Below are 57,671 nucleotides of genomic sequence, written 5' to 3'. Positions count from 1 at the left end.
ATCTATACCAGCCCACATTGCCGTTTTCGGGTACGGTGTATTCGCCATGGATGGCACCAAACCGGGACAGGCTGATATTTTTCCTGGTGACTACTGTTTTACCTGTGGGATCAATCAGGGTAAGAGTATAATGTGATTTTGGGGGAGTGATGAATCGGGTATTGTCCTGATCCCGGACATAGATCTTGTACTGGATGGTATCTCCGGCACGGTAGATTCCCTGGGCCGTGGTGCCCCAGGCATTGAGGTGGCCGTGACGGGCCTGCATGCTGGAATCAAAGGCTTCTCCGGACACCTGCCAGGTGTCAATGCTGAACCGGTTGTTCAGGGGAAGCAGGGCCAGGTCATTATTCTGCTCCACCCGGACAAAAAGCCGCTGATCATTGCCTTCCTCCCACCAGCGGTCAAAGGTTTTTCGGTCCGGGTCCAGGGTGATAACACCTGGCAGCAGGGCAATACCGTCATCATCGGTGGTTTCCCGGGCCATGGCTTTTGTGTTGCGGGTGAGGTTTTCCATGGCATCTTTATGGATACTCACCATGGCCCCGGGTACGGGAAGACCCGTGGACAGACTTGTCACCCACACCAGTGAGTTAAAATGACCGATCTTGGCATGGACCTGCCAGGGGGTGACCTGGGCAAAGAAATGTTTTTCAGCGGAATGTTTTTTTACAGAAGGTATGGATTTACTTACCCTGCCATACACGGCACCTGTTTGCCCAGCAAGCATTTCCCGGATTCCCATGGGGGTGTGATAGGTGATGTCCCGGGCCATGAGATTATCTTTGGTGATGGTGCTTGGTGTTTCATCCGGTGATGCTGTTTTTCGGAGCGTACTACTACTACTACTATTATTATTATTATTATCAGCAGCAGCATCATCATCAGCAGCAATTGGTTTGTCCATGGATGGGGGTTTATCCATATTTATTTTTTCCGCAGTGATGGCATGGAATCTCAATTCCATGCTTTCCATGTTGGTGACAGCCATGGGCAGTCGGGAATCCAGATCCTTTTCCAGAACCCCGGTGGGATGCAGCAGCTGGTAATCGGGTTTGCGATGGTCGGTGAAAAAGATAAAATCCATGGGGGTTGGCAAATGTCTGCCAAAGGCATCCCGGATGCCCTTTGCCGTCTCTTTAAGATGGTAGTGCTGCCATGGGGTAAGATTATCCGGTAATGAAATGGCGTAGTACGCATTGTCATGGTGGTGGGTTCTCAGGAGCGCATCGCTGTAGTTGTTGGCCCAGGGGTCATAGTCTTTGCGATTTCCGGCCAGATCCGGGGTTATAATGACCTGGTCCCGGATCTCCTGGAAGGCCACCGGGGCTGTGAACAATAGCTCTGTGTATGCGTCAGGGTTGGCAAGGGGATGGATGTCCGGTGTGGGTGTGTTCTTGGGATGGGGCAATGCTGTATATTTTTGAAACTGATCCGGGGAAATGATAATAGGATCCTTTTTCCCGAGGGTATAGCACCGCAGGCCCAGGAATTTAAATTCTGGAAAGGTGTGAAATTTCACCACCACTCTTTTTTCAGTGCCCTGCTCCGGTCCCTGGGTGGAGACAATACCCGGGGATACCCCCACAACCATGGCCGTGTCCAGTGGCAGATCCTTTGCCGGGGAGATCCACCAGATACGACCGGAGGTGTTCTCCGGGTGGGGTTCCACCTGCACAGCTGACATGAATTTATCATCGGTGTGCCGGATTATTCTTACGCATGCTTTCACCGAATCCTGCGTGACGGGCAGATTAAAATGCAGACCCATGACAGGTGTGCCCGGGGAGCGCCATGTCTGGAAATCCACCCAGGTGATCCGAGGACGCTGGGTGGTGAATGTATGAATGACGGGATCTGTAAGGGAGGCACCGTCCAGGGCAGTAATGCCCGGATTCATGATAAGGGTATAACGCGTGGCGGGTTGCAGTGCCTGGGATTCATCCAGCTGAAGGGCCAGGGCCGAGGTGTCCAGCCAGCGCCATTGACCTTTTACATCAGGCGTGATGGTGACGGGGATTTCATCTTTGGAACGTTCCATGGCACCTAAAGGCACCATATCCCGGTCAAATTGAATGACAATTTGACGTAGGGACTGAACATTCTCTCCCCCGGGAGTGATGCTGGTTATCTGCAATGGAGTGGGGGGGCCGGAGGCAGAAGCAGATGTCAGGATTGTTGTCAATATTGTGATTGCCAGCAGGGTCAGGATATATTTTTTTTGCATGAAACCTCCATGGGATGTTTGGGGGCATGATATTGGCCATCCACCCCCACAGCCAGGTGCAATACAGGATTAAAAGCGTTTCGTTGCATCTGTCAGGGCAGAGCCGTTACACAGGTAATTCTGGAACTGTGGAAAAAAGACAGATCCAAATAAAAGTTTGACCTTGACAGCCATGGATTGCTTGACTAAAAAGTATCAATACAAATGAGGATTGGCTCATAAAGGATAACAACAAACGGGCTTAATCACAAGATCGGCCAATCTGGGGCTAAAGAATACCAAGCAACCATTGTAAGGGAGTCAGATTCGAATTGATTTACCATTTATCAAGTCCGGCTTGCTGCATGCTATGGATTCCGCCCCGGAAAATAAGGTAAATTAAAAATAGCCGCGTCCCTAAGGGGTCATAAATTATTTGGTTCAAGGAAAATTATTCCTCTTGTTTTTACATTTCCTGCATGTTTAAATACCAGAAATTTAAGGCCAATTACAATCAAAAAGGAGTTAAGTTATGCAGAATTTTTTGTTTGTTCTCAGTAAAGATGACAACGAAGCCGCCACAAGATGTTTTCAATTTGCAAAAATTGCTCATTCAAAGGGACATCATGTGGACATGTTTTTCATTGACGGTGGGGTTATGTGGGCCAATAAGGATAGAGATTTGAGCATCAAAACCACTACAGGAGATTGTCCGGCAGATTACCTTCCCTATCTGGTGGAACAAGAGGTTACCACGGGCATCTGTACCCCCTGCGCCAAGAATCGAAAATTGGATGAAGCGTCTTTTTTCAGCAATATGCAGCTGGATGGCGGACCGCATCTGATTGACATGGCAGCCGAGGCAAAGGTTTTTAATTTTTAATTACTCATTCCAGCCACAACCATCGCAACGCAATGTGTGCACTGAAAGAAAAAACCACCTTGTATCGGGAGCATTAACCGGCCCAAGGTGGTTTTTTATGATTTTTTATATGAAAAAGTAGGTACTGGCTACTGGGTTCTAACAGCGGCTGCTTTTTCATAATTCGTTATGTCCGTCAGGACATGGCTGTTATATGAAAATACCGACAGCAGACCTCTCGGCGGGCCATGGGACCGGCCCATTGGGAGCCAAAGGCGATCAGCTCATTTGTTTAATTAAAAAGTCCAGGAATAAATAAGGTAATGGCCGGAATATAAGTGATCAAAAGTACAATGATAATATTTGCCATGATAAAGGGCAGAATGGCCCTGCTTATTCTTTTTAAGTACAGAATGAGGACAAACGTATTGATGATGCACATACGAGCAGGGATATAGTAATGAAAACGAATTTTACCAAAAAAAAGCATATGAAGACCTCCGCTATCGAATCATTACCCAGAAGCTTGCACCAGGCGCACTTCTGAAAGATAAGGAATTGATGGATCAACGGCTGAATCAGATTCATGGTGGACGGCCTTGATTTTATAATTTTATTTTTGGGAAAATGCATATGAACAATACTATTCAGACCATCTCTCTTTTTCATCTGATGATCGCCTTTATACCCGTTGCGGTGATTCTACTGATTCTTTTTAAATGGTCTTTGGATACCCGGTCTGCCTTTTATGCCGTTTCCCGGATGCTGGGTCAGCTGTTGCTGGTGGGGTATTTTCTGACCTATATTTTTGAGTCTGACAATGCCCAGATCATCATGATTATTCTGACGGTCATGCTGCTCTCATCTAGCTGGATTGCCCTGAGAATGGTCAAGTCCCACCGGCGGACCCTGTTTCGCAACGCCTTTTTTGCCATTGCCCTGGGGGGCGGCAGTGTTTTGTTCGTCATTACCCAATGGGTGCTGAATCTTGACCCCTGGTATTTCCCCCGGTATATGGTTCCACTGGCGGGCATGATTTTTTCCAACTCCATGAACAGTGTCAGTCTTGCTGCAGAACGATTGTCTGCAGAAATGGCACGGGATGTGCCATTTCTAGAGGCCCGTAAAATTGCCTTTCAGGCAGCACTGATTCCCATTGTGAATTCCCTGTTTGCCGTGGGCCTTGTGTCCATTCCCGGCATGATGACTGGGCAGATTCTATCCGGGGTGTCTCCTCTTATTGCTGCCCGGTATCAGATCATGGTCATGTGCATGATTTTTGGTGCTGCGGGTATTTCTGCTGCCTGTTTTCTTGGTTTGGCAGGCAGTGTTATAATTGTGAATTCAAAGGATTGATGTTAGTGGTGTGGGAATGCGCCCCCCATTATCAGAGAAGCCATCACCAGATTTTATATCCCCCTTCCACCACCCCGCAAAAAACCATACCCGGCCCCGATAAAACCACCGGCAAGGTGACTGAACTGTGAAATCCTATCCACCTTCAGGGTGGAGATTATTTCACTGCCAATGTAAAGGGTGGCAATGATGATAAAGGTAAGTGGGATCTCTTTGGATCTGATATTTGAAAAAGAGCTCAAAAGAATCAGCATAAAGGCAATACCACTGCCGCCGATCAGGGCGTTGGAAAACAAAAAAGCGTTTAACAAGGCGGTGGTGATGGCGGTGATAAATATCATTTCCAGCAGGGTGCCGGATCCGTATTTTTCTTCCAGCAATGGCCCCACCAGAAGAATGATCATGAAATTTCCCACAAGATGGGACCAGCTGCCGTGGGCGGTGATGTAAGAAACGGATTTGAAATAAAAAACAGGGTTGAAAAATGACAGCCGGGCCGGGGAAGAAAAATACCCGGATAAGATCCCGGTGCTGGAAAAAACCAGAACACAGATGGAGATAATGGCATAGGTCAGAATCACCGGGGAATTGTATTTTATTTTCATCGTTGGTGGCCTTTTTCTGTGGGTGCCTGACCCGGATGAAACAGATATTCAAGGCCATTGCGCTTGATTTCATAAACCGTCTGCAATAAATCTCCTAAATTTCCTGTGGGAAATCCTTTCCGGGAAAACCACACCAGATAGTCTTCCGGCAGATCCACAAGAGGGCATCCTTTGTATTTGCCAAAGGGCATTCTGGTGGTTGACAGTTTGATGAAGCTTTCTTTGTCCGGTGTGATGACAATGCTCATTTTTAAATTCCAGTTCAGGGAATGTGTCCCACCCCAAAGTGGTCCATGTTGTGATCGAGCCCTTAAGTTGGTTAATACTTGATGTTCAAGTTATTTCCGATTTTGCAAGAACGGGGTCAGGCTTGTGTTATGGGCGTTATCGACCAAAGTCGGGGCGAATCCGAACGAGAATGCCCATAACGCAAGCCTGACCCCTCCCCGTTATATGTCAATATAACAAACCTTGATTCTCGTGACAGTTGGGAATCAATCCCGTGTATGGTATAAAAAAATGGCGCGAATAGCAAGAATATCAACTCTGTCTCTTCAATCTTGGCTTAGCTTGTTCAAATAATATCATCTGTTTTTTGCTTGCCTGTGACTATGAGAGTTGATATGGTTTTTTTATAAAATATGAACACCCCGCCGGATACCTCCTGAGTATAATGCTAAATAATGCGCTGTTTTGCAGCTGAATCAGGTTGTTATCGTGTGTAAATCAAGGGGTGAACAAAGCTTACGTCCCGGGTCAGGCTCATACCGTTAACCGGGGCAAATGCTGGTTTGCCAGATGGGAAGGTGGTTAATGGAAAAAGACTCAATTGTGTTTCAGCCCATGTCCGGAGAAAAAGAATCTCTCTCGGCGGTTCGCAAGGCCTTTCGTGTGCCTGTGGCGGATAGTGAAAATGTGCAGGTGTTTTGGAAGGAAAAACAATGCGCTGTGCTGAATATCAGCACGGGGGGAGTTAGTGTTGTTTGTGATGACGCATTTGATGTGGAATGTGATGATGTCTGTGGGGGCTGGGAATTAAAACTTGGGAATATACAATTGTATAATTTATTTGCCAGGGTGATCCATGTTTCCTCCATAGCATCGGGCCGTTTTGTTTGCGGCATACAATGGATTGACCTTGAAGAAACGCAAAAAGTCGCCATTGACGGCGCAGTAGCCTGCATGAAAGCACAGGTTCTTGGTAATAATGATCGTAATATTCCTCCCATACAAGATGTTTAAAACATGACTGAAGAAAAAAAAGATATCATGAATAGTATCCTTTCAGATGCCGATGATGCATTGGCTGACGGGAGCAAAGATTTGGATTTTTTGATTTATCAATGCGGTGACGGGGTGCAGGGTGAAGGTGCCGGACTGCCCGACACCCATGATCAAAAATCCATCAAGGTTTCCAAAGGCAATGTTTCTGTTGAAATCTGGGAGGGGCGTGCAAAAATAAAAGTCAAGGTTTCTCCGGGATTAGATACCGGGATTTCCATGGAAAAAATTGCCACCATTGCCGTGGATGCGATTCTTGAGGCATTGAAAAAGGAAACACCGTGATGATTATTACCTGTCCTAAATGTTCCAGGAAGCATCGGGTCAATCCGGAAACCATCAAAACCTATATTGATGCCGGTCGGAATATTTCCGCCACCTGCAGGGTCTGCAAATACAAATTTCCAGTGCCATTGAGTCAGCTGGGTGACCAGGCTGCCGTTAAAAGACATACCCCCGGCACAACGGCCAGAAAAATATGTGTAACCCTCAGTAAAGGTGGGGTGGGAAAAACCACCACTGCGGTGAACCTTTCGGCAGGGCTGGCACTGGCCGGTTATCGAGTTCTGCTGGTGGACACCGATACCCAGGGCCAGTCTGCATATATTCTGGGAAAAAAACCCATGGCCGGGCTTACAGAGCTTCTCACCGGGGAGCTCTCTGCAGAGGAGTGTATTATCCCTGCCCGGAATAATCTTTGGCTGTTGAGTGGCGGCAAATCCCTGGCTGGTATAAAACGCATTATTGATCGGAAGAGTTTCGGGGCGGAATGGGCATTGTCCGAGGCCATGAAATCCCAGGATGAACAATATGATTTCATCATTATGGATACTTCACCGGGGTGGGATCAGCTTATTGTAAATGTATTGTTTTATGCCACGGAGGTATTGGTGCCGGTGGCCCTGGAAGTGATGTCACTGCATGGCCTTTCCGAGTTCATGAAAAGCCTGGGAGCCATCCAGAAATATCGCAAGGAGGTGACACTGGAATACATTGTCCCCACCTTCCTGGACTCCCGCATCAAGGGACCGGAACGCCTGTACATTGAACTTAAGAAATTATACCCCGATTCCATGTGTAAGCCCATTCGTTATTGTGACAGCCTGTCCGAAGCCCCCTCCTTTGGTAAGACTATTTTTGAGTTTGCACCGGGTTCAACGGCATCGGCGGATTACAGGGATCTTGTACGGCGGGTTTCCAAGACGGAAAAGGCCTTTGCCTGAAAAATGCAATGCACCTAATAGTCACGGCATAAAACTTAAATTAATAGCATCTATGCATCGTCGAAAAACATGTCCCTGCTGATTTATCGAAAAAGCAGCAGGGGAACTGTCTCATTTAATCAGGCTTTATGGCAAAAATAGAGAAGATTGCCTTTTAATAAAATACGCAATGCGCCGGATTGATTTTAGCCCCGGCATCATCCACCGCAATATTGATCTCTTTCAGCAGATCCCTCATTTCTCTGGACCATATTTGATTATCTTGTTTCCATGCCCTCCGTAAAGAATTTGAACATTGATCAGTAATTGCTTGAATAATTTTAAATATAAATGTATACTAAATATTTTAATTTCAATGTCCCTGGCCGGTGATTCCGGCCTTTTCTATTCTTAATATAACCCACATGGCAGCAGCTACCTGCCACAACAAATATTGAAATTTCAATCATTGCAGTCTGTTCGGCTGACTTTTATATAAAGGAATACCATGTCCCAGAAAGATTCGTCCTTGATCGGATTTGACGAAATGAACCTGAGTTCCCTGCTATGCAGTACACTTCAGAAGGTAGGCTATGAAACACCCACACCCATTCAATCTCTGACCATTCCTCACATGATTCAGGGGCGGGATGTGCTGGGCCAGGCAAGAACCGGCACCGGCAAAACCGCAGCCTTTGCTTTGCCACTGCTGTCCCGTATTGATCTGGCCAGACGTTCTCCCCAGGTTCTGGTGCTCACCCCCACCCGGGAACTGGCCATCCAGGTGGCGGAATCCTTTAAAACCTATGGGGCAGGCATGAGGGGTCTTAATGTTTTGTCCATTTACGGGGGACAGAGTTATGGGATTCAGTTAACGGAATTAAAGCGTGGGGTTCATGTGGTGGTGGGAACCCCCGGCCGACTCATGGATCATCTCCAGCGTAAAACCCTTGTGTTTTCCGATCTTTTTTGTGTGGTGCTGGACGAGGCTGATGAAATGCTTCACATGGGATTCATCGAAGATGTACAGTGGATACTGGACAGGACCCCCAAAGATGCCCAGACCGCACTTTTTTCGGCCACCATGCCGGGGCCCATCCGAAAGATCGCCCAGAAATATCTTACAAAACCCGAAGAAATTCTGGTGCGCTCGGATGTGGATGTTATCAGTACCATTAACCAGCAGTTCTGGATGGTAAAAGGCGAAAGAAAAGCCAATGCCCTTATTCGGATACTGGAAGCCACATCCTTTGACGGGGTGATTGTCTTTGCCAAAACTCGAGTTGCCACGGTGGAGGTGGCCAAAATCCTTGAAGAAAAAGGATTCAAGGCAGAGGCCCTTAACGGGGATATGGCCCAGACCGCCCGGGAACGTACCATTTCCCGTTTGAAAACAGGACACATTGATATCCTGGTGGCCACGGATGTGGCGGCCCGGGGTCTGGATGTGGAGCGTATTTCCCATGTGATCAACTACGATATGCCGTCCAAGGTGGACCCTTATATTCATCGCATCGGCAGAACCGGTCGGGCCGGTCGAGCAGGAGAGGCCATTCTCTTTGTCAATCGCAACGAGCGCTGGATGATTAAAAACATTGAACGGGCCACCAAACAGAGGCTGCGTGAGATGATGCTGCCCTCCAATCGGGATATTAACGAAAAAAGGGTGCGGGACTTTAAAGAAGATATTACCCGGATTCTGACCTCGGAGGATATCAGCGTTTTTCAGGAACTTGTTGAAGCCTATGCTCTGGAGCATGAGGTGCCCGTGGCCATGGTGGCAGCAGCCCTTGGAAAAAAAGCCCATGGAGCCATGTCGTTCTTACTTCCAATACCTGCTGCCGGGGCAAAGACCCAGCGGAAAATGACCCCGGCCCGCCAGGCATCTGCTTCTGAAAAAAAGATTCTCAGGGAAAATAGATCCGGGGTGGACAACAAAGCCCGCCGGGGCAAAGTTGCTCCAGGGGCAAAAAGGGAGAACGGGAAAAATAATTTTCCAGGAAAAAATAAGGCCCAAAGTGAAAAGGCTTCTGTGCCGGAAATTAAGGATAATTCCCGGACTGAAAATAAGGGGAAACCCCAGGGAAAAGACATCGGAGCTCCGGAAAAAAAACGTATGGCCCCCCCGGAAAGGGGAATGGAACGATATCGCATTGAGGTGGGGCGACAACACGGAGTGCTGCCCCGGGACATTGTCGGTGCCATTGCCAATGAGGCCGGTCTTGAAAGCAAATATATAGGAAACATTGACATCAACCCGGAATTTTCACTGGTGGATCTTCCCACGGGAATGCCCAAAGTAGTGTTCATGGAATTGAAAAAAACCTGGGTGAAATCCCGACAGATGGCTATTTCCAAATATATGTAAGTTTTTTTGTATCTATCCCCCCCCCGATGATCTGTTTGGGTTTGAATCCGGAGCAGGTGCTTTTTGGGGGGCGTTTCTTCTTCTTCTTTTTCCTCTTCCTATCTGACAATTTATTTCCTACACATTGTGTTTGACTTGTATTATGGTGATTCCGAGTGCGTTGTCGCAATATTGGCCACTTTGGGGAGAGGGAATAGAATATATGAAAGGTTTGGTATTTACAGAATTCATTGAAATGATGGAAAATGATTTCGGGTTTGAGGTGGCAGACCGGGTAATTGAAAATTCCGACACCATCAGTAAGGGTGTTTTCACCGGGGTGGGAACCTACCCCTCCCGGGACATGGTGGCCCTTTTAACCCAACTGTCAGCGGAGACGCAAAAACCGGTCAATGATCTGCTGCTTCATTTTGGAAAACATCTGTTCAATAGTTTTTCCAGGCTTTACGCCTATCTGATAACAGATATAAAAGATACCTTCGGGCTTCTGGATAACATCGAAGATTTTATTCATGTGGAGGTGAAAAAGCTTTACCCCGATGCACAACTGCCCACCATTGATACCCGAATGGTGGAACCGGATACCATGGAATTAATTTATCGTTCCCGTCGAAAGATGGGTCATCTGGCCCATGGGCTGATGATGGGATGTGCCGCCTGTTTTGGTGAAACCATGGAAATTCAGATGGAAAATCTGGTGCCGGATGCAAGCGAAGTTAGATTTACCATAAAGAAAATGTGATATGGACCCTGAAATTTTAAAAAGAGCACTGAATCGGGAGCGAAAAGCCAGAAAAGAGGCCGAGTGCATCATCGAGCAGAAATCTCTGGAAATTTACCGGGCTAACCAGGAGTTGAGGGAATTGAATCAAAGCCTTGAACTGCGTATCCAGGAACGAACCCAGGAGATCGAAGCCTCTAAAAAAGATTTGACGCTGGCCAAGGAAGAAGCCGAAGCCGCCACCAAAGCCAAATCCCTTTTCCTTTCCACCATGAGCCATGAGATTCGAACTCCCTTAAACGGCATCATCGGTATCACCGAGCTGATGATGAAGATCAATGGAGATGAACGCCTGGAAGAGATGCTGGCCAGTATGAAATATTCGGCGGATAATCTGCTGGTCATTATCAATGATATTTTGGATTTTTCCAAGATTGAAGCCGGTAAAATCACCTTTGAGCGCATGGACTTTTCCCTTGATGCGCTGCTTGACGGACTGCGGGAGACCTTTCGGTTCCGCCAGGAAGAAAAAAATTTGGTTTTTATTGTGGAAAAGGCAGCAGGTGTGCCCCAATGGATTGCCGGGGATCGGGTGAAACTCAATCAGATGCTGATTAATCTGGTGGGTAATGCCTTTAAATTCACCTTCCAGGGTGAAATTAGGGTGCAGGTGACCCTGTTAAGCCAAAGTGCGGAGGAGTACTGCCTGCAGTTTTCCGTGAAAGATACCGGGGTGGGCATTCCTTCCTCCCACCATCATAGCATTTTTCAGAGCTTCAGCCAGGCGGAAAAAGATACGGCGCGAAAATATGGCGGCACCGGCCTGGGGCTTGCCATCACCCGTCAGCTCATAGACCTGCAGGGGGGGAGCATCGCTTTTGAGAGTGAACGCAACCAGGGCGCTCATTTTTATTTTCAACTTTCCTTTGGCCCGGGACATCCCCCGGCTGATTCAGATGACGGGAAAACCATGGTTGCAAGTCCTCTGCTCCAGGGACGACGGGTGCTGCTGGCGGAAGACAATAAAATCAATCAGTTTGTTGCCACAAAATTTTTAAAAGGTTGGGGACTTGAAGTGGACATTGCCAACACCGGTCAGGAAGCCGTGGACATGGTGGCAGACGGGTCCTATGATTTGGTGCTCATGGATCTTCAGATGCCGGTGATGGGCGGGGTTGAAGCCGCCGGAATTATCCGGCAGCTGGAACAGGATAAAGCATGTCCCCGGGGCCATCTTCCCATCATTGCCCTGACGGCCAGCGCCTTTGAAGATATTCAGCAGGAAGCTATCCAGGCTGGTATGGATGATTTCACCACCAAACCCATTCAACAAAAGGCCTTGTATACCAGGATTGAAAAATGGATATTAAAAGAATAAAAGACACCGATGATGCTTTATTGATTCGGGAAATTGTGGAGCGGCTGCCTTTGGGCATCGTCGTCATTGACCATGCCTTTAACGTCCAATATATGAATCCGCGTTTCCAGGAGATATTTGATCCATCGGTGGCACAATTGCTGCCCAATGATCGGGAAAAAACACCCAGCTGCATGGGTCATATCCTTGGATGCAGCCACAATGATTCCGGTAATGCTTCAGAGGGTATGGGGGCCTGTCGGCATTGTGAATTTCGCATTTCCATTGACATGGTTTCAGATATTGCTTCAAAGGTACGGACGGGCAGCCCGGCGGATGAATATACGGTGGTAAAGGAATTTATGATCCATGGAAAAAAGGTGTTAAAATACCTTGAAATTCATTATGTTGTTCTGGGAGGGGGCCGCCTGATGGTTCTGGTGGACGATCAGACCCAGGCGGCCCTGGCGGCAGCATCCGCAAACGCTTGACCCATCGCTAATAAAGCCCCCGATCCGGTCCGGAAAATGGGAATATGCCTGTTGTTACCAACCCCTCAGGGAATCATCAATGCTTCCTTAATTTTCACTTCTGATTTAATTACTCCCTGTTCCAGCATGATCTGTTCGGTCTGCTGCCAGGCCTTTACATCGATGTGTCCGATTTCCACGGTGCGGTCCGGCCACACCAATTCCCGGGTGGATATCAGCTGTTTTTCCTGTAGATCTCTGGGGGTGTTTTTGTCATATTTTTGAAGTATGGTCAGGGCCAGGTCCTGGTTGGCGGGGTCCATGGCCATGTGCCATCCCTTTAATAGGGCTTTTCTAAATCTGGTTACGGTGTCCGGGCGTTCCTTCATCATTTTTTCCGATGTCACCACAGAGTTGGCCACAAACTGAACCCCATGATCTGCGGGATTGAAAAACCGAATATCCTCCCCTTCCTTTCTGATTTTTTCACCGATAATGATGCCCTGGGCATTTTTGTACACAGGCCAAACTTCAATTTTATCCATGTAAAAGGGCGTATAATCGTATCGGACACTTGAAAGGGTCAGTTCATTTTCCTTTATGCCCGCACGGGCAAGCATGGTTTTCATGATGGTTTCATCATTCCCCCCATAGGTGATACCCACTGTGCGGCCCCGGAGATCTTTCACCGTGTCGATGGCCGGTTTGCTGGTTTTACAGATCCATTGCAGGGGGTTGATCTGGAACAGCTGGGCAATTACCACCACAGGCGCACCCTTGGCCCGGGCCCGGATGACTTGGTCGGCGGATGCCACCCCGAATGCGGCATACCCCATTTCAAGCTCCCTGATGGCATCTCTTTCCGGCCCTCCGGCCTTGACGGTGACATTCAAGCCCTCATCGGTAAACAGGTTCTGGGCTTCGGCCAGAATATCTCCTGTGACACTGGCATTGAAAAGCCATTTCAGACGATAATTAAGGTTTTCTTCTGCCCGGGCAGGTGAAACCATGGAGCCGGCGAAAATGCTGCATGAAATAAAAAAAATGAAAAACAAATGCATGACAATTTTTTTCATGGAAGTTCCTCCTGGTCAAAAATGACCCATTTTTTGATTATTTTTTCCCCCATCCATTCCAGGGTGCCCTGATAAAGGGAAAGAAAAATGCCAATGAGAAACAGGGCAGCCAGAATCCTTGAAAGATCGCTCTGGTAAAGGGCTATGCGGATGGCATGGCCGATGCCGGCGTTGGCGGCAATGAATTCTGCCACAATGGTACCGGCCATGGCAAGCGTGGCACTGCCGGAAATAACGGTGGTGAGTTTTCGAATGTTTTCAAAGGCCCGGATTTTTATTTCCAGCTGCCAGCGCATCCTGCCCGTGACCAGATAAAAATGTTCAATGTTGGTGATTGGTTCGGACATGATGCTCACCACTGACAAAAGAAGCGGAAAATAGCAGATCATGGCGGCAATGATTAACCTTGATGTAAACCCGTCCCCCAGCAGGATAAAAATGATGGGGGCCACGGCCACAATGGGGTATGCCTGGATATTATATGCGGCCGCCTTGATGAATGATCCCAGCCAGGAGCTTTTCCGGGCAGCTGTACCAATGGAAAAAGCCATAATAATGGACAGAATCTGGCCGATCATGGCAACCCCGAGGGTATTTAAGACATCGTACAGGTAGCCATTGGCCACGGCAAGGCTTGCGGACCATATTTCCAGGGGGCCGGGAATTACATAATCAGACAGGCCCAGAATTGATTTCAGTGCCAGCAGAAAGGCAATCCCTGCACCATATACAATGAAAAATTGTGAGATTCGTCTAACAAGCATTCATTATCCCCAATAAAACGCTATCCAGTTCATGGCTGTTTATGGCATCATTGCGCTGGATATTCAATCCTTTTATCAGACTTGTCTGGGGCAGTTTGCCTGCCTTTAACAATACCAGGATCATGTCGCTGAATTTAGATACTTCCATGAGATTATGGGAGATGTACAAAAAATATTTATCTGGGAATTGTTCCTTTATTTTAAAAATAATATTTTCCTTGGAACGCTCATCCACGTTGGCAAGGCTTTCATCCATGACCAGGAGATCGAAATCCTGAAGCAGGTATCGGATCAGATTAATGCGGTTCTGCTGCCCCAGGGAGAGCTGGGAGAATTTTTGAGCCATGAACGGGGCCATGCCAAAGGTGTTCACAAGTTCCCGGCAAAGGCCGGCCATGCCGGGGGGAGTTACTTTTTCCAGGTGGCGGCCGATGGAAGACCAGCCCGGCAGCCGCTCCTGATTGTAAGTGTACAAAAAAATCGCGTTCTCTTTTTTCAGGATTTCTCCGGTATATCCGGCGATGTCACCTGTCAGAAGCTTGGCAAAGGAGGTTTTTCCCACACCGGAAGGACCAAACAGAGCATGAAACCCCGGGGTATCCAAATTCAGGGAAATATCCTTGAAAACAGGTTCTGGAGACAGTGGATAATGGTACCCGAGATGCCGGCATTGAAGGAGCATGGCTCACCGATCCTTGGGTATTTCTCGATCGTGCATGCCGATGAGATATAAAAGTCCATCCAGGCCTACACTGGAAATGGCTGTTTCTGCCTTTGCCCGGACAATGGGCTTGGCATTAAAGGCCACCCCCAGGCCTGCAATGGTGATCATGGGAAGGTCGTTGGCTCCATCCCCCACGGCAATGGTCTGTTCTATGGATATATTTTCTTTTTTGGCCAGTTGTTTCAGCAGGCAGGCCTTTTTTTCCCCGTCAATGATGTCGCCGGTTACCTCTCCTGTAACCACACCATCACGGATCACAAGCTCATTGGCATGGAGATAATCAAACCCCAGTTTTTCCTTTAAATACTTGCCCACAAAGGTGAACCCGCCGGAAAGAATGCCAAGCTTGTAGCCCAGCCCTTTCAGGGTCCGGGTGACCAGTTCCACCCCTTCAGAAAGGGGCAGGTTAGCTGCCAGGTCTTTTAAGGCCTCCTCTTTGAGGCCTTTGAGCAGCGCCACCCGCCTTTTAAAGCTTTCTTTAAAATCAATCTCCCCCCGCATGGCAGATTCCGTGATTTTTGTCACGGCATCCCCCACACCGGCAAGTTTGGCAAGCTCATCAATGACTTCGGCCTGGATCAGAGTGGAGTCCATGTCAAAAACCACAAGTTTTCTGTTTTTGCTGTAGATGTTATCTATGTGAAAGGAGATGTCTATGCCGGTCTGCTGGGAGATTTCCATGAAATCTCCCCGCATGGATTTTATGTTGGCCGGGGTGCCGCTCACTCTCAGCTGGACACTGGCCCGGGTGGGCAGATCCAGATTGTTTTTCAGGGGGATTCTGCCGGTGAGGCGGGTGATGCCGTCAATGTTGAGATCATTTTCGGCTATGACGGCGGTGACCCGGGAAATCTGAAGTGCCGTCACCTTTTTACCCAGCAGGGTGATCACCCGGCGCTCTTTACCCTGAGCCTTTACCCACCGTTCATATTCATCTTTCTCAACGGGTTTGATTTCCACTGCCAAATTTCTTTTATGCCCTTCATAAAGCATGTCTTTGAAAATGGATGAAAAATCCGCGTCAACGGGGATTTCCACAAGAATACCCAATGAGATGTGTTCATGGATTACGGATTGACCAATATCGAGCACATTGACATTGTAATGGGCCAAAATGGCGGTGAAGCATGTGTCCAGACCCTTGTTATCCTGGCCTGAGATGTTAATCAGAATGATTTTGCTCATGTTTGGTTGTCTTTTATGCCTTTCTTTTCTTTGTATGAAAAAGCGGTTAATGGGTGCTCTGAACCCTTCTCAAATTCGATTACAAACCTGGGGGTCAACCTATCATGGCAGGGCATTGGATTCAATATTTTTCAAATGGAATTAAAAAAGGTTGACAGATGGAAGAAAAACCTTTAAAACCTCTCTCATCTTGTTGAGCCCAGGTAGCTCAGTCGGTAGAGCAGGGGACTGAAAATCCCCGTGTCAGCAGTTCGATTCTGTTCCTGGGCACCACACACAAGATAAGGTTGCGGGGGCGTAGTTCAGTTTGGTTAGAACGCCTGCCTGTCACGCAGGAGGTCGCCGGTTCGAGTCCGGTCGCTCCCGCCACCATCCAAAATCAGAAAAAATAAATTTGTCCCCATCGTCTAGCCCGGTCCAGGACACCGGCCTTTCACGCCGGCGACAGGGGTTCGAATCCCCTTGGGGACGCCAAATTTATCGATATCAGGGCGGTTAACCGCCCTTTTTTTGTTCCATCGATTTTTTGTCAGCTGAGATATGTTGTCAGCTCCTGCATTGATTTAATTATATCCAAAATTCCCTCATGCATCCCTTCACCAAGTGAACTTGTACCCGGGGTTTCTTTTTCGTCGCCCGTAGCCTGTATATTGGCTTTTATTTCTTTAAGCTTCTGTGCGTATAGCTCAAATTGCAGGCGATGTTCCTCCTCCATTTCCTTGATAACACCGGCATTGATTTCTGAGATAAGTTCTTCAGCTTCAGCCAGCAATTGTCCCATATCGATGGATTTCTTGTCTGTTGTCATACCGCCTCCTTTCATTAATTTCATATGTTGACCCAACATGATTGTCCACCGGAAAATGATTCAAACCTCATAACTTACAAAGATACCGGGTTCAGAAGATGCAGGTAGCGTTCCATGATTTGACTCAATACAGGCTCAAGTTCATCGGGCTGAATGACCAGTAGATCTCCTTCTTTGGCTTTTGAAAAAATATAATCTACCGCTTTCTCAGGTCTATCTACAATTTCAATGCTTTCCTCCCGGAATCCTCCTTCAATAAGACCTTTATAAACCAACTTCGGGGTTTCACCCATGGGCCTGTTACGGGGATCAAAATCAGTCAGCATTATATAATCGTATACCAGAGCCAGGGCTTTACCAAATTCAATGATTTGTTCATCGGTGCGGCTGCCGGTTCCGTGGCATAAAGCAATCTTTCGTCCCTGGGAGAGCCGGGGTAATAATTTTGCCAAGGCACGTGCTGATTCCGGATTATGACCATAATCCACAAGGACCTTATATTTTTGGAAATCAAATAAATTCATACGACCGGGATTCTGGTTCACCGAAGGATAAAACGTCATAATCCCATTTCGAATTTGTTCAAGGGGTAGGTTCAGGCCGTGAAGGGCACCTATGGCAGCCAGGGCATTGGCGATGTTAAAGTCAATAATTCCGCCAAACGTAATGGGAATTTCTTCAAGGGCGCAGACAATGATATCCAATTCTTTTTTTCTTATGATGGCATTTCGGTTATTCACCGTAACAACGGTCCCCCCTTCTTTTGTATGCTCATTCAGCCTTGGATTATCTGGATCTAAAGAAAATAGAATGATGTTTCCTCTGGCACGCTTTAATATGCCCATGGTCATGCTGTCATCTGCATTTAAAACCGACGTCCCTGTTTTTTTAACGACTTCTACCACTGTGGACTTTACCATGCAAAGATCTTCCTGGGATTCGATCCAGTCCGTACCCAGATGGTCCTCTCCAACATTTAAGAGCACCCCTATATCAACTTCATTAACACCAAGGCCTCGTCTGGCGATGCCCCCACGGGCAACTTCCAATACAATGTGGTCCACCGTGGGTTCCCTCAAAACAATCCCGGCGCCTTCCGGACCACTGTAGTCTCCTTTCAGGATAGGTTTGCCGTCAATCGCAATACCGGTTGTACAGGCCAGGCCTACGATTTTTCCGGAATACTTCAATGTATGGGCAATCATTTTACTGGTGGTTGTTTTACCATTGGTTCCCGTCACAGCCAAAACAGGGATCTGGACATAGCCCTTCGGAAAAAGCATATCCACCAACGGTGCTGCGACATTCCTGGGCTGACCGTGGGTTGGTTCCAAATGCATTCTGAATCCAGGTGCAGCATTTATTTCAACCACTTTTATGCCGGATGGGCCGAGGGGAAGAGATATATCAACAGCTAAAGCGTCCACTCCCGCGCAATCCAGTCCGATAATCTGGGCTGCCCGTTCGGCCATCAGGCGGATATCAGGATTTACCTCATCGGTAACATCTGTGGCAGTACCCCCCTGGCTGAGATTGGCTGTGGCTTTCAGGTATACCTTCTCACCGTCCATTGGGATGGACTCGAGAGAAAGTCCTCTAAGAGACAAAAGTCTCTCGGTCATTTCATCAATTTCTATTTGTGTCAGCACTTTTTCATGTCCAAACCCCCGAAGGGGATCTGAATTAACTTTTTGAATGAGAGCTTTGATTGAAGCATTTCCATCGCCAACAATATGAGCGGGCTCTCGCTTGGCTGCTGCAATGAACTTTCCATCTATGACTAAAAGACGAAAATCACCGCCATGAACGTATTCTTCAACAATCACATCAGGATAAAAAGCAAGGGCTGCTTGAAATGCCTTTTTTAATTGATCCAAATCAGTAATATTGATTGTAGAGCCGTTGCCGTGGTTCCCTACATCCGGTTTGATAACAACCGCTGTGCCGATTTCATGGAAAGCCGCTATGGCCTCTTGCTGGGTTGAAACTATTGTGCCGTTTGGAACAGGAATTCCGGCTTTTTTTAAATGTTTCTTTACTCTTGTTTTTTCATCGGCAATCTCTACGGCAATTGCGGAAGTATTGCCGGTAATAGATGCCTGAATTCGTTTTTGGTGAGCCCCGTATCCCAATTGGATGTAGCTGGCTGTATTTAACCGGATAAAAGGAATGTCTCTTAATTTTGCTTCCTTGACAATACTCCAGGTAGTGGGTCCCATCATATCTTCTTCGCGTAGGACTTTCAGATCGGATACCAGCTGGCTGACATCGAAAGGCTTTGAACGGGCCAGGGCCTCGAATATAGAGACAGCCTCTTCGGCTGCTTTTAATCCAGCAGATTCTATTAGATAGCGGAAGACTACAATATAAATTCCCTTTTGTGATGTGCCAAGGGTTTTTCCGTACCCCACTTCCATTCCAGCCAGACATTGCAGTTCAATGGCAATATGCTCAATGATATGCCCGGCCCAAGTTCCTTTTTGAAGTCTCTGAATAAATCCACCGGGTTTCCCTATTGAGCATTCGTGGGCTTGAAGGGTTGGCATAAGTGATACCAATCGATCTGAAAACCCTAGGATTTGATCTGAAGGGCGGCTCTCATAGTCCTTAATATCTAAAACCATGAATATGGCTGAATGCCGGGTATATCGATTGGGACCCCGCAAAGCTCTTAATTCTTTTATTTCAATCATCTGTCTTCTCCGATATTTTTATATAAAACTCCACGCATATATTTGAAATGATTGGAGTTTCAAGCTTCATTGTGGCAAGATGCTAACTGCCATATATGTTATACGGATGGTATTAAAAACTGTCGTTTATTGAAATTGTACCCGTATCCATTAACCAATGAATGGATTCGCACATTTTCTACGGCAATCGGTTCACCCGGTTTTATGTCCATTATGTTGGAATGGGCAATATCACTGCCGTCAACAATGATGACCTGCCCTGTACCAATAACCTCGACGGTTCCATCTCCCTTGAGGACAACACCGGAATCTTCTCCAATACCGACACCAATACAGGTCGGATTCGTTGTAATAATCTGAACCAGTCGTCCGATACGTCCCCTTGCCATAAAATGGGTGTCAAAAATGATATTCTTCACAAAACCAAATCCGGATGTTGTAAGGACTCTTCCTTTGAATAAGCCCTCTTCGCTTTCGCCTTCATAAATCATGGTATCGGAGAATACCGCAGCTCCTGCACTGGTACCAGCGATAAGTGCCCCTAATTCAAGTCGGTTTTGAATTGCGGTAAGTACTTTTGATCCGCCCAGAATGGTTGTTAATCGTAACTGGTCACCACCGGTGAGAAAAATCAAATCGACATCTTCGAGACTTTTGGCCAGTGCCGTATCGTTTGCTTGAGCCCTTGTTTGAATAGTTAATATCACTATTTTCGATGCACCAAGGGTGGTAAATACCTGATGATAGTCCTGCCCCCGCTGCTCAGGTTCTTCACTTGCGGTGGTGATAACACCGATCTTGTAGTCGGCCTTTCCCACTTCTCGTACAACTCGTTTAAGTACAACCAACTCATTAACCTTGTCTTCATTCCCGCCTATTGCAATAAGACGTCCCAGAAAAAAATCATTTTCTGCCATGATTATTTTATCTCCGTAAGTTGTGACCAAGCCATTCCGTTACGGGCGTTTGATGCAAATTCGGATTTGGTTAAAATAATGAGTCCGACATCAACCGAATCGTCAAACAAACTCATGGCCTTTTGTGCTGCTTCGGTTGGGGACATCTTTTTTTCCAGCCAGGTGTAGACTTCTTTTGCCAGTATTTTGCGAGCAATAAATTCACCATCTCCTGTGCAGGCGACCGCTCCTGCGGGGCCGCAGAACAGGCCGCATCCTGGAAGAGGTACGTCACCCACCCGGCCAATGCCTGCTTTTTCAAGTCCCCCGGAACTCAAAGCGGCAGCAAAGGTTGTCCCATCAAAAGCCACCGCCCCCACCGTATCGCAAGAAGGGGCGTTTGAATTGCTTTGAGAAGAATTGCAATAAGGTATCATAGATATATTATGTTCTTTTGCAAACAACCGGGCACCGTTTCCCATCAAGAGGATATGGGGAGAATGAAGCAATACTCCCTGGGCTAATTCAATGGGATTTTGAATACCTTCAATACAGGCGACTGCACCAAATTTTCCGTTGCTCGTCATGCAGGATGCATCCATTTGTATTGTACAGCCATCAGCCCTGAGTTTCGATCCGCAACCGGCATTAAACCGGGGATCAATTTCTAAGTATCGTACAGCACGAACCACTGCACTTAAAGGGGCTTCACCATTTTTCATTAGATCCATCCCTACGTTTGCCGCAGAAAGCGGTCCGTCGGAATTTTGTGGGTTAGAACCAGCTCCGCCATGGGTTAAAATGGCACGTTTAAATATCCGCACTTGTCACCTCTGATTTATAATAAATATCTGGTAAATATTCGGGTTGGCATTGTAAATGTTTGGGCAGAGCTCCATATTTGCCTGGGATTGCGTAGTGACAGGCCAAAACATGTGAATATGGGGTGCTGACGGAATGTTTACATATATTGCTTTTGAATTTCAATTACATCATAGGCTTATATGTTCTACTATGCAAGAGTCTTGAGGTCTGGCCAGGTACCCTATGCAGGGGAAGATCGAAAAACTATTATGAAATGGGCATCCTTCATTTCCACTTTGCACTTTCATGGGGTGAATGGTCATCTTGTGGTGCTCTACCCTGAAAAGCGTAAAGTCCTTTTGATGTGATATGAAGGGTGTCATGAAATGTATGTAAATTATTCATTGGACAAATGGGCCCAGGGCTTTTATACTTAATTTGATTGTATTTTTGATTATATTTATAATCAAAAAAATATTGCGTTTTAATTATAATTGAAAGGGTCATAGTCGTTATGATAACGGATTTTAAAAACCAGAAGACTCCCGTTGATTTTGAGGTGGTGAAAAAAAAAATAGAAGCCTCGGGTATTCCATCCATTGGTAATGGAACCATCCGTGAAATTGTTAAAATTGCCAATGAGATTCAGCAGGCATCCGGTGAGAAATTCATTCGAATGGAGATGGGGGTTCCAGGGCTTGCGCCCCCGGAAGTCGGTATTAACGGTGAAATAGAGGCCTTGAGAAGTGGGGTTGCCGCGAAATATCCCATGCTTGAAGGAATTTTACCCCTTAAAAAAGAAGCCTCCAGATTCATAAAGATGTTCATGGATGTGGATGTGCCGGAAGCGTGCTGTATCCCCACCGTTGGCTCCATGCAAGGAGGCTATGCAAGCTTCATGATCCTTGGAAATATGGATGCCCAAAAGAATACCATCCTTTTTCTTGATCCGGGCTTTCCTGTTCAAAAACAGCAGTTGAATGTATTAGGCCAGAAGTATGAGGCCTTTGATGTCTATAACCACAGAGGAGACAGGCTTGAGGCAAAGCTTGAATCCTATCTTTCCAAGGGCAATATTGCCGGGATCATATACTCCAACCCCAACAACCCTTCCTGGATATGCTTTAACGACGATGAACTTAAAACCATTGCAAAGGTGGCAGATAAATATGATGCCATCGTGATTGAAGATCTGGCCTACTTTGCCATGGATTTCAGAAAAGACCTTTCCATGCCCGGGAAAGCTCCTTTTCAAGCCACCATTGCAAAGTATACCAAAAATTATATTCTTCTTATTTCAAGCTCCAAGGCCTTCAGCTACGCCGGACAGCGGGTGGGACTGCTTGCCATCTCCCCGGATGTTTATGCCCGGCAGTATCCATGTTTGAAAGAAAGATTTGGGTCTGACAAATTCGGATACACCTTGATTTACAAAATTCTTTATTCCTTTTCATCAGGCACTTCCCATTCCGCCCAGTATGGTCTTGCCGCCATGTTAAAGGCAGCAAATGACGGTGAATTTAATTTTGTGGAAGGTGTCAAAGTGTATGGCCAAAGGGCCATTGCCATTAAAGCCTTGTTTAAAAAGGCGGGCTTTGAAATTGTCTACAGTATGGACCTGGAAGAAGTCCTTGGCGATGGTTTTTATTTCACAGTGTCCTTTCCCGGCATGACAGGGGCGGAACTTGTGGAAAGACTTTTATACTACGGCATCAGTGCCATTGCCCTTTCCGGAACGGGAAGTGAACATGAAGGCATGCGGGTGTGTATGTCCCAGGTTGGAAAGGATGAGTTTGAGCTATTAGCGCCCAGACTTGAGCAGTTTGGCAGGGATTATCAGCAATCATAAGAAATCAAAGGATATGATTTGGCAGGCCGGAACATCGGCAGACCTAAATTATCAGCGATCATAAGGTATCAAAGGTCTTCGGTCCGGGGTGATATTTCATGGGTATGGGCTTTTATCCCGGAAGACTGCCTTGTTGTAACCTTGAAAGAAAGGTGGCAAGATTAACCTTTTGATTGATAATGCCCAGTTTTTTACGGATGTAGTTCCGGTAAGTTTCAACGCTTCGGTGGGAGATATTAAGCAATTTGGCAATCTCCTTGGAACTTAGACCTGAACGTATCATGTTACAAATTTCATTTTCCCGGGGCGTGAGCCTGGGCATTCGCCGAACCATGTTACTTCCAAAGTCTGATGTCAATTGCGTCAGCGTATCCTCCAGCAGGGTAATATATCCGATGTCAATCTGGGAACCGTTGTTTTTTAGTTTGTCCAGAAGAGGAAGGATGAACTGATCCACGTTGTCCATGACCCGCTCTTCGAGATTCTTTTTTTCCATTATAACCTGATTCATGATTTCCCGGAGAGCAATGTTTTTCTCCTTAAGGAGCTGATTCTGGTTTTTAAGCTGCTGTTCGCTCTCAAATAGTGCTTTTTCCGCATGTTTCTGCTCACTGGTACGCCCCAGTCGTTCGGCAATGGCATTGAGAAGGGAACGTTCTTCTTTTAAAAATGCACCCTCGTGGCTGTCGGGCATCTTTTCCAGATAGCAGACACTGATAACACCAATGACTTCACGGTAGGCAATAATATCTGCAGATTGTTTCCAGCAGGTATCTTGGTAATTATCTGTCTGATAAACCTTTCCCTGGATAATACACCGCGCACAGGTGATTTCCGGGTATTGCCAGGAGCAGGGGATAATCGTCATCACCTTTTGATAGATTTCTTCCAGGGAAATATCATCCTGTTCAACTATTTTGGAGATGCCGTACAGGCAGTTGATTTCCTTAATTCTTTCGTTTAACTCATGGGCCTGTTTTATGAATCTGGCTTCAGGGCTGTTATCCATGTCCTGATGTTTGGGAATCTGTTGAATAGACCCGGATACACTGTCTGGGGACAGCGGATGTTTTTGTATGTTTTTTATCATTTTTATCCCGAATATTTTCCACGACGCATTCCTGTTTTCCAGGCATCATCATATTGTTTTCAGAATCTGATTTTTAGACAAACGGGGCCAGACTTGGGTTATTAATATTAACGCAAGTCTGCCCCCCATTGCTAAGGATTTTTTATACCAGCCCCTGGTCCAGCATGGCATTTACCACTTTGACAAAACCTGCAATGTTGGCACCGGCAAAATAATTGCCGGGCTTGCCGTATTCTTCTGCGGCATCTATGCAGGAGTGATGGATACTTTTCATGATCCCCTGGAGACGGGTATCCACTTCCTTTCTTGGCCAGTTAAGGCGCATGCCGTTTTGTGACATTTCCAGACCGGAAACGGCAACCCCGCCTGCATTGGACGCTTTACCCGGGGCATAAAGGATCTGGTTGTCAAGAAAGATATCAATGGCCGCCGGCGTGGACGGCATATTTGCACCCTCTGCCACGAGGGTTACCCCGTTGCGGATGAGATTGGCGGCATCCTTGGCATTGATTTCGTTCTGGGTGGCGCTGGGAAAGGCACAGTCAGCCTTGTGGTCCCACAAGGGATTCATATCCTGAGAGCCGTCCCGCTGGGTATAAACCGCTTCGGGGTATTCATCAACATAGGCTTTGATCCGACCACGCTGGACATTTTTAAGGCGCATGATAAAACTTAGTTTTTTTCTGTCTATGCCCTGTTCATCATAGATATATCCTTCGGAATCTGACATGGTCACGACATTTCCACCCATGTCCAGAATTTTCTCCACCGTATACTGGGCAACGTTTCCGGCTCCTGAGACCAGACAGGTTTTGCCTTTCAGGGTCTCTCCCCGGGTGGCCAGCATTTCCCCGGCAAAGTAGACACAGCCGTATCCAGTGGCTTCGGGCCTGATAAGGCTGCCGCCCCAGGCAAGGCTTTTTCCTGTGAGAACTCCGGAAAATTCGTTGCGAAGTTTTTTATACATGCCGAACATGAAACCGATTTCCCTGGCACCCACGCCGATATCCCCTGCCGGAACATCGGTGTTCGAGCCGATGTGACGGAAAAGTTCAGACATGAAACTCTGACAGAACCGCATGACCTCATTGTCTGACTTTCCCTTGGGGTCGAAGTCTGACCCTCCTTTTCCACCGCCCATGGGCAGGGTGGTCAGTGCATTTTTAAAGACCTGCTCAAAGGCCAGGAATTTTAAAATGCTTAAATTCACCGAGGGATGAAACCGAAGTCCTCCTTTGTAAGGACCAATGGCACTGTTCATTTCAATCCGGAAACCACGGTTTACATGAATTTCACCTGTGTCATCCATCCATGGCACCCGGAATATCAATGTTCGTTCCGGTTCCACCATGCGTTCCATGATTTTGAGCTGGCGATATTCCGGGTTACGGTCAAGCACTGGCCCAATGGTTTCCATAACCTCAATAACCGCTTGGTGAAATTCCTTTTCGTGGGGATCTTTTTCCATAATAATGTTTAAAACATCTGACATGTAGTGTCTCCTGATGAGGTTTAATAATGATGACCGGTGCAGGCGATTGTCTGTCCAAGTCAATGGGTTCTGTGTTCTGGCAATAACAGTATCAACTGCCAGCCTCTGGTTTCGTTTTCATGGAGTGAGAATGACGCATCTGGATTTTTTCCCGTCCAGTTTAATAACCATGGGGATTGATAACCTTACATGGCGTAAGTATCGGGTTTCGCAAACCGATTCACATGTGTTGAGCCATTCCCAGTCAATGAAATCCTTATTGGATTTCTGGGCACCCCTGTTGAGTTCATTCACCGTAATATAGGGAATGTTAAGGGATGTGATATTGTGAAAAAAATGCGAACCCTGTGAGGGGTCTGCATTGAGTTGCTGGTTTTTCAGTTCTATGACAGCACCGATACCGGAGATATGATGCCATTTAACCGGTATGCCAAGCCACCTGTCAGAGCCCCCCCAGCGCCCGGGTCCAATGAGCAGGTACCGCCGTTGTGCTTCCACCAGTCCGGAATTGATCTTACCTATTTCCTCGGCAATATCCGGGGTTGCAGATACGGAAAAAGACTCTGGGATGACATATACGATGTCAGTAATGTCTTTTATGATCCCGTTCCCAAGGGCAGTGGAAGAGTGACAGACGGCAGTATCCATGTCCTGCTGGGTGATACGTGGTGTCTGCTGGGTGTTGTGATCTGCCATGGGACGTATCTGTAGAAAATAGAAATCACTGGGTTCCTTCGGGTCTGGATAAAGGTTTATGGAGAATTCAATTTCCACTGGACCGCCAAAAACTTTCCCGCCAAGCTCAAGAAGGTCGCAGAGCAACGCAGGAAGCGGTGGGGTATTATATTTCAGAATACGGGCAAAGGTCAATAGTTTGGGGCCTGCCACACCCCAGGTATCACGGATGCGGTTTTCTTCCGGAACATAAGTACTGGATAATGCCTGCACCGGGTAATCGCTGAGTGCCGCGTCCAGAGTACGTTTCTCAAGGTTGGAATACCGACCGAAATTAAGTTCATCGGCATAATGGTTTGTCTTCAAGGCATAAAAAGTTGTCTGGGCGTTTTTTAAAATATCTTCCACCATTGAAAATTGTGGCAGGATTTTCGGGTTGCCGGGGGAAAAACGCAGGCTTTTTTCACCGTCCACCACGGTTTTCCCAAGCCCCAGGGCAATGTGGGCGATACCATGTTCCGATTTCATATGGGAAAAGGGATAATAATTAATGGATTGGGCCACCCCTGATACCGCAGGATAAAAATAATCTCCATATTGTTGACCGGCAAGGGCCTGGACAATCACCGCCATGGAATCATGGAACGGATGGCTGGAAGTGCTTCGGTGAAACGCCTTGGCATCATCGTAATAAGTTGAGGCGAAAACAAGCTTGATGGCGTTGGCCAGATGGACGATGCGCATTGACAAATCCGGATGATTGTTGGGAATCTTATACGTCTTGTAAAGACCGGCATAGGGCTGAAAATGGGCATCTTCCAACTGGCTGGAGGATCGTACCGCCAGGGGAACCCTGACCTGGGATAGAAATACCTTGAGCTGTCGAATCAAGCATGCCGGTAATTCTGCATGGAGAAATACCTTAACCACCTCTTCCACCGGGTGTTTCTGATTTTCCAGATTCTCAAGTTTATTCTGGGTGATGAACGCCTCAAAAACATCGGTACAAAGGACAAGGGTCTGGGGGATTCGAATCATAAATTGAGGATGATTCTTATGCAGTTGCGTCTCTTGCTCCAGAAGCCCTGACATGAAAGCCAGCCCCCGGCCTTTACCCCCCAGGGAACCCTGGCCGATTTTTACAAATGACTTTACCTCTGAATCAAAAGAGTGCTCGTTAAAGGTTGACACCATGCCCTTGTTTTGAGATTTCCTCAACGCGTGGATATTGGTGATAATGAAGGATCTCAGTTCGTCGGGATTGCTGAAATCATCGCTCTTGCAGGCTCTGAATTTTAAGGCAAGGGCGATTTCCGAACGGGCCATGAGCCAGGAAGAAAAATGATCCCGGTCGGCATGGTAAATGATGGATTCATCCGGAATGCCGGGTAGTTTTGCTTCCAGCTGCATCAGGTTGGTTGCAATGTCGATGTTACGGCCGTTGGGCATACAGAATACAAAATTACCGAACCCCAGATGCTTTAAAAAAAACATGCGGGTTGCCTGGAGGAGATTTGGATGATTCTTGTCCAGAAACAGGGCGGGAATCTGTTCTGCTTTTTTACTGTTTTCCCTTTCTGAACTCATCAGGAGCAACGGAATTCCCCGGATTTCGCTACGGATGGTGGAAAAGAATTTAATGCCGGCTTTCGGATCAAGTTTGCCGTTTCTGGGAAAGCGGGTATCTGAGATGACGCACAGCAGAAAATCCTTGTAACGTTCATACAATCCCAGGGCCTGCTCGTAATTTTTCGCCAGGAGAAGCTTGGGCCTTGCCCGCATGGTCAGAAGTTTTTTGTTATCATTCAAGTCGGTTGCCAGAAGTGCCTGGGTTTGGGTAACGATTTCCTTATAAATGATGGGCAACATAAAAGAGTAGTATTCCGGGCAATCCTCCACCAGGATGACCACCCTTACATTGGCCAGGAGCGTGTCGTTGTACACATTCATGTGATCTTCGGCATTCTTGATCAGGGTGATGAGAAGATCAGAGTTGCCGGACCAGATAAAGATGGTGTCAATGCCGTTGTCTTGCAGGCAATCGTGGGGGGATGGGAGGGCACGGATACTTGGGGAAAGGAGAATGACTTTCAGATCCGGCTGAATCATTTTGATTTCCCGACCCAGAGAAAATACGTCCGTTCCCTTCAAATGGGGTACGATAAGGACCATGTCAAATCTTTTTTCAGCAAGCAGTTCAAGAGCTTGTTCTGCTGAAGAAGCGCCGGTGATCACCGGGGGATAGCGCAGATTCAGTCCGCTGTATTCATTGATTATCTTGGATGTAAGACTGCCATCTTCTTCCATGTTGAACATGTTATAGGGGCTTGAAATCAGAAGGATTTCTTTGATCTCATAGGCCATGATCTCCCGATAAATGTCGGGGTGGGTATGACATTTCTTGGTAAATTTTCTGTTTCTTTCCATCAACATAATGTGGTGCCTCAGCCCAAAAATTCAATTACCATATGGATTTTGCATTCATAGTGGATTAGCGTGATTATCCCTCCACAATATCAGGGTAATAATGTATGGAAAATTTACGCATTAAGGTTTGGTATAAATATATGATAGGATGATTTTTGGCAACGCGAGAAAACCGCAGTATTAATGTGATATTTTTATACGCATTTTTTATTTTTGAAAGGATTTACTTTGATGAGAATTTCCTGAAATATAGATAACTATTTTTTGAATTTGCTAATAAATATTTAGATCTGGTAATAAAAATGTTTAGGTATTCCCACAGAAGGCATTGCTGCAAAAAATATACCCAGCCGATAGATTGGTACAAAAAGCGCTCCTGGGGAGGATAGGGGTTTACAATAGAGTCGAATACAATATATAAATGGATAATAACTCAGCCAATGGAAAGAATGTTAAAATTGAAGGAAGTAGGATAGATGCTTTTTATGGACTCATAACTTTATAGTGGAGTATCTTATGAAAAAAATTTTGTCGGTTTTGGTGTTTTTGTTTTTGGCTACTACCGCGTTTGCTTCATCGTCAGATGATGTTTCGAAAAACCTGAACAGGTTAATTCGTTCTGCAGAAAGTCAGTATTTCAAAGGAAAAACAAAAGCGGCTGCGAGCATATTGCAGGAGGCAGAAGGTGTGCTTATCCAGCTGAAATCTCAAGATCCTGCCCATAGATCATTAAAATCTCTGCAGACAAAGTATGATCGCCTAAAGGCCAGAGTGGATAAGAAATTGGGGAACACTGCCTCCTCATCCGGGCTTAAAACAACAAAAAAAGGCAGCGCATCAGCCTTGGCAAAATCATCTACCGCATCAAAAGGGCTGAGTCACGGTGCCCAAAACAACCTGAAAAAAGCTGAAAAAGAGATGGATTTTACTGAAAAGGAGTTTGCCAAAGCTGAAGATAGTTTGCAAAACAAAGATTTTAATCTGGTTAAATCATACATCTATAATGCCAATAGTAAGCTTGAAACTGCTGGTGGTTTGCTTGATATAGTTGTAAAAAATAATAAGGCCGATCCGGATCATCCAGATGTTGCTTCAGCCTTTCAACGTCACAAAATTTTGCAGGATAAGCTTACGGCATTTACCGGCAAAGCCCATGGAAAAGAAGAGGATATCAGGCAGGCAGCAGTCCAGGCAAAGGAAGATGAGGATAAATTGAACAAGAAGTGGCTTCCAAAGATAACTCCGTTTATCGATGCCTCGTCACAGTCTCGTTTACAATTCCCAGGATCATACAATGCGCAAGAACTGGACAGGCAAGAAAAACTGTATGCTCAGGCCCAAAATCTACTTGGAGATGTAAAAAACGAGGTTCCCGAAGGCAATCAGCCCCATGAACTGAAAATTGCAGTAGAAAAATTGCTTTTTGCTTTGCAGGTCTATGAGGATGAGAAAAAAGCAGATAACAGGAATCGTTTACAGCCAATTGATAATATGCTGTCAGGTTGGGAAAAGCGATTTGAAGAAAACAGAAAATGGAATGAAAAATCTGAGAAGGGACTTTTTGTAATTACCGATAAGAAATTGCTGCATCAGAAAAAACAGATTGATGACTTGCGCAGGGTTTCCCCTGATAGCGCATCCGGGTTCAGCAAACGTTTAGAGCTCCTTGAAAAAGAAAATATAACCTGGATTGAGAAAAAACGTATCTGGCAAGAACGCCCCCGACCCTTTCCACAGGCAAACATGAAAAGCAAAAAACTGGAAAAAGAGATGGCAGGATTGTTGGAAGACAGGGGTGTTAAAATAACGGATCTTGTTATCGTTGATAAAGACTGGTGGGTTCAGTCTGGGGAATTCCGTTACGTGAGCACTGCAGTATTGTCCAAAGATAATAAAGGAGAATATTGGTGTAATGTCAGTTTCCGGCAGTTAAGTACCTTGTCTGGGTATGGTCCCACAGAGATATGGGATATCGGTGAAATCAAAGTTCGGCTGCCATAATATGACGAGCCTTTATGATGGCACTATGATAGGGCCGGGCCACGGCAATGTGTTGATATTAAAGCAATAAGCATGATTTGTTGGCCCTTTTTACGTGTTAAACTACTTTTCGCTTGTTTATGTAAGTGTCAGAGTTGATAAGACATTAGCATCTGTATTCTTGTTTGATGTTAATTTGGCGATTAATAAATTCAGGTGGTTATAAACAAAAGGGCGAAATGGAGGTTTTACTGTATGTTGGCTTTCCATTCATAAATATGGAAAGCCAACCCATATATTGATTTGATTTTTTGATTTTCAGGATTCAGACAAAACAGAAATGGTCTCACGGATCTCTTCTGCTGTGACTTTTTTTCGAATAGCTTCCATGTCCGCCATCACCTTTGCAAATCTTACCCCCTCGGCGGCACTGATCCAGGAGAGCTGCAGCCGTTCGGGACGAATACCCATTTTTGTCATTTTTTTATGGATGCGTTCCACCCGTTTCACCGTCCATTTATTGGCATCAATGTAGTGACAGTCGCCAATGTGACAGCCGCTGACCAGCACCACAGGCGCACCGTTTTCAAAGGCCCGCCAGATAAAGCTTTCGTCCACCCTTCCTGAACACATGGTGCGGATGAGCCTTACATTGGCAGGATAGCTGAGCCTTGATACCCCGGCAAAATCAGCCCCGGCATAGGAGCACCAGTTGCAGGCAAAAACCACGATCTTTTCATCGGGCCTGTTTTCCAGGAGGGCATCGGTCTGGGCGTTGATCTGTTGATTGGTAAAATGATTTAAAACAATGGCGTTGCTTCGGCATTCGGCCCCACAGGTGCCGCAACCGGCGCAGGCCGCTGTGTTAACAAGCGCCGGGGTTTTCTTTTTCACATCCACCACAATGGCGTTGTAGGGGCAGACCCTGGCGCAGATGCCGCAGGAGGTGCAACGCTCTGAGAGAACCGATGCGGTGATGGGTTCCGAGGCGATTTCACCCTTGTGCATGAGGCGCACCGCCCGGGAAGCCGCAGCCGTTCCCTGGGTGACGCTCTCTTTTATATCCTTGGGGCCTTCGGCACACCCGGCATAAAAGATCCCCCTTGTGGCCGCATCCACGGGCAGAAGTTTGGGGTGGGCCTCAAGATAAAATCCATCCGGAGTGAGCTGAAGCCCCAACATCTCCTGAAGCTGCTGGGTGCCTTTGGCGGCATTGATTCCCAATGCCAGCACCAGCATGTCAAGCTCGTGAAAATCCACCCGGGCTGTTGCCATGTTCTCCACAGCCACCTGTAAAGACCCATCCGGCAGCTCCTCCACCGAGCCGGGAAGACCCCGGAGATATTTCACCCCGAGCCTTCTGCTGCGATTGTATAAATCTTCAAACCCCTTTCCAAAGGCCCTGATATCCATGTAGAAGACGGTGATCTCCATGTCCGGATAATGCTCTTTCAGGATCAGGGTGCTCTTTATTGTGTTCATGCAGCAGATGTTGGAACAGTGTTCGCCCCCACGACGGCGGGAACGGGAGCCCACGCACTGGACAAACCCAACACTTTTGGGAACTTTGCAGTCCAGGGGACGCACAAGTTCACCCTTTGTGGGACCACCGGCATTGACAAGGCGTTCAAACTCAACACTTGTCACCACATTTTCAAACCGGGTGTAGCCGTATTCATCCATGGCTTTGGGATCATAGGTTTCCATGCCCGTTGCCACCACAATGGTGCCCACCTTCTCTTTGATGACCTTGTCTGACATATTAAAATCAATGCAGTTTTTATCGCAGACCTCCATGCATTTGGAACAGCCACGACCCATGCATTCGTCCATGCGGATGAGATAGGACGAGGGAACGGCCTGGGGAAAGGGGATGTGGATGGCCTTCCTGGATGAAAGTCCCTCGTTGAATTCATCGGGGAACACAACAGGGCAGGCTGCAGCGCATTCTCCGCAGGAGGTGCAGGCGGTTTCATCCACGTACTTGGCCCTTTTTATTATCTCAACCTCAAAGTTACCCACGTATCCTGAAACCCCGGAGACTTCAGCCAGGGTGTGAAGCTCAATATTGGGATGCCGACCGGCATCCGTCATCTTAGGACCGAGGATTCAGATGGAGCAGTCCATGGTGGGAAAGGTCTTGTCCAGCCGTGCCATCATGCCGCCGATGGAGCCTGTTTTTTCCACCAAGGTCACCTGATAACCGTTGTCGGCCAGATCAAGGGCCGCCTGGATACCGGCAATGCCGCCGCCGATGACCAGGGTTTTCTTTTCAACGGGAATACGTTCTTCTTGCAGGGGCACCAAAAGAGCTGCCCTGTTGATGGCCATGGTGACAAGATCAATGGCCTTTTGGGTGGCGGCACCGGGCTGATCCATGTGCACCCAGGAGCACTGTTCTCGGATATTGGCCATCTCCAGGAGATAGGGATTCAGGCCTGCTTCCTTCATCATGTTGCGAAAGGTGGGTTCGTGGAGACGCGGGGAACAGGAGGCCACCACCACCCGGTTCAGTCCGTGGGCCTTTATATCTTCAACGATTTCCATCTGTCCAGGCTCTGAACATGCATAGGTGATATCCCTTGCCAGTACCACCCCGGGAAGGAATGCTGCTTTTTCTGCCACCCCCTTGCAATCCACGGTTTTTCCGATGTTCAGGCCGCATTGGCAGACATACACCCCAATGGCCGGCACACTCTCCGCTGTATTAAAAGATCTGTTTACTGCACTGATTTCCATTGATCCTGCTTCCTTTTATATAACGGTCATGCCGGTCTGTCGGCACAACGAATAATGAACATGGTAATATGCCGCCCCCAAGGATCGTCCGATCCGGCCCCGGACCGGGTCGGCGTTGGAGGCTCTGCTGTTGGCTTCTTGAGTTATTCCCAGCGAATGTGTTCGGAAATGACGCTGGTCAGATCCACAAGCTCCATTTTCAGTTTATCACCGGCAAAGGGATCTTCCATGGCGCACCCCAGGTGAATCCTGCACTTGCCGCAGGAGGTGAGCATCACATCACTTTGGGTGTTTCTTCCCTGGGTCAGGCGTTTTTTCTGGAGGGCCTTGCTGAAGGCATCACACCCGATCCAGGCGCTGTTACCGCAGCACAGCGCCGTGTTCCGGTTGTTGGGCATCTCCACAAAATGGCCGTTACTGAAACGCCGGATCAGTTTTCTTGGCAGATCCCGTACCCCATCCATGGAGTTTAACCGGCAGGAATCCTGGTAGGTGAAGTTGATATCGGGGGTGTCAATGGTCACGGCCCCCCTTTCCAGTTCTGCATCCAGGAATTCGTAAAGGTGGATCACCTTGAAGTTGAGCTTTATGCCGTTTTCCCTGTAGGTCTGGGCAAATGTTTTGTAGCATTCCGGGCAGGCGGTGATCATCTTTTCAATTCCAAGGGAGTTGAGATAATCGGCGTTGAGCCGTGCGATTTTAGTGAAATTATCCCGGTCTCCGGACCAGAGAAGGTCGTGCCCGCAGCATCGTTCATTTTCAAGAATGCGGGGGGTGACATCAAAAAAGTTCAACAACCGCAGAGCATCGTTGAGAGCCCGGGTATTTTTGACCTGCTGATGATTTCTGAAAAACAGGTCAAAATATGGGGCACACCCTCCGTAAAAGAGTGTCGTGCTTGTGGGATTTGTTTTAATGGTGGCTGGAAGATCCTGCCACCGTTTCTGCTTAAGGCCCGGGCTTGCCATGGAGCGCATGAGGGAGTGAAAAAAACCGCCGTGGGTCTGGTAGCTCTCCTTGCCGTTGAACAGCACACTTCTAAGATCCTGGATCAAGAGGGGGAAATTCACCTCGGAGGGGCATCGTTCATAGCAGGTGCCGCAGGTGAGACAGGACCAGATATTATTTTTCACATTCCCGGAATCTATCTCCCCTGCGATGAGGCTTCTCACCAGGGTTCGGGGTGAAAATTCTTTGCCGCACAGGGCGAGGGGACAGGAAGAGGTGCACTTGCCGCAATCCTGGCAGGCAAAGGCATCATGTTTTTCAATGATCTTCCGGATGGTCTCCCCGGTGGTGGGCGGGGCCATGTCAAGGAGTTCCATGCCGGATTCAGAAAAGGCTTTTTCCGGGGCATCTCCACCGGGGGAAGCTTTGACAATGGGGCTCTTTCCCATAATTTTAATGTCAGAAACAAAGTTTGCCAGAAATTGTTGTAAAGGTTCAACATCATCGGGCAGAAAGGTGGCAAGGCGCAGTCGCTCCCTGCCAAGGCCCAGCACCTCTATGATTTCCCTTGTATCTTCGGTGTTTTTAATGGCATTGTCCGTCCCGCTGCCATAGCGGCAGGTGCCCGGCGAACACCCCGCCAGTGCCACCCCGTCGGCACCCATCTCAAAGGCTTTGAACAACAACGCCTTGCTGATCCGGCCTGTGCAGGGGATACGTATCATCTTGATTTCTCCGGGAATTTTGTAGCCACCTTCCTGGAGGGTCTGGAACGCCCCGTGGGGGCCCCAGTTGCATAAAAACAGAACTATTTTATAATTTTCCATGGGTCTTGCACCGCAACCTTTAAGCCTTGCTCATCATCATAATTAATCATCAGACCACCCGATTTCTGTCACAGGATATCCCGCCGCTGTCAAAGATGGCATGGGGCCTACAACAACATCTCTTCAAGTGAGCGCTCCAGGAAAGCCTGATCCCGGTAAGGACTGTCCGCCGCATTGGTGGGACATACTGAAATGCAGTTGCCGCACCCCTTGCAGAAGGCCTCATCCACCGATGCGGTCCATCCCCCCACACCATTGGGATTCAGGGTCACCGCCTGGTAGGCGCATTCCGCCACGCACCGTCCGCATCCCCGGCATTTGTCTGCATTAACCACCACGGTGAAGCCCTTGCTCTTTCTGGGTCTTCTTGGCATGATGGCCGCTGCCAGTACGGCGGCTGAAGCCCCTTTTTTCCTGTTGGACACACTGATATTGGAGGGTTCCGCAAGAAATATCCCGGGAATGGAGGTCATGCCCGGCAGGATATAGGGGCGGCCGATTATCTCTTTTTCCTGCATGGCCGAAGAGACGGTCCTGTAGGTCAATTTCTGCTGGTGGAGATATTTTATCTGTCGACGTGACCGTTCTCCCATTATCACGGTGCCAGCGTTGAACTCCTGTGCTTCGCCATCCACATCCACATTGATCTGAAAATTACCCAGGGTGCCTGTCATCTCCTGCACGGATGATCCTTTAAAACAGAAAATGTTTGCATGGGATATTTCCGTTTCAAGGGGTTTGTCCGTGGTGCCGAACATCACCACGTCAGTGCCGGTTTCGGCAAGCATCAGGGCGCTTGTCACCGACGATTCAGAATCCCCGATAACAGCGGTGGTGAAGTTGTAATTGCGCATGGGAGAGGCAAAGGCCCGTAGCTGTTGTGCCCTGCCGATGGAGCGGGTGATCAGCCCCTTTAATCGCTCAATGGCAAGATCTTTGTCCTGCTTGAGTAACGAGAGGGCCTCCCCCCGGATATTACAGGTTTCCACCATGGATCTGCCGATGCCGGTACCGGTGAAAAGCCCGTATTTAAGGCGGCTTCGCTGGTCTGTGCAGGCACTGCACACAAAGTTTAACGGGCAGCAGACGCAAGAAGCAAGGACAATGCGGGTGAGGGATTTTGTCCGCACGGTTTTAATGATTTTCGAGATTCCCCCGGGGGTGCAGGCAGATGGCATGGTGGTTGAATAGACCACCGAATCATGATTGGTCAATGAGTCCACAAACTGATCCATGGCACCGTTCCAGCCAAGGGAGTCGTTGCAGCGACAGACAAACACCCCTGTTCTTGCAATTTCCGCAGAAAAGGAGGCCGTGGGGGCGGCATGGGCAACCCCGGTGCCCTTTCTGGCCCAGGAACCGTTCTTTAAAAGAATCATGGCCTCGGCTGCGGCGGCAAATCCGCGTATCATCATGGCATGGACATCGGGGTGGGAAATTTTGGGGCCATAGGCCCGGATGATGTCGTCTCCTTTGACGGCGGGGGCCATGGACGGATCGGCCAGGATGACCACACCGGCATGGACAGACAGCTCCTCATCGGTTTGACGGTGATCAATGGCCTTGATGGCCCTGCAGGCATCCACGCACGCCATGCATTCAGAGCAGACCCCGCACTGCAGGCACCGGGCCGCCTCGTCAACCACCTGTTTTTCTGAAAGCCCCAGGGCCACCTCGTCATATCCCTTTATCCTTTGTGCCGCTGGTTTTTCCGGCATGACTGCCCGTGGCATCACAGGAAGGGAATTTCCTATTTCCGGGAACTCCCGGCAGGAAACCCGACGGTTTTCATCTTTAAGGTCCATATCATAAATATCATTCAATGCCTGGCGGGCCGCTGATTTTCCCTGGGCCATGGCATGCACCACCGTGGCTGCCTGTCCCGTGGCATCACCGGCCACATAGATATGGCTATTTTTTGCCCCGTTTTTCTTCGATTCCAGGTAGCCGTTTTCGGTGACTTTAAAGCCCTTTGTGGCCATTGATTTTCTGTAGGCCCCTGCCTGCCCGATGGCCACCAGAACAAGATTTGCAGCAATCGTTTCGGGCTGTGAATCCGCTATGATTTCAGGCCAGGCAATGCCGTTGTCAACGGGTTTTCCCGGTCGTGTGGCCTTGCACATTACCCCGGTGACCCTGTTGTTTTCCCCCAGGAACGCCACCACCTGGCTTCTGTCTCGGATGGCGATACCTTCCTCCAGGGCTTCCCTTATCTCGTCATGGTCTGCGGGGATTTCATCCTTTCCAAACCATGATATCATGGTCACGCCGGCCCCCGTTCTTGACACCACCCGGGCAAGATCAAAGGCGGCATTGCCGTCACCGATGACGATCACATTGGGGGGCAGATTATTTATCTCTTTCCCGTGGAAGGCGGAAAGAAAAGAGATGCATCCCTGAACCCCCTCAAGATCTTCGCCAGGAACCCCTAGTTTTCTGTCATACCAGGAGCCTGTGGCCAGGATAATGGCATCATATTCCTTTTGAAGTCCGGCAAGATCGGTCTTAAGGTCCATGGGGCAGTCGGTTCTGATCTCCACCCCGGAGGCTTTAATATAATCAAGTTCCCGTTCAAGGATTTCCCGGGGAAGGCGATGGGGGCCGATGCCGTACCGGAGCAGACCACCTGCCTCGGGTTTTTCCTCAAAGATAACGGCCCTGCAGCCGTTGGAAGCAAGTTCATGGGCTGCGGCAAGTCCCCCGGGACCGGAGCCGATGACGGCTATTTTTCTGCCCGCCACAAATACGGGGGCAGGGTGGGTTGAGGAGGCTTCCGTGTCTGTTTCAACATCGGCCAGAAATCGCTTGATGGCCCGGATGGACAGCGGTTCATCCACCTCGGTGCGTCGGCACTCATCCTCACAGGGGTGGGTGCAGATGCGACCGCAGATGCCCGGCAGAATATTGTTTTTCCGGATGAGGTCAAGGGCATTTTGAAATCGTCCCTGACCTGCCAAGGCAACATATCCCTGGACATTGACCCCCAGGGGACATCCGGTGCTGCAAAGGGGGGTTTTTCTTTTGTCAATGATGGCCCGTCCGGGCAGGCTTCTTCTGCTTGCAACCTTCACAGGCTTTGTGCCGTCATCCAGGGTTACAGGGCAGGTCTCCACGCAACGCCCGCAAAGGGTGCAGGTGTCGATATCCACAAAGGTCTGTTCCTTTATAACCGAGATTTTGAATCCCTGCATGTTGTGCTTGATGCCGGTCACCCTTGCCGGGAGAATACAATTGATATCCGGGTTTCTCATGAGACGCATGAGTCCCGGCCTGTGGGCATGGTTAAAGGGAACCCCGGACCTTAAAGTAAACTGGGGGGCTGCAAGTTTTTTATCCATGTCCGGATCACAATCCACCAGGGTGACAGGGATGCCCAGCTCTCCCAGTTTGTTTGCCGCTAAAATACCCGACGGCGTGGCACCCACCACCATGACCCTTCGGAGACGGTCTTTCTTACGCTTCATTGTCCTGCTCCTGTGTGGCCACCGGCCCTTTTTTCAAGTCCCTTGAGTTTGGAAAGTCCATAGTCAAATCCCAGATTGAACGCCTTGGTGTTCATCTTTTCTGTGCCTTTTGGAACAGAGGCGGTAACGGCAAAAAGTGCCGCATCCCTGGTGACAAGCCCGGTGACTGAAGTGGAAAATCCCACCATTATGATATTGGCCATCATTTTTCTGCCCAGCTCCTCTGCCATGCGAGTGGCCGGTATGGCAAAGCAGGGCCTGTCATCAAGGGGGATCACAAGGTCCTTGTCCGTGAGGAGAAATCCTTCGGGCTTCAGACATTGGTAATATTTTTCATAGGCGGACTGGGACATGCACACCAGGATATCAGGGGTGGTGATGTAGGGATATTGAATGATGGTGTCGGAGATTACCACCTGGGCACAGCAGGCACCTCCCCTGGATTCCGGGCCATAGGACTGGACAAGGGTGCTCTCCTTGTCATCCTTTAAGGCAGCTGCCATGCCGATGATGCGCCCGGCAAGGATGATGCCCTGACCACCAAAGCCTGTCACGATGATCTCAAGTTTCTCTTTTTTATCAGACATATGGTTTAACCTGTAAAAAGTTTGTTTTCAATGGTAACGCTTCGGCAAGCACCCATAGTCCCCCATTCTGGTCTGCTCAAACAGCATTAGTATGTTGCGCAGTCCCAAATACGCGAATATGTGCGCTTAGGGGACAGCTTTTCAAATTTGTCCCCACCTTTCGAAACTATTTTGCTGACGGTTGGTGATAAATTCGATGGTATTGTTCATCGTGGGAGGGTTTTTCAATGTCCACAAATTTACCCAGTATCACCTTTCTCTTGAAATCAATGCCCAGCTCGCCGGGGTCGGCATTGTTCTTTATAATGGTATTGTCGTGGTATTCCCTTAAAGTATCCAGGGGTTTTTGCTTATTTCGCCGTCCATAGTTGATGGGGCAGGGCGACAGCGCCTCAATAAAGGAAAATCCCTTGTGATTAATGGCCGCTTCTATGCTGTCGGCAAGATCCCTTGAGTGGAGCATGGTCCATCTTGCCACATAGGTGGCACCGGCGGCATAGGCAAGCAGCGGCAGATTAAAGGGGGACTCTGCATTACCCTCCATGGAGGTGGAAGATCGGGCCTCATGGGGGGTTGTGGCCGCAGCCTGCCCGCCGGTCATGCCGTAAATGAAATTGTTCACGCAGATTACGGTGATGTCCATGTTCCGCCGGGCCGCATGGATAAAATGGTTGCCGCCAATGGCAAAGAGATCTCCATCTCCCGAAAAGACAATGACATTGGTCTCGGGTCTTGCCATTTTAATACCCGTGGCAAAGGGGATGGCCCGGCCGTGGGTGGTGTGGAAACTGTCTATATTGATATAACCGGCCCCTCTGCCGGAACAGCCTATGCCCGAAACCATGGCAAAATCATTGTAATCTATCCCTGTGTTTTTCATGGCCGTCAGGCATGCCGTGAAAACAGACCCCGTACCGCACCCGGAACACCAGATATGGGGAATCCGTTCCATGCGAACCAGATCTTCCAGTGGATGGGAGACGGGCGCCTTTTCTTTCAGTGCTGGATTACCCATGTTAAAACGCCTCCTTTAAAATGGAAATCACTTTTTCCGGGGAGACCACGGCCCCTCCTGGATGGCCCGCAAGGTATGAAGGGGCCTTATAGCCTGCGCAGCGCTCCACCTCCCGGCTGATCTGGCCCATGTTGATCTCCACGGTGACAAAGCCCTTCACCCTTGTGGCCAGTTCCTTTATTAAATGGTCGGGAAAGGGCCACACGGTTATAAGCCTTAAAAGACCTGCCTTGATACCCTGGGCTCTTGCCATGTCAACTGCGGTGTAGCTTGTCCTGGATGACACCCCATAGGAGACAATGACAATGTCTGCATCGTCCAGAAGATATTGATCCGTCATGATAATGTCGTCCAGGTTGTTCCTGATCTTGCCCAGCAGGCGTTCCATCATTTCCGCCTGGGTATCCACACTCATCACCGGGTACCCTTTTTCATCGTGGGTCAATCCTGTCACATGGACCTTGTACCCCTGGCCGATGGCGGGCATGGGGGCGACCCCGTTGGGACCGGGTTTGAAGGGGTGAAAGTTATCCTTTTTCCCCCGGGGTTGAATCCTGGAAAAGGTTTTTATGGCCTCTTTTTCCGGTATGACCACCTTTTCACTCATGTGTCCCACAATCTCGTCGGACATGATGAATACGGGGGTGCGATATTTTTCGCTTAGGTTAAAGGCGGTGATGGTGAGGTCAAACATCTCCTGGGGGGAAGAGGGTGCCAGGGCAATGATCTCATAATCTCCGTGGGAGCCCCACTTGGCCTGCATCATGTCTGCCTGGGCGCCCTGGGTGGGCAATCCTGTGGAGGGGCCTCCCCGCTGGACATTGACCACCACACAGGGGGTTTCTGTCACAATGGCAAGTCCCACCGTCTCCATCATGAGGCTGAACCCGGGCCCTGACGTTGCCGTCATGGTTTTCTTTCCTGTCCATGCTCCACCAAGAATGGAGGTCATGGCTGCAATCTCATCTTCCATCTGTATATAGGTGCCCCCCACTTGGGGAAGGCGCTGGGACATGTGCTCTGCCACCTCGGTGGCGGGTGTGATGGGATACCCCCCGAAAAAAAGGCACCCCGCCGCAATGGCCCCTTCGGCACATGCAATGTCTCCGTTGATAAAATGCTTACCTGTATCGACTGCTGGTTTCATCCTTACCTCAATAGTCCCTTATTCGACATTGGACAGGCAACTTATGCCTGTCTGTTGTGTGGATCATGGAAAAACAGACCCTTGAATTTTTTTTGCGGGTTCAACTTTTCACCAGGGAGTCCCTTTTTGAATCTCTGTTTCAGGAGGGGTGATTGACCGTCTTCTCCTGGCGTATTCCCTGGAAATTCTGACTAAACGGTGGCTTTTTCTGCCATGGCTTCTGTGGAAAAAATGGCAAACTCGGGACAGAGAAGCTCGCAATAGTGGCAGTTCAGGCATCCCTCTGCTTTTAAGCGGGGAGGATGGTAGCCGTTTTTGTTGAATGCCTTTGAAAATTCAAGAACACCCCTTGGGCAGTACTCAATGCAGTAGCCGCACCCCTTGCAGCGGTCCTCAATGATGTGAACAACTCCCTGTGTTACTTCAACCTCTTCTGAATCGAGAGGAACTCTCCAGTATTTCATAGCCCTTTCCCTGTATTGGCGCATTGATTTCGCGATTGGATATTTGCTGGCCAATGCATATATCATCTTTTTGAGAATTGGAAGGGAATTTTTTGTGGTTGGTGTGCTTTTGATGTGATGGGGTGTTTAAAAATGTATGGGTGTCTGCTTTCTTGAATCATTCCTAACCTGGACAAGCCAGAACCAAAAGAGAGAAGAATGCATGCCTTTCATGGGAAGATGGGTTGATTTTCCTTGATTTTAGTTATATATGTCATTCGTGAATGATGATAAAGTAAAAGGAGTGATTTGTAGTGCATGGAAAATTTTAATATAACAAAAATATGTAACTTTTTTAGAGCGGGGCGGTTGAAATGTTTACCCTTTATCCCCATACATCAATGGAAAATATGGAGTGGGGTGATTCAGCTTGGCATGCTTTTGTCCATGACAGCTGTTTTGAGCATGGGGTTCATGTATTTTGTTAATATGTTTTGGGAACTTTACGCTTATACGCCCATGGGGCAGCAGTTTCTTGAGATGTATCCCGGTGTCTCCCTTGCCGTTTCCGACCTTCTTGACCTTGATGTGGTGACCTTTTCCACGGAAGTCACTGTCAGCACGTTTCTCTTTTGTCTATTCATAAGCGCTGTTTGTCAAATGGTTTATCTTCTTCGATATTTCTATTTACCAAGAGGATTATTCGGACGATTCATTTTATTCGGGATGCCCTTGGCCTCGGTTTTGGCAAGGTATTTACAGGATAGTTATGAACTGGAATACTGGAATATTGCTTTTGCAGTTGCTTTATTTCCCACCCTGATTTTGTTTTCAGGTTGTTTTAGATTTTCCCATGAGCACATTCCGGAAATTGGTGATATAATAACAGATGTGTCTGACATTGTGAGAAAATTATTTAAGTTCATCAAGAATGAATCCCATCTAAAACAATAATAAAAAGGATTTCATGAGCGCTTTTACTGCGTTAGCACTAAACAAATCAATGATCGAAAACCTGAAGACCCTGGGATACCAGGAGATGACCCCAGTCCAGGCAGGCAGTTTACCCCATGTGTTGAAAGGAGAGGACCTGCTGGCCCAGGCCAAGACAGGAAGCGGAAAGACCGCCGCCTTTGGCATCGGCGTGCTGCACAACCTGAAGGTGAAACGCTTCCGGGTGCAGGCCCTGGTGATGTGTCCCACCCGGGAGTTGGCAGAGCAGGTGGCAGGAGAACTGCGGCGCATCGCCCGATTTAAACACAATATCAAAATTGTCACCGTCTGCGGCGGAGTGCCCTTTCTTCCCCAGCAAATTTCTCTGGAGCACCAGGGCCACATTGTGGTGGGAACTCCCGGGCGCATTGAACAGCATTTAAAACGGGGGACAATGAACCTTGATCATGTGACCACCCTTGTTTTGGATGAGGCGGATCGAATGCTGGATATTGGCTTTACCGACAGCATTGAAGCCATCATGGGGTATGTTCCTGAAGCCCTCCAGACCCTTCTTTTTTCTGCTACATTTCCAAAGCCGATCCTTGACTTGAGTGCGCGGTTCCAGAAAAATGCGCACCGGGTGGTGGTGGATGTAGAACACGAAGAAAATGTTATTCGCCAATATTTTTACGAATCCGGTTGGGACTGGAAACCTGTTGTTACGGCTCATATTTTAGATGCATGTAAGACTGCATCGGTACTGATTTTTTGTAACACCAAACTGCAGTGTAAATCTCTTTCAACGTTTCTTGGGACAAAAGGGTTTTCATCCCTTGCCATTCACGGCGATCTTGAGCAAAAGGAGCGAACCGAGGTCTTGGTGCGTTTTTCCAATGGCAGTACCCCCATTCTGGTGGCCACGGATGTGGCAGCCAGGGGCCTTGATATTTCAGGCTTAAGTGCGGTGATCAACTTTGATCTTCCCTTTGAGCCGGAGGTGTATATCCACCGCATCGGTCGGACAGGCAGGGCTGGCAAAGAGGGGATGGCTTTTTCCCTGATGACACCCAAAGAGCGTTTCAGACTGGAAGAGATAAACACCCTGATGGGCACGGCTTTTGAGGTGTCTGACATCGAATCGCTTGAGCCTGCAACCCAGGAGAGCGCCACACCTCCCATGGTGACCTTCTCAATCAATGGGGGGCGAAAGGCCAAATTGCGACCTGGAGATATCCTGGGGGCGCTGACCAAGGACGGGGGAATCCATGGCAGCTGCGTGGGCAAGATCAACTGCTTTGAATTTTATTCCTATGTTGCCATTGAACGAACCATGGCTGATGAAGCCGAAAAAGCGCTGTCGAAAAATAAAATCAAGGGACGGCACTTTATTGTTCACAGACATGAGTAATGGACGTTAACAAAACCTGACCCCTGACCGGATTTCTTCAGCGGTAACTTTTTTTCGAATATTTTCCATATCCGCCATGACCCTGGCAAACCTCACCCCCCCCCTCAGCAGCACGGATCCAGGAGAGTTGGGGGCGTTCAGGGCGTATGACTTTTTCGCCATCTTTTTATGGATGCGCTTCACCCGTTTCACTGTCCATTTGTTGTCATCAATGTAGTGGTAGTCTCCAATGTGGCTTGTTTTGTGGCGTTCGTCTCTTTGGGGGACTTTTTCTCTTAATGTGCATATTCACTACGGAAATAATATCCGCAGTGGGTATCTTGGCTGATTATGATACTGCATTATTCAGCATTAAGAAACATTATTGACACAAAGTGGTCATGGGTGTAAGGGATAATGACTTTGTTTTTTACTTGCATTGAATTTGTAAGGCCAGGGCGTTTTTGATGGACTGAGTGATGTACGAAGCCTTGGTGTATATAGAGGATAAGTCGATGACAGATTACAACAGCATACAGATCTACCAGAGTTCGGACGGGGAAACCTGTGTGGATGTCCGGTTTGAAAAAGAGACGGTCTGGCTGACACAGGCTTAAATGGTAGCGTTGTTCCACCGGGATGTGTCTGTTATTTCACGTCATATCAAAAATGCTGTTCATGAAGGGGAAATCAATGAAACGAGCAATTTGCAAAAAATGCAAATTGCTTGTTCTGACAAGCCGGTTACTCTTTATGACCTGGATGTGGTGATTTCTGTCGGCTACCGGGTGAAATCCCCACAGGGTGTCCAGTTTCGTCGGTGGGCCACTCAGCGGTTACGAGACTATTTAATTAAGGGCTATGCCATCAACCAGCAGCGGTTTGAAGAAAATGAGGTAGAATTAAAGCAGGCCCTTGCCCTGATTCAAAAGGGGGCCAAATCGCCTGCCCTTGCCACGGACATGGGGCGGGGACTGGTGGATATCATGGGCCGGTATACCCAAACTTTTCTGTGGCTTCAGCAGATGGATGGCCAGCCTGTGATTAATGAAACTTGACTTGCCGCTTTAACCCTGCTGGTGGCCGAATCTGATCCAACGCAAAAAGAGACCCTGATTAAATTGATAATGAATTTGTTGTGCACACCCGAATCATAGCATTTTAAAAAAAATATTTGAGGATGTCATGCTAAAAAAGCGGCATAATCAATTGGAGCTATACAAGCTGCATGTTTCTCATTCTAATTTTGTTTTCAAAATTAGAATTGGGCTTTTAATAAGTGAGCCAGAGCTTATTGATTTATCATTTGTAAAATCCGGAGTGCTGCATTCGATGAATACCGACCCGGTAAAATGGTAAATTGAAAACTTTTGACTCCCTAAATTAAAGTGTTGGATGATTACATGGCTATTACCCCAGTCAAGTTGTCCATCAGTACCATGCATTTGGCGAAGGGGCTGGAATTTCGATAGGTTCCCGTTAAATTTCCAACCACAGTAGGAACAGGGAAATCAAAAGCTCCCAAAAAATCACTCGGTGGTTTGCACTCAACAAAAATAGCCATGTATAGTGTAGACTTCGATCCCATTGAAAAGTTGCAACACGAAGGTGATTGGGAGGGCACTGCAAAAATTCTTGTTGAAGCTGCTAAAAATGTACAATCAGCTGGAGCAGATTTTTTACTTATTTGTACAAACACAATGCATAAAGTCGCTCCACAGATAGAAGAAGGCATTGACATCCCCTTAATTCATATAGCGGACGCAACAGCTGAGCTCCTTTTAAAAAAAGGAATCAAAACAGTGGGATTACTGGGAACTGCTTTTACAATGGAGCAGGATTTTTATAAAGGCAGGTTAATTGAAAATTATGGTTTAAGCGTCCTGATTCCCAATGAAATAGACAGGCAAATTGTCCACAACGTTATTTATAAAGAACTTTGTCTGGGGGAAATACACCCTGATTCAAAAATAGCGTATTTGCGTATTATTGAAGCGTTGGCGGCTCAAGGTGCTGAAGCCGTAATTCTTGGTTGTACTGAAATTGGAATGCTGGTCAATCAGGCTGATACTGAAGTGATGCTTGTAGATACAACGTATGTTCATGCACAGAAAGCTGTTGAGTCTGCAATCTGAATTGATAAACGCCAGCCTGGTATCATAGACCATTGAGTATTTCTTGAGTATGACTGTACTGTACAAGTATAACGCCCTAAATTCTGATTTTGACTGGCAAGTCAAATATGAAGGGATTCACAAGGAACGGCAGTATGGCTCGGCCTACGCCTTTTATGATGCCATGGGCATTGAAAGAAGCGATAAAGAGGCCAGAATGATGGCGATGCTTCGGAACTGGATGTTTTTTGATGCACCCCATGTGTTGTTTATTACCATGGAAAAATACCTGAATATCATGGGGGGTGTGGACATGGGGATCTATGCCCAGACCCTGTCTTTGTTGATGATGGAAGCTGGTATATCAAGCTGCATGCAGGGTGCGCTCGGGTAGTATTCTGATCCTGTTCGAGAATTTTTATCGATACCTTAGAATCATGGTATTCTTTTTGGTATGTCCTTTGGGTATGAAGATACAACCGCCAAAGTAAACACCACGCGTACGGAAAGGGCGGCGCTGGAAGACTCGGTGACATTTTTTGGTTTTAAAAACGTATCTGGTTTTAAATTAATATTTTACGGTAGACCGACCCCATGGATTAGATCAGGGAAAAGGCGATGCTACACATGATAATCCCAATCAGGGTATCCAAAATTCGCCAGGCAGTGGGGTTTTTGAAAACAGGTGCCAGCATCTGCCCGCAAAAGCTCAAAGAGAAAAACCAGACAAAAGATGCAGATGCGGCTCCCACCCCGAAAAAAAGACGACTCTGGCCATTAAACTGTCCCCCAATGCTGCCAATGAGAAGCAGGGTGTCAATATAACAATGGGGATTGAGCCAGGTCACCGCCATGGTGGTGGCAATGGCTGTGCGAAGGCTGCATTTTTTTTGTTCTGCATTCAGTACATTCCCCTGGAAGGCAGATTGAAACGCTTTAAATCCATACCATAACAGGAATGCCGCGCCGCCCCAGGCCCCTGCTGCTGCCAACCGGGGGGAAGATGCAATCACGGTGCCCACACCGGAAATACCAATGGTGATAAGCAGTGCATCACAGAGACTGCACATCAAGGCAATGAGCAGATGATGGTTTTTTCTGACCCCCTGTGAAAGTACAAAGGCATTTTGTGCGCCGATGGCAACGATCAATCCGCCGCTGACCCCCATTCCCTGGAAAAATGGTCCCCACATTGATTCTCTCCTGAGTTTCATTCTCTGCATGTTCAGGCGTGTGCCTGATAAATTTTTGGACCTGCCTCATGCTCTCATGGAGCGTGTGGCGTGGCCGGTGTTGTATTCAAATCTCATATTTCCCATGTAACAGGGGGGATATAGCATGTGAATTGAAATAAATAAAATTAATAGATTTTATTATGGATAAATTATGTTAATAATAAGAGATGCTTGATTATAAACTTTTAGAAGCCTTTGAAGCTGTCATCAGGGAGGGTGGTTTTGACAAGGCCGCCAAAGTTATTCATCTTACCCAGTCCGCCGTCTCCCAGCGCGTGAAACTCCTTGAAGTTCACATGGGGCAGGTACTGCTCATTCGGACAACGCCACCAACGCCTACGCCGGCCGGTGGACGTCTATTAAAACATTATCTCCAGGTGAAATTACTGGAGAGCGATGTCACCCGGGAAATGGCACCTGGCTCAAAGAGAAGTCTGGTTTCCCTTGCCATTGCTTTAAACGAAGATTCCCTTGCCACATGGTTCCCCACATGCATTGCCCCGTTTTTAACTCAATATCCGGTACTCATGGATTTGCGGGTGGATGATCAGGAGCAGACCCATCAATTTTTAAGTGATGGTCAGGTGCTGGGATGCATCAGTTCACGCTCAGAGGCCGTGCAGGGGTGTACCGTTTCTTTTCTTGGGGGCATGAATTACCGGTTGGTGGCGACACCGGAATTTGTAACGCAGTGGTTCCCCCAGGGTCTGAATTTCCAGAGCATTGAAAAAGCGCCGGCTGTGATTTTTAATCGCAGGGATAAATTGCATACCCTGTTGTTGTCACAACTCTTTAAAGGGGGGCTGCCGCAGATTTCAAGTCATTATGTACCGTCTCCAGAGCAATTTGCCTGGATGATTGCATCTGGGTTTGCATATGGCATGCTCCCGGATCAGCAGAGTCTTGGGATGCTGGACGACGGCGGGCTTGTGGACCTATGCCCCAATGAGCATGTTCAAGTTGATCTTTACTGGCACCGATGGAATATTGCCTCTCCCATGATCGATGCCTTGACCCGGTGTCTGGAACAAGGAGCGGGGAAGCTTTTATGTAAAAAATAGCCAGGGAAGTCCCAGCTGATGCCCGGTAATGATCCTGGGCGAGACCGGAGTGGGTAAGGAGCTTCTGGCTCGTCACTTTCTGAGGCGGTATGCTGTAAAATATAATCACCCGGATCTTGATATGACTCTGGCCGACGAGGCCATGCTCCTGAATTATAGCTGGCCGGGAAATATCCGGGAACTTCAAAATATAATGGAACGTGCGGCGCTATTGTCCGACGGGCATGGTCTGGCACTGAATCTACCTACAGGAATACCATCCTATTCAAAAAATCCCTTTGAAGACATGCCCACCCTGGAGGAGATGCAGTGTCGATATATCAATTATGTATTGGAGAAAACAGAAGGGAAAAGATATCATTTAAAACCTAAAGCCGTGAATGTAATTTTTATGTAACAAACAGAATCCATAGGGGCTGACATGCAATTATTTATAGATTTTGAGAAAATGACCGGGGTGTTCGCTGCGGCAGCAAGTGAAGGCCGATTCCAGCTGTTTGAATATGAAACATATGAAGTGTTAAGTGCCCTGGGGTCAGAGTCAGTGCCCCGGCATCATTTGCTGGCCCGAAATCATCGCCTAACCACTGAACTGCTTTCCCAGTTCATGGAAGACAAGGTAGTACTAAAGATAGTCAGCCCGGATATTGTCCATAAGTCCGATGTTGGGGGGGTAAAAGTGGTGCCCCGGATTCTTGGAAAAGTCAGAAGCGAAAGCCGCCGCATGGTGGATATGGTGTGTGGTAAATTTGCCGCCTTTCTGGAAAAAAACGGAAATCATGATCCGTCATTGCAGGAATACTCAGCACTTTCCGGGGATGATTTGTGCAATACCATTAACAAAAAGATAAAAGGGGTCCTGATCACCCAGTTTCTGCCCCCGGAGTCGGATTCCCTGGGCAATGAGTTGCTGGTCAGTCTCCGGTGGACAAGGGAATTTGGTATGGTCATTACCGCAGGGCTTGGGGGCACTGATACTGAACTTTATGCAGAACGATTTCGTCTGGGCCAGGCTGTGGTGTCTGCCTCCACGGCGGATGTGTCCGGAGATGCCTTTTTTGAGATATTTAAAAAAACAATAGCCTATGAGAAACTCTCGGGCCAGACTCGGGGGGCAACCCGTCTGATTTCCGATGAACAGCTCATGGAATGTTTCAGTGCCTTTATTGCCGTTGGTAACTACTTTTCTCCATTAAATGATACGGCACCTTATATAATTGAAGAGCTGGAGGTAAACCCCTTTGCCCTGGTGGACTATGAAATGGTTCCTCTGGATGGGTTGTGCCGGTTTTCAGAGCCCTTTTCCCCCAGGACTTCCCGCAGTGTGGAACGCATCGCCTACCTTCTTCATCCTGAAAATGTGGTCATCATCGGGGTTAGTTCAACAAAAATGAACTTTGGACGAAATATTCTGCAAAATATGATCAAGTCAGGCTTTCCCAAAGATAACATTACCATCGTATCACCAAGTGTAAAAGAGATTGACGGGGTTGCATGCGTCAAAGATATTACCCAAATCCACGATACAGACCTGATAATCCTTGCCGTGGGGGCGCACCAGGTACCGCAGCTTATTGATGAGATCATTGATAATGATCGAGCCAAAAGTGTTATTCTCATTTCCGGTGGCCTGGGGGAAACGCTGGACAGTCAGGAAAAGGCCAGACAGGTGGTGGAGAAAATTTCCAAGGCCCATTCCCGGGAACAGGGAGGTCCTGTCTTTCTGGGAGGTAATTGCCTGGGGGTTATTTCAAGGCCAGGTAAGCTGGATTCTTTTTTCACCCCCGAGGCATGTTCTCCCCAGCGACGAAATCAGAATGCCGGTCCGGTGGCCCTGGTGAGTCAAAGTGGTGCCTTTGCGCTGGTGAGGATGACCTGCCTTGTATCTGGAGATCCGGCGTACAATATCACCGTTGGAAACCAGCTGGATCTCACCATCGGAGATTGTATTACATGGCTGGCCGATGCGGATAATATCGGTGTGATCTGTGTCTATGTGGAGGGGTTTCAGGATCTTGACGGCCTTCACACCTGCCGGGGAATCAGAAAAGCGGTGCAAAATAAAAAAGAGGTTCTGGTGTACAAGGCCGGGCGCACCCCGGAAGGAAAACAGGCCACCTCCGGTCATACCGCATCCGTTGCAGGGGACTATATGGTCTGCACCTCATGTCTCAGGCAGGCGGGTGCCCTGGTGGCAGATAGTCTCGAAGAGTTTGACGGCCTTGCAAATATGGCGTTATCCCTGCACACAAAAAAAATATCAGGGTATAGGGTGGGGGCCTTGAGTTCGGCTGGCTTTGAGTGTGTGGGCGTTGCAGATGCCCTTGAGGTTCGGGACTCCAGCCTTGAATTGCCTTTGTTTTCCCTTGATACCCGGGAGACCATTGCTGCTCTCTTTGAAAAATCCGGTCTTGCAGAAATCATGGATATTAAGAATCCCCTGGACATTACCCCAGCAGCGCCGGATAACATTTTTGTTGAGGTGATCAAGGCCATGATCCAGGACGATGGGATTGATATTATTGTAACATCTCTTGGGTCATTGGCACCAGCCACCTCGGATACACCTGACCCCGATGATCCCAAAGGCTTTACAACGGATAAAAATAGTCTGACATCATTGTTGCCGGGTATCATGGCCAAGTCTGATAAACCGCTGGTGGTTTTCAATGATGCCGGCAGAAGCCACGAGCCCATTAATAATTGGTTAAGGCAAAAAGGCATCCCCGTTTTTAATACATCCCGCCAGGCCATGAGTTTGCTTGCGCGGTATACTGCCTATCGACGTCGGATACGAGGTTCCGTTTAAACCGTATAAAAACACTGTCCATGAAGGGGAAATCAATGCAAAAAGCGGGTTTGGTTACAAGATGGGCCATGCTCACGGTTGTCGAGGGGACACTTTTTTTGTTTGGTGCTAGTTTAATCGGCCGGGAGGTTGCCCAAAACATTATCTGGATTCTTTGGTTTACAGGCTCCTTGACCGGATAGACAATGCAATATGTAGGGGGAAAATCGGTATCATAGACAATTGGATATTTATTGAGTATGAATGTGGGGTGGGGTTATGGAGTGGGGGCATCGTGGGGTGGGCTCAGGCTTGCTTTATTGGCGCTTGAAACACAGGCACAGGTGGTTGTAAAAAGCATAGAGCCTGATAAAAAAATTCAGGCTTTAATACCAGATAGCCTGCCCCTCATTGGCCCGCCAACTGTGACGGGTGGCCCATTTTGTGATCAAGCCCTATTTAAATTTTCAGCTAAAAGGAGAATATGTACAATGAGCATTGATGAAATATTGAAAAAACGTCTGTCGGTACGGGCCTTTTTGGATAAGCCCGTACCAGAGGAAACCTTGAATCGGATTTTCAGCAGTGCCCAGAGGTCTCCATCCAACTGTAATGTTCAACCATGGCAAATTTATGTGATATCCGGTGCAAAAAAAAATGAGTTAAAGGATAAATTGGTGGAAGCCGTGATGAGAGGCAACCCCCCAAATCCTGATTTTGACTGGCAGATCAAATATGAAGGTATTCACAAGGAACGTCAGTATGGCGCTGCCTATGCCCTTTATGGTGCCATGGACATTGAAAGAAGTGATAAAGAGGCCAGAATGATGGCGATGCTTCGGAACTGGATGTTTTTTGATGCACCCCATGTGTTGTTTTTTACCATGGAAAAGTACCTGGGTATCATGGGGGCTGTGGATATGGGGATCTATGCCCAGACTCTGTCTCTTTTGATGACGGAAGCAGGTATATCAAGCTGCATGCAGGGTGCGCTCGGGCAGTATCCTGATCCTGTTCGAGAATTTTTATCGATCCCAGACAGCCATGGTATTCTTTTTGGAATGTCCTTTGGTTATGAAGATACAACCGCCAAAGTAAATACCACGCGTACGGAAAGGGTGGCGCTGGAAGATTCGGTGACGTTTTTGGGTCGGGCCATGACAAAGTCCTGATATAAAATAATAACATCAGTTTTTTTGCAGTTTTTACCCATAGAATCATAGGATAGGTAGGATTAATGAAAAAAAACAAAGCAATTATTTTGTCAGGAGATGCTGATACTTATGAGGAAATTCTGTTTGATGAAAATTTGCCGGGACTTTCCATTCAAGCCTGCCGGGATTCGGATCAGGCTGTACCCCATCTGAAAGACAGCAATATTATTTTTGGAACCCCGGCCCTTGTCTGCCCGTTGTTGTCCCAGGCTCCCCGGGTAAAATGGATTCAGTCCATGTGGGCGGGCATCACCCCTTTTCTGGAGCCCGGCATGCGACGGGACTATCTTTTAACAGGGGTAAAAGAGGTGTTCGGTCCCATGATGGCCGAGTACGTGATCTGCCATATGTTAATGCATGAGCGTCGTTCCCTTGATCGCTTTAAGAGCCAGCTTGAAAAACAATGGGATACCACACCACCGGGAATACTGATGGGAAAATGTGTGGGAATCATGGGAATTGGTTCCATTGGGAAGGCCATTGCCGGGGCCACAAAGTTCTTTGGCATGGAAACCCGGGGATTTTCCCGGACAAAAACCCAATGCAGGCAGATTGATCGCTGTTATTTGCCCAGGGAGCTGACCTCCTTTATTAAGGGACTGGACTATTTGGTGTGCGTGTTGCCGGACACACCTGAGACCACCGGAATTATTGATGCAACCCTTTTAAAGGCCATGCCGGATACCACCCTTATCATAAACGTTGGCAGGGGAAATGTCATACATGAGGCAGCCTTGATCCAGGCATTGAAAAATAGAGATATCGCAGGGGCTGTGCTGGATGTGTTCCAGGAGGAACCCCTGCCGCCGGATCATGGATTCTGGCAAACCCCCAATACCATCATCACCTCCCACACGGCGGCATTGAGTTTTCCAGGGGACATTGCCCCCATATTTGTTGAAAATTATAAACGGTTCATCAACAAGGAGCCCCTGATATATCGGATTGATTTTGAACATGGATATTAGTGGGGAGGGGTTATGATCAGCAAGCTATTTCTTTTTGGTCGGATTGTGGTATTAATGTGTTTTTTGTAAGTAATGAATGGACGTAATAATTCGTGAGGAATAAATGGGGAACGAGAGGAGTAATGGGGAAAGAAATAACCATTTTAGCTGTTGATGATTCAGAAATAAATCTTGATATACTCGTGGGTATATTAAAAAGGTATGATGTCATTCCGACACTTTCAGGCGAAGAAGCCTTGGAAATTCTGCAGGAAGAGAAAGTGGACCTGATACTCCTGGATATTGTAATGCCGAAAATGGATGGCTTTGAGGTCTGCCGTCGCATTAAGGCTGATGAGAGGACCCGGGAGATACCCGTGATTTTCATTACCGTTAAAAACAGCGAACAGGACATACAGAAATGTTTTGAACTCGGGGTCGTGGATTATGTTGCGAAACCCTTTAATGCCATAGAACTTTTGGCAAGGGTCCGAACGCATCTGAAATTGCGCAGCTATCAGGTTCGGCTGAAAGAGACTGTGAAGCAGCAGGCTCAATTGGCGTTCATAAAGAACCCATCTCAATTGAAGCAGGATTTGTTGCAACTTCATGGCATAACGGGCAATATGATAAAAGAATTGGAAAAAGAGGCCCCCATGAACAGAAAGGAAATAACGGCCGACTGCATGCAAATTCAACAAAGGCTCAACCGCCTGATAGATGGTTTATAAATCGAGTTAATTTTTAGCCATTTTGGATGGGGTCAGAACACAGGCCAGACCCTGTTGGTTACCGATTGTGATGGCTTGCCGATATTGTGACCAAGTCCCAAAAAAATAAATTCAAAGCGTTTCCTGGAGCATGGGAAAAAATGAATGAAAATATAGAAAAGACGATTCTAGTGGTGGATGATAACGAAAGCAATATTGATATGATCCTTGCCATTTTAAAGGAGTATGACGCCATTCCCTCAACTTCCGGTGAGGATGCGCTTGCATTGATCAAAGAAGAATCCATCGACCTGGTGTTGCTGGACATACTGATGCCTGGAATGGACGGCTATACGGTGTGCCAAATACTGAAGAATCAACCGGATACACAGGATATCCCGATCATATTTATTACCGCTAAAAGTGACGAAGAAAGCATTGAAAAAGCCTATGACCTGGGCGGTACCGACTATGTAACCAAACCTTTCAAGCCCAAAGAACTTCTGGCTCGGGTGAAGGTTCAGCTTAAACTTCAGGATATGCTCAGAGAGCTGGATTTTCTGGCCACCCGTGACAGCCTTACCGGCATTTATAATCGAAGAAAATTTTTTCAACTGGCTGAACAAATGTATGCTGAAGCATCAGATGATCTTTACGCCGTGATGATAGACATTGATCACTTTAAACGCGTCAATGACAAATATGGTCATCAAACTGGAGATATTGCGTTGAAAAATATAACCTCCGTTATTTCCCAGGTGCTTCCGGATTCATCGCTTTTTGGCCGTATGGGTGGAGAAGAGTTTGCCGTTCTTCTAAAGGCAAGTGATCAGACCCAGGCCATGGAAATGAGCTCCCTGCTTCAACAAAAAGTATGTGAAATCCCCATTAATACCGAGGGTGGTTTGACCATATCCTGTACCATCAGTAGCGGTGTTACACGCAAACAGGAAGATATCGTCTCGTTGGATCATTTGTTAAGGTTGGCTGATCAGGCCTTATACAAAGCCAAGGAGGGTGGTCGGAATCGAAGTATTTTCAGGGATGTATAATTTAAGGAATTATTTTGAAATCAATTCTGAACGGCATAATCATTTATCTGGTGCTTTTGTTCCCTGTGGCAGCCGGTGCTTTGGAATTTACACCCGAGGAAAAGGCATTCATCACCTCAACTCCTGAAATCAGGGTCGCCATGATGCCGGATTTTTCCCCATTCTCATACATAATCCAGGATGCAATCGGCGGATTTGAACACGACCTGCTCGCATTACTTTCCCAAAGAACGGGTTTGAAGTTTACCAAGCGGCTGGGCAACTGGAATGCGAATCTAACTGCTTTTAAAGCCAAAAAACTGGATATGATTGTCAGCATCTCGTACAAAAAAGAGCGGGAGCCTTTTACCCTTTTCACTAAGCCCTACTATGAAATTCCCATCATGATCTTTGTGCGGGATAATTTTGGAGAGTATCACGGATTAGAAAGTCTGGCGGGTAAGAAAGTGGGCGTGCTCAAGGACATTTTTTATAGCAAAGAGCTGGAAAAAATGGGAACCATGGAGCTTATGGTCTATGAGACATATGATGAGATAACCAAAGCCCTGGTATTTGGAAAAATCGATGCGCTTATTCAGAATTTGCCTAATATCAACCATCTGATCAAAAAGAATGTCTATACAAATTTAAAACTGGCCGGTGAACTTCAACTGCCGGGTATCAATAGGGAGGATTTGCGTTTTGGCATAGACCCGGACAAACCCATTCTACGTTCGATCATTCAAAAAGGGCTGGATTCCATTTCTGAAAAAGAAAAGGAGGCATTGGCCAACCTTTGGATTGGTGCGACACAGAACAGCAGAGGCAGTCTTTTAAAATTCAGTACAAAAGAGGATGCCTATCTGGTCGACAAGGAAACCATCACCATGTGCGTTAATCCCGATTGGGAGCCCTATGAAAAGATTAACGAACAGGAAAAGCATGAAGGGCTGGCGGCTGAATACATGCAGCTCATCGCCCAGAAAATTGGAAAACCATTTACCCTGTTGCGCACCAAAACATGGCAAGAGACATTGGAAAAAGCTAAAGCCGGGGAATGCGATATTATATCATTCCTGGAACCAAGTCCCGACCGCAAAGCATTTTTAAGCTTCACCGATCCCATCTATGAGGAGCCCGAAGTGATCATCGTTAAAAATGATGTTTCCTATCTCGGTGGCCTCAACGCCTTAAAAGGAAAAACAGTGGGGGTTCTCAAAGGTTCCCGGACGGCGGGAATGATCAACAATGAATATCCGGAAATCCGGGTGGTTTATGTGGAAAGCCATACCAAAGCCATGCGAATGGTTTCCGGCGGCGAGCTTTCTGCTGCGATTACTCCCCTGGTAGGGGCGGCATATCTCATTGCCAAAGAGCGGCTGTTTGATATTAAGATCATCGGTGATACAGGCCTCAAAAATCGCTATGCCATGGGGGTAAACAAAAATGATATCATGCTGCAGGGCATTATGAAAAAAGCAGTGCTGGCCCTGACAGACGATGAGGTTGAAGAGGTCAGCAATAAATGGCTTTCGGTTCGCATGGAAAAAGGAACGGACTACAGTCTGATCTGGAAAATCCTGGCTGGCGTTGTGCTGATCCTAATGGGTGGGGTTTACTGGAATCGCAAACTTACCCATATCAACATGCAGCTTGCGGCGGCCAAAAAAAAGGCAGAAGATGCGACTGTAACAAAGTCCACCTTTCTGGCTAATATGAGTCATGAAATTCGCACGCCCATGAACGCCATTACCGGTATGATCTATCTGATGAAACAAACCCGTTTGGATGCAACACAAAGCGGATATGTTCATAAGATTGAAAACTCGGCCAACTCTCTGTTGGGGCTGATCAACGACATTCTTGACTTTTCCAAGATCGAAGCTGGAAAGCTTGCCATTGAAGAAATTGATTTCGACCTGCACACCGTCATCGACAACGTCACTACCCTGGTGGAACTTAAGGCCATAGAAAAGGGTTTGGAGTTTGTTGTCAGCTATGATCAAGGCATGCATATGAATCTCCACGGTGACCCCCTGCGGCTGGGGCAGATACTCACAAATCTTGCCAACAATGCTGTGAAATTTACCCAGACAGGAGAGGTGGGCATTTACATTACCCGTTTGAAACAAGACCGTTACCGGTTCATGGTTCGCGATACGGGTATCGGGATGACACCCAAACAGC

Annotated in this window: 46 protein-coding genes, 3 tRNA genes and 1 pseudogene (2 of these 50 cut by a window edge); 27 read left to right on the top strand and 23 right to left on the bottom strand. The window is 47.6% G+C overall.

The features are described 5' to 3' along the window. A protein-coding gene (locus ACYQ2M_RS10105; RefSeq protein ID WP_459916211.1) for an alpha-2-macroglobulin family protein crosses the window boundary here: on the bottom strand, nucleotides 1-2,227 show its beginning. Its footprint begins 3,806 nt before the window's first position; only the first 2,227 of its 6,033 coding nucleotides appear in the window; its start codon is at nucleotides 2,225-2,227; its stop codon lies off the left edge, out of view. 511 nt (nucleotides 2,228-2,738) lie between these two features. On the opposite strand from ACYQ2M_RS10105, the gene ACYQ2M_RS10100 reads away from it, so the two are divergent. Beyond that, nucleotides 2,739-3,089 (top strand): DsrE family protein, encoded by a 351-nt coding sequence (locus ACYQ2M_RS10100; RefSeq protein WP_459916210.1) that lies wholly within the window; start codon nucleotides 2,739-2,741, stop codon nucleotides 3,087-3,089. 612 nt (nucleotides 3,090-3,701) lie between these two features. Continuing rightward, the gene (locus ACYQ2M_RS10095; protein WP_459916209.1) at nucleotides 3,702-4,424 is read left to right on the top strand and encodes an ABC transporter permease; all 723 of its coding nucleotides are present in this window, start codon (nucleotides 3,702-3,704) and stop codon (nucleotides 4,422-4,424) included. A 53-nt stretch (nucleotides 4,425-4,477) separates the two neighbouring features. On the opposite strand, the gene ACYQ2M_RS10090 is transcribed toward ACYQ2M_RS10095, so the two are convergent. Together ACYQ2M_RS10090 and ACYQ2M_RS10085 are read right to left on the bottom strand one after the other, a co-directional pair. After that, nucleotides 4,478-5,029: a rhomboid family intramembrane serine protease gene (locus ACYQ2M_RS10090; protein ID WP_459916208.1), complete on the bottom strand. Its 552-nt coding sequence runs from the start codon at nucleotides 5,027-5,029 to the stop codon at nucleotides 4,478-4,480. After that, the gene (locus ACYQ2M_RS10085; RefSeq protein WP_459916207.1) at nucleotides 5,026-5,277 is read right to left on the bottom strand and encodes a DUF3820 family protein; all 252 of its coding nucleotides are present in this window, start codon (nucleotides 5,275-5,277) and stop codon (nucleotides 5,026-5,028) included. The genes ACYQ2M_RS10090 and ACYQ2M_RS10085 overlap by 4 nt, the downstream gene beginning before the upstream one ends. Before the next feature lie 565 nt (nucleotides 5,278-5,842). Between ACYQ2M_RS10085 and ACYQ2M_RS10080 the strand changes: the two genes are divergently transcribed. The 7 genes from ACYQ2M_RS10080 (at nucleotide 5,843) to ACYQ2M_RS10050 (ending at nucleotide 12,449) form a co-directional block, all read left to right on the top strand. Then, nucleotides 5,843-6,271, top strand: a complete 429-nt coding sequence (locus ACYQ2M_RS10080; protein WP_459916206.1) for a PilZ domain-containing protein — start codon at nucleotides 5,843-5,845, stop codon at nucleotides 6,269-6,271. Nucleotides 6,272-6,274: 3 nt separating this feature from the next. Beyond that, the gene (locus ACYQ2M_RS10075; RefSeq protein ID WP_459916205.1) at nucleotides 6,275-6,595 is read left to right on the top strand and encodes a hypothetical protein; all 321 of its coding nucleotides are present in this window, start codon (nucleotides 6,275-6,277) and stop codon (nucleotides 6,593-6,595) included. Beyond that, nucleotides 6,595-7,533, top strand: coding sequence for an AAA family ATPase (locus ACYQ2M_RS10070; RefSeq protein ID WP_459916218.1), 939 nt, complete (start codon nucleotides 6,595-6,597; stop codon nucleotides 7,531-7,533). Before ACYQ2M_RS10075 ends, ACYQ2M_RS10070 begins: the two co-directional genes overlap by 1 nt. 487 nt (nucleotides 7,534-8,020) lie before the next feature. After that, nucleotides 8,021-9,880: a DEAD/DEAH box helicase gene (locus ACYQ2M_RS10065; protein WP_459916204.1), complete on the top strand. Its 1,860-nt coding sequence runs from the start codon at nucleotides 8,021-8,023 to the stop codon at nucleotides 9,878-9,880. 202 nt (nucleotides 9,881-10,082) lie between these two features. Further along, entirely contained in the window at nucleotides 10,083-10,622 is a 540-nt protein-coding gene (locus ACYQ2M_RS10060) for a heme NO-binding domain-containing protein (RefSeq protein ID WP_459916203.1), read from the top strand. A 1-nt stretch (nucleotide 10,623) separates the two neighbouring features. Then, nucleotides 10,624-11,979, top strand: a complete 1,356-nt coding sequence (locus ACYQ2M_RS10055) for an ATP-binding protein (RefSeq protein ID WP_459916202.1) — start codon at nucleotides 10,624-10,626, stop codon at nucleotides 11,977-11,979. Further along, nucleotides 11,961-12,449: a PAS domain-containing protein gene (locus tag ACYQ2M_RS10050; RefSeq protein WP_459916201.1), complete on the top strand. Its 489-nt coding sequence runs from the start codon at nucleotides 11,961-11,963 to the stop codon at nucleotides 12,447-12,449. The genes ACYQ2M_RS10055 and ACYQ2M_RS10050 overlap by 19 nt, the downstream gene beginning before the upstream one ends. Nucleotides 12,450-12,514: 65 nt before the next feature. On the opposite strand, the gene ACYQ2M_RS10045 is transcribed toward ACYQ2M_RS10050, so the two are convergent. Genes ACYQ2M_RS10045 through serB form a run of 4 tightly spaced genes read right to left on the bottom strand, consistent with a single transcriptional unit; the run spans nucleotide 12,515 to nucleotide 16,177 of the window. After that, the gene (locus ACYQ2M_RS10045) at nucleotides 12,515-13,504 is read right to left on the bottom strand and encodes an ABC transporter substrate-binding protein (protein ID WP_459916200.1); all 990 of its coding nucleotides are present in this window, start codon (nucleotides 13,502-13,504) and stop codon (nucleotides 12,515-12,517) included. Beyond that, a complete protein-coding gene (locus ACYQ2M_RS10040; protein ID WP_459916199.1) occupies nucleotides 13,501-14,268 on the bottom strand; it encodes an ABC transporter permease in 768 nt (255 codons plus the stop codon). The genes ACYQ2M_RS10045 and ACYQ2M_RS10040 overlap by 4 nt, the downstream gene beginning before the upstream one ends. After that, nucleotides 14,258-14,950, bottom strand: coding sequence for an ATP-binding cassette domain-containing protein (locus ACYQ2M_RS10035; protein ID WP_459916198.1), 693 nt, complete (start codon nucleotides 14,948-14,950; stop codon nucleotides 14,258-14,260). The genes ACYQ2M_RS10040 and ACYQ2M_RS10035 overlap by 11 nt, the downstream gene beginning before the upstream one ends. Nucleotides 14,951-14,953: 3 nt before the next feature. Next, nucleotides 14,954-16,177 carry a phosphoserine phosphatase SerB gene (gene serB / locus ACYQ2M_RS10030; RefSeq protein WP_459916197.1) on the bottom strand — a complete coding sequence of 408 codons (1,224 nt, stop codon included), beginning with the start codon at nucleotides 16,175-16,177 and terminating at the stop codon, nucleotides 14,954-14,956. Between the two features lie 197 nt (nucleotides 16,178-16,374). On the opposite strand from serB, the gene ACYQ2M_RS10025 reads away from it, so the two are divergent. The 3 genes from ACYQ2M_RS10025 to ACYQ2M_RS10015 all read left to right on the top strand — a co-directional run bounded on the left by ACYQ2M_RS10025 (nucleotide 16,375) and on the right by ACYQ2M_RS10015 (nucleotide 16,651). Continuing rightward, nucleotides 16,375-16,450 (top strand) — tRNA-Phe (locus ACYQ2M_RS10025). An 18-nt stretch (nucleotides 16,451-16,468) separates the two neighbouring features. Continuing rightward, nucleotides 16,469-16,546, top strand: a tRNA-Asp gene (locus tag ACYQ2M_RS10020). A gap of 27 nt (nucleotides 16,547-16,573) precedes the next feature. After that, nucleotides 16,574-16,651 (top strand) — tRNA-Glu (locus ACYQ2M_RS10015). A gap of 55 nt (nucleotides 16,652-16,706) precedes the next feature. Here the strand turns inward: ACYQ2M_RS10015 and ACYQ2M_RS10010 are convergent. The 4 genes from ACYQ2M_RS10010 to ACYQ2M_RS09995 form a co-directional block, all read right to left on the bottom strand. Next, nucleotides 16,707-16,985 carry a hypothetical protein gene (locus tag ACYQ2M_RS10010; RefSeq protein ID WP_459916196.1) on the bottom strand — a complete coding sequence of 93 codons (279 nt, stop codon included), beginning with the start codon at nucleotides 16,983-16,985 and terminating at the stop codon, nucleotides 16,707-16,709. A gap of 74 nt (nucleotides 16,986-17,059) precedes the next feature. After that, nucleotides 17,060-19,678 (bottom strand): cyanophycin synthetase, encoded by a 2,619-nt coding sequence (cphA, locus tag ACYQ2M_RS10005; protein WP_459916195.1) that lies wholly within the window; start codon nucleotides 19,676-19,678, stop codon nucleotides 17,060-17,062. A 98-nt stretch (nucleotides 19,679-19,776) separates the two neighbouring features. Continuing rightward, complete coding sequence (locus ACYQ2M_RS10000; protein ID WP_459916194.1) at nucleotides 19,777-20,595, bottom strand: cyanophycinase; 819 nt, start codon at nucleotides 20,593-20,595, stop codon at nucleotides 19,777-19,779. 2 nt (nucleotides 20,596-20,597) lie between these two features. Then, the gene (locus ACYQ2M_RS09995; protein ID WP_459916193.1) at nucleotides 20,598-21,398 is read right to left on the bottom strand and encodes an isoaspartyl peptidase/L-asparaginase; all 801 of its coding nucleotides are present in this window, start codon (nucleotides 21,396-21,398) and stop codon (nucleotides 20,598-20,600) included. Nucleotides 21,399-21,892: 494 nt separating this feature from the next. On the opposite strand from ACYQ2M_RS09995, the gene ACYQ2M_RS09990 reads away from it, so the two are divergent. Next, the gene (locus ACYQ2M_RS09990; protein WP_459916192.1) at nucleotides 21,893-23,227 is read left to right on the top strand and encodes an aminotransferase class I/II-fold pyridoxal phosphate-dependent enzyme; all 1,335 of its coding nucleotides are present in this window, start codon (nucleotides 21,893-21,895) and stop codon (nucleotides 23,225-23,227) included. 112 nt (nucleotides 23,228-23,339) lie between these two features. On the opposite strand, the gene ACYQ2M_RS09985 is transcribed toward ACYQ2M_RS09990, so the two are convergent. The 3 genes from ACYQ2M_RS09985 to ACYQ2M_RS09975 form a co-directional block, all read right to left on the bottom strand. Then, entirely contained in the window at nucleotides 23,340-24,317 is a 978-nt protein-coding gene (locus tag ACYQ2M_RS09985; protein ID WP_459916191.1) for a helix-turn-helix transcriptional regulator, read from the bottom strand. Nucleotides 24,318-24,459: 142 nt separating this feature from the next. Then, the gene (gene gdhA / locus ACYQ2M_RS09980) at nucleotides 24,460-25,809 is read right to left on the bottom strand and encodes an NADP-specific glutamate dehydrogenase (RefSeq protein ID WP_459916190.1); all 1,350 of its coding nucleotides are present in this window, start codon (nucleotides 25,807-25,809) and stop codon (nucleotides 24,460-24,462) included. Between the two features lie 117 nt (nucleotides 25,810-25,926). Continuing rightward, entirely contained in the window at nucleotides 25,927-28,917 is a 2,991-nt protein-coding gene (locus ACYQ2M_RS09975; RefSeq protein WP_459916189.1) for a PEP/pyruvate-binding domain-containing protein, read from the bottom strand. Between the two features lie 510 nt (nucleotides 28,918-29,427). On the opposite strand from ACYQ2M_RS09975, the gene ACYQ2M_RS09970 reads away from it, so the two are divergent. After that, nucleotides 29,428-30,912 carry a lipid-binding SYLF domain-containing protein gene (locus tag ACYQ2M_RS09970; protein ID WP_459916188.1) on the top strand — a complete coding sequence of 495 codons (1,485 nt, stop codon included), beginning with the start codon at nucleotides 29,428-29,430 and terminating at the stop codon, nucleotides 30,910-30,912. Between the two features lie 297 nt (nucleotides 30,913-31,209). Here ACYQ2M_RS09970 and ACYQ2M_RS09965 read toward each other — a convergent pair whose 3' ends face one another. The 8 genes from ACYQ2M_RS09965 to ACYQ2M_RS09935 all read right to left on the bottom strand — a co-directional run bounded on the left by ACYQ2M_RS09965 (nucleotide 31,210) and on the right by ACYQ2M_RS09935 (nucleotide 42,082). Then, nucleotides 31,210-32,985 (bottom strand): hydrogenase iron-sulfur subunit, encoded by a 1,776-nt coding sequence (locus ACYQ2M_RS09965; protein WP_487247203.1) that lies wholly within the window; start codon nucleotides 32,983-32,985, stop codon nucleotides 31,210-31,212. A 15-nt stretch (nucleotides 32,986-33,000) separates the two neighbouring features. Then, nucleotides 33,001-33,630, bottom strand: a complete 630-nt coding sequence (locus ACYQ2M_RS25625) for an FAD-dependent oxidoreductase (protein WP_487247202.1) — start codon at nucleotides 33,628-33,630, stop codon at nucleotides 33,001-33,003. A gap of 143 nt (nucleotides 33,631-33,773) precedes the next feature. After that, nucleotides 33,774-35,405, bottom strand: a complete 1,632-nt coding sequence (locus ACYQ2M_RS09960; RefSeq protein ID WP_459916186.1) for a hydrogenase iron-sulfur subunit — start codon at nucleotides 35,403-35,405, stop codon at nucleotides 33,774-33,776. A gap of 107 nt (nucleotides 35,406-35,512) precedes the next feature. Then, on the bottom strand, nucleotides 35,513-38,869 hold the full coding sequence (locus tag ACYQ2M_RS09955; RefSeq protein ID WP_459916185.1) for an FAD-dependent oxidoreductase: 3,357 nt from the start codon (nucleotides 38,867-38,869) through the stop codon (nucleotides 35,513-35,515). After that, on the bottom strand, nucleotides 38,866-39,456 hold the full coding sequence (locus ACYQ2M_RS09950) for a 2-oxoacid:acceptor oxidoreductase family protein (RefSeq protein ID WP_459916184.1): 591 nt from the start codon (nucleotides 39,454-39,456) through the stop codon (nucleotides 38,866-38,868). The genes ACYQ2M_RS09955 and ACYQ2M_RS09950 overlap by 4 nt, the downstream gene beginning before the upstream one ends. 166 nt (nucleotides 39,457-39,622) lie before the next feature. Next, nucleotides 39,623-40,471 (bottom strand): 2-oxoacid:ferredoxin oxidoreductase subunit beta, encoded by an 849-nt coding sequence (locus tag ACYQ2M_RS09945; RefSeq protein WP_459916183.1) that lies wholly within the window; start codon nucleotides 40,469-40,471, stop codon nucleotides 39,623-39,625. A gap of 1 nt (nucleotide 40,472) precedes the next feature. Next, on the bottom strand, nucleotides 40,473-41,618 hold the full coding sequence (locus ACYQ2M_RS09940) for a 2-oxoacid:acceptor oxidoreductase subunit alpha (protein WP_459916182.1): 1,146 nt from the start codon (nucleotides 41,616-41,618) through the stop codon (nucleotides 40,473-40,475). Nucleotides 41,619-41,809: 191 nt separating this feature from the next. Continuing rightward, nucleotides 41,810-42,082: a 4Fe-4S dicluster domain-containing protein gene (locus ACYQ2M_RS09935; protein ID WP_459916181.1), complete on the bottom strand. Its 273-nt coding sequence runs from the start codon at nucleotides 42,080-42,082 to the stop codon at nucleotides 41,810-41,812. A 297-nt stretch (nucleotides 42,083-42,379) separates the two neighbouring features. Between ACYQ2M_RS09935 and ACYQ2M_RS09930 the strand changes: the two genes are divergently transcribed. The 5 genes and pseudogenes from ACYQ2M_RS09930 to ACYQ2M_RS09910 all read left to right on the top strand — a co-directional run bounded on the left by ACYQ2M_RS09930 (nucleotide 42,380) and on the right by ACYQ2M_RS09910 (nucleotide 46,892). Next, nucleotides 42,380-43,015 carry a hypothetical protein gene (locus ACYQ2M_RS09930; RefSeq protein WP_459916180.1) on the top strand — a complete coding sequence of 212 codons (636 nt, stop codon included), beginning with the start codon at nucleotides 42,380-42,382 and terminating at the stop codon, nucleotides 43,013-43,015. Nucleotides 43,016-43,028: 13 nt separating this feature from the next. Continuing rightward, nucleotides 43,029-44,405: an ATP-dependent RNA helicase DbpA gene (dbpA, locus tag ACYQ2M_RS09925; RefSeq protein ID WP_459916179.1), complete on the top strand. Its 1,377-nt coding sequence runs from the start codon at nucleotides 43,029-43,031 to the stop codon at nucleotides 44,403-44,405. 695 nt (nucleotides 44,406-45,100) lie between these two features. Further along, nucleotides 45,101-45,442, top strand: a complete 342-nt coding sequence (gene rhuM, locus ACYQ2M_RS09920; protein ID WP_459916178.1) for a RhuM family protein — start codon at nucleotides 45,101-45,103, stop codon at nucleotides 45,440-45,442. A gap of 477 nt (nucleotides 45,443-45,919) precedes the next feature. Beyond that, nucleotides 45,920-46,519 (top strand): annotated as a pseudogene (locus tag ACYQ2M_RS09915) (aspartate/glutamate racemase family protein); the annotation flags it as partial. A gap of 43 nt (nucleotides 46,520-46,562) precedes the next feature. Further along, a complete protein-coding gene (locus ACYQ2M_RS09910) occupies nucleotides 46,563-46,892 on the top strand; it encodes a nitroreductase family protein (RefSeq protein WP_459916177.1) in 330 nt (109 codons plus the stop codon). A gap of 205 nt (nucleotides 46,893-47,097) precedes the next feature. Here ACYQ2M_RS09910 and ACYQ2M_RS09905 read toward each other — a convergent pair whose 3' ends face one another. Further along, the gene (locus ACYQ2M_RS09905; RefSeq protein ID WP_459916176.1) at nucleotides 47,098-47,691 is read right to left on the bottom strand and encodes a LysE/ArgO family amino acid transporter; all 594 of its coding nucleotides are present in this window, start codon (nucleotides 47,689-47,691) and stop codon (nucleotides 47,098-47,100) included. Nucleotides 47,692-47,900: 209 nt separating this feature from the next. On the opposite strand from ACYQ2M_RS09905, the gene ACYQ2M_RS09900 reads away from it, so the two are divergent. The 8 genes from ACYQ2M_RS09900 to ACYQ2M_RS09865 all read left to right on the top strand — a co-directional run. Continuing rightward, nucleotides 47,901-48,794, top strand: coding sequence for a LysR family transcriptional regulator ArgP (locus ACYQ2M_RS09900; protein ID WP_459916175.1), 894 nt, complete (start codon nucleotides 47,901-47,903; stop codon nucleotides 48,792-48,794). Between the two features lie 28 nt (nucleotides 48,795-48,822). Further along, complete coding sequence (locus ACYQ2M_RS09895; RefSeq protein WP_459916174.1) at nucleotides 48,823-49,191, top strand: AAA-type ATPase lid domain-containing protein; 369 nt, start codon at nucleotides 48,823-48,825, stop codon at nucleotides 49,189-49,191. 24 nt (nucleotides 49,192-49,215) lie between these two features. Continuing rightward, the gene (locus ACYQ2M_RS09890) at nucleotides 49,216-51,603 is read left to right on the top strand and encodes an acetate--CoA ligase family protein (RefSeq protein WP_459916173.1); all 2,388 of its coding nucleotides are present in this window, start codon (nucleotides 49,216-49,218) and stop codon (nucleotides 51,601-51,603) included. Between the two features lie 470 nt (nucleotides 51,604-52,073). Beyond that, a complete protein-coding gene (locus ACYQ2M_RS09885) occupies nucleotides 52,074-52,754 on the top strand; it encodes a nitroreductase (protein ID WP_459916172.1) in 681 nt (226 codons plus the stop codon). A gap of 65 nt (nucleotides 52,755-52,819) precedes the next feature. Further along, on the top strand, nucleotides 52,820-53,764 hold the full coding sequence (locus ACYQ2M_RS09880; RefSeq protein ID WP_459916171.1) for a D-2-hydroxyacid dehydrogenase: 945 nt from the start codon (nucleotides 52,820-52,822) through the stop codon (nucleotides 53,762-53,764). A 122-nt stretch (nucleotides 53,765-53,886) separates the two neighbouring features. Beyond that, nucleotides 53,887-54,474, top strand: a complete 588-nt coding sequence (locus ACYQ2M_RS09875; RefSeq protein WP_459916170.1) for a response regulator — start codon at nucleotides 53,887-53,889, stop codon at nucleotides 54,472-54,474. A 140-nt stretch (nucleotides 54,475-54,614) separates the two neighbouring features. Next, nucleotides 54,615-55,505: a diguanylate cyclase gene (locus ACYQ2M_RS09870; RefSeq protein WP_459916169.1), complete on the top strand. Its 891-nt coding sequence runs from the start codon at nucleotides 54,615-54,617 to the stop codon at nucleotides 55,503-55,505. A gap of 14 nt (nucleotides 55,506-55,519) precedes the next feature. Further along, on the top strand, nucleotides 55,520-57,671 hold the 5' portion of the coding sequence (locus ACYQ2M_RS09865) for a response regulator (RefSeq protein ID WP_459916168.1). 1,586 nt of this gene lie beyond the right edge of the window; 2,152 of the gene's 3,738 nt are visible here — the first part of the coding sequence; the start codon lies at nucleotides 55,520-55,522; its stop codon lies beyond the right edge, outside the window.

This window comes from Desulfocicer niacini (assembly GCF_054657595.1).
This window is presented reverse-complemented; position numbering and strand designations above follow the sequence as displayed.

Bases quoted from the DNA above. Each gene is read 5' to 3' on its own strand.
- ACYQ2M_RS09960 (WP_459916186.1), bottom strand. From the start codon at position 35,405: ATGGAAAATTATAAAATAGTTCTGTTTTTATGCAACTGGGGCCCCCAC.
- ACYQ2M_RS10040 (WP_459916199.1), bottom strand. From the start codon at position 14,268: ATGCTTGTTAGACGAATCTCACAATTTTTCATTGTATATGGTGCAGGG.
- ACYQ2M_RS09935 (WP_459916181.1), bottom strand. From the start codon at position 42,082: ATGAAATACTGGAGAGTTCCTCTCGATTCAGAAGAGGTTGAAGTAACA.
- ACYQ2M_RS10035 (WP_459916198.1), bottom strand. From the start codon at position 14,950: ATGCTCCTTCAATGCCGGCATCTCGGGTACCATTATCCACTGTCTCCA.
- ACYQ2M_RS09870 (WP_459916169.1), top strand. From the start codon at position 54,615: ATGAATGAAAATATAGAAAAGACGATTCTAGTGGTGGATGATAACGAA.
- ACYQ2M_RS09965 (WP_487247203.1), bottom strand. From the start codon at position 32,985: ATGACGGATGCCGGTCGGCATCCCAATATTGAGCTTCACACCCTGGCT.
- ACYQ2M_RS10075 (WP_459916205.1), top strand. From the start codon at position 6,275: ATGACTGAAGAAAAAAAAGATATCATGAATAGTATCCTTTCAGATGCC.
- ACYQ2M_RS10085 (WP_459916207.1), bottom strand. From the start codon at position 5,277: ATGAGCATTGTCATCACACCGGACAAAGAAAGCTTCATCAAACTGTCA.
- gdhA (WP_459916190.1), bottom strand. From the start codon at position 25,809: ATGTCAGATGTTTTAAACATTATTATGGAAAAAGATCCCCACGAAAAG.
- serB (WP_459916197.1), bottom strand. From the start codon at position 16,177: ATGAGCAAAATCATTCTGATTAACATCTCAGGCCAGGATAACAAGGGT.
- ACYQ2M_RS09895 (WP_459916174.1), top strand. From the start codon at position 48,823: ATGATCCTGGGCGAGACCGGAGTGGGTAAGGAGCTTCTGGCTCGTCAC.
- ACYQ2M_RS10080 (WP_459916206.1), top strand. From the start codon at position 5,843: ATGGAAAAAGACTCAATTGTGTTTCAGCCCATGTCCGGAGAAAAAGAA.
- rhuM (WP_459916178.1), top strand. From the start codon at position 45,101: ATGCAAATTGCTTGTTCTGACAAGCCGGTTACTCTTTATGACCTGGAT.
- ACYQ2M_RS09880 (WP_459916171.1), top strand. From the start codon at position 52,820: ATGAAAAAAAACAAAGCAATTATTTTGTCAGGAGATGCTGATACTTAT.
- ACYQ2M_RS09945 (WP_459916183.1), bottom strand. From the start codon at position 40,471: ATGGGTAATCCAGCACTGAAAGAAAAGGCGCCCGTCTCCCATCCACTG.
- ACYQ2M_RS09890 (WP_459916173.1), top strand. From the start codon at position 49,216: ATGCAATTATTTATAGATTTTGAGAAAATGACCGGGGTGTTCGCTGCG.
- ACYQ2M_RS10070 (WP_459916218.1), top strand. From the start codon at position 6,595: ATGATTATTACCTGTCCTAAATGTTCCAGGAAGCATCGGGTCAATCCG.
- ACYQ2M_RS25625 (WP_487247202.1), bottom strand. From the start codon at position 33,630: ATGGAAATCAGTGCAGTAAACAGATCTTTTAATACAGCGGAGAGTGTG.
- ACYQ2M_RS10060 (WP_459916203.1), top strand. From the start codon at position 10,083: ATGAAAGGTTTGGTATTTACAGAATTCATTGAAATGATGGAAAATGAT.
- ACYQ2M_RS09970 (WP_459916188.1), top strand. From the start codon at position 29,428: ATGAAAAAAATTTTGTCGGTTTTGGTGTTTTTGTTTTTGGCTACTACC.
- ACYQ2M_RS09875 (WP_459916170.1), top strand. From the start codon at position 53,887: ATGGGGAAAGAAATAACCATTTTAGCTGTTGATGATTCAGAAATAAAT.
- ACYQ2M_RS09885 (WP_459916172.1), top strand. From the start codon at position 52,074: ATGAGCATTGATGAAATATTGAAAAAACGTCTGTCGGTACGGGCCTTT.
- ACYQ2M_RS10050 (WP_459916201.1), top strand. From the start codon at position 11,961: ATGGATATTAAAAGAATAAAAGACACCGATGATGCTTTATTGATTCGG.
- cphA (WP_459916195.1), bottom strand. From the start codon at position 19,678: ATGATTGAAATAAAAGAATTAAGAGCTTTGCGGGGTCCCAATCGATAT.
- ACYQ2M_RS09950 (WP_459916184.1), bottom strand. From the start codon at position 39,456: ATGTCTGATAAAAAAGAGAAACTTGAGATCATCGTGACAGGCTTTGGT.
- ACYQ2M_RS10000 (WP_459916194.1), bottom strand. From the start codon at position 20,595: ATGGCAGAAAATGATTTTTTTCTGGGACGTCTTATTGCAATAGGCGGG.
- ACYQ2M_RS10100 (WP_459916210.1), top strand. From the start codon at position 2,739: ATGCAGAATTTTTTGTTTGTTCTCAGTAAAGATGACAACGAAGCCGCC.
- ACYQ2M_RS09905 (WP_459916176.1), bottom strand. From the start codon at position 47,691: ATGTGGGGACCATTTTTCCAGGGAATGGGGGTCAGCGGCGGATTGATC.
- ACYQ2M_RS09930 (WP_459916180.1), top strand. From the start codon at position 42,380: ATGGAAAATTTTAATATAACAAAAATATGTAACTTTTTTAGAGCGGGG.
- ACYQ2M_RS10045 (WP_459916200.1), bottom strand. From the start codon at position 13,504: ATGAAAAAAATTGTCATGCATTTGTTTTTCATTTTTTTTATTTCATGC.
- ACYQ2M_RS10010 (WP_459916196.1), bottom strand. From the start codon at position 16,985: ATGACAACAGACAAGAAATCCATCGATATGGGACAATTGCTGGCTGAA.
- ACYQ2M_RS09990 (WP_459916192.1), top strand. From the start codon at position 21,893: ATGATAACGGATTTTAAAAACCAGAAGACTCCCGTTGATTTTGAGGTG.
- ACYQ2M_RS10065 (WP_459916204.1), top strand. From the start codon at position 8,021: ATGTCCCAGAAAGATTCGTCCTTGATCGGATTTGACGAAATGAACCTG.
- ACYQ2M_RS10090 (WP_459916208.1), bottom strand. From the start codon at position 5,029: ATGAAAATAAAATACAATTCCCCGGTGATTCTGACCTATGCCATTATC.
- ACYQ2M_RS10055 (WP_459916202.1), top strand. From the start codon at position 10,624: ATGGACCCTGAAATTTTAAAAAGAGCACTGAATCGGGAGCGAAAAGCC.
- ACYQ2M_RS09955 (WP_459916185.1), bottom strand. From the start codon at position 38,869: ATGAAGCGTAAGAAAGACCGTCTCCGAAGGGTCATGGTGGTGGGTGCC.
- dbpA (WP_459916179.1), top strand. From the start codon at position 43,029: ATGAGCGCTTTTACTGCGTTAGCACTAAACAAATCAATGATCGAAAAC.
- ACYQ2M_RS09985 (WP_459916191.1), bottom strand. From the start codon at position 24,317: ATGATAAAAAACATACAAAAACATCCGCTGTCCCCAGACAGTGTATCC.
- ACYQ2M_RS09900 (WP_459916175.1), top strand. From the start codon at position 47,901: ATGCTTGATTATAAACTTTTAGAAGCCTTTGAAGCTGTCATCAGGGAG.
- ACYQ2M_RS09975 (WP_459916189.1), bottom strand. From the start codon at position 28,917: ATGTTGATGGAAAGAAACAGAAAATTTACCAAGAAATGTCATACCCAC.
- ACYQ2M_RS09940 (WP_459916182.1), bottom strand. From the start codon at position 41,618: ATGAAACCAGCAGTCGATACAGGTAAGCATTTTATCAACGGAGACATT.
- ACYQ2M_RS10095 (WP_459916209.1), top strand. From the start codon at position 3,702: ATGAACAATACTATTCAGACCATCTCTCTTTTTCATCTGATGATCGCC.